Source organism: Nocardioides nanhaiensis, from assembly GCF_039542785.1.
In the GTDB taxonomy this organism is placed as follows: domain Bacteria; phylum Actinomycetota; class Actinomycetes; order Propionibacteriales; family Nocardioidaceae; genus Nocardioides; species Nocardioides nanhaiensis.
Map to the genome: position 1 here is coordinate 510680 of NZ_BAABIM010000004.1, position 57671 is coordinate 568350.

General features: G+C 73.4%; 50 protein-coding genes (1 of these 50 cut by a window edge). 11 read left to right on the forward strand and 39 right to left on the reverse strand.

What is annotated here, in order from left to right; all coding sequences use genetic code 11:
- Positions 1–470 carry the final stretch of a fibronectin type III domain-containing protein gene (locus ABD948_RS19415; protein ID WP_345269915.1) on the forward strand. 3796 nt of this gene lie to the left of the window's left edge, so only the last 470 of its 4266 coding nucleotides appear in the window; its start codon lies beyond the left edge, outside the window; its stop codon occupies positions 468–470.
- 43 nt (positions 471–513) lie between these two features.
- On the opposite strand, the gene ABD948_RS19420 is transcribed toward ABD948_RS19415, so the two are convergent.
- The 9 genes from ABD948_RS19420 to ABD948_RS19460 form a co-directional block, all read right to left on the reverse strand.
- Positions 514–1326, reverse strand: a complete 813-nt coding sequence (locus ABD948_RS19420; RefSeq protein WP_345269928.1) for a TauD/TfdA dioxygenase family protein — start codon at positions 1324–1326, stop codon at positions 514–516.
- Entirely contained in the window at positions 1323–2357 is a 1035-nt protein-coding gene (locus ABD948_RS19425; RefSeq protein WP_345269933.1) for a D-alanine--D-alanine ligase family protein, read from the reverse strand. The genes ABD948_RS19420 and ABD948_RS19425 overlap by 4 nt, the downstream gene beginning before the upstream one ends.
- Before the next feature lies 1 nt (position 2358).
- Positions 2359–3699, reverse strand: a complete 1341-nt coding sequence (locus ABD948_RS19430; protein ID WP_345269938.1) for an ATP-grasp domain-containing protein — start codon at positions 3697–3699, stop codon at positions 2359–2361.
- Positions 3696–4499 (reverse strand): O-methyltransferase, encoded by an 804-nt coding sequence (locus ABD948_RS19435; RefSeq protein WP_345269943.1) that lies wholly within the window; start codon positions 4497–4499, stop codon positions 3696–3698. Before ABD948_RS19435 ends, ABD948_RS19430 begins: the two co-directional genes overlap by 4 nt.
- Positions 4500–4510: 11 nt before the next feature.
- Positions 4511–5725 carry a sedoheptulose 7-phosphate cyclase gene (locus ABD948_RS19440; RefSeq protein WP_345269955.1) on the reverse strand — a complete coding sequence of 405 codons (1215 nt, stop codon included), beginning with the start codon at positions 5723–5725 and terminating at the stop codon, positions 4511–4513.
- Positions 5722–6372 (reverse strand): HAD family hydrolase, encoded by a 651-nt coding sequence (locus tag ABD948_RS19445; RefSeq protein ID WP_345269968.1) that lies wholly within the window; start codon positions 6370–6372, stop codon positions 5722–5724. The genes ABD948_RS19440 and ABD948_RS19445 overlap by 4 nt, the downstream gene beginning before the upstream one ends.
- A gap of 182 nt (positions 6373–6554) precedes the next feature.
- Positions 6555–8066, reverse strand: coding sequence for a GntP family permease (locus ABD948_RS19450; RefSeq protein ID WP_345269975.1), 1512 nt, complete (start codon positions 8064–8066; stop codon positions 6555–6557).
- Positions 8067–8115: 49 nt separating this feature from the next.
- Positions 8116–8898, reverse strand: a complete 783-nt coding sequence (locus tag ABD948_RS19455) for a 3-hydroxybutyrate dehydrogenase (RefSeq protein WP_345269984.1) — start codon at positions 8896–8898, stop codon at positions 8116–8118.
- Positions 8899–8959: 61 nt separating this feature from the next.
- On the reverse strand, positions 8960–10864 hold the full coding sequence (locus tag ABD948_RS19460; protein WP_345269994.1) for a helix-turn-helix domain-containing protein: 1905 nt from the start codon (positions 10862–10864) through the stop codon (positions 8960–8962).
- A 69-nt stretch (positions 10865–10933) separates the two neighbouring features.
- Here ABD948_RS19460 and ABD948_RS19465 point away from each other — a divergent pair, with 69 nt between their 5' ends.
- On the forward strand, positions 10934–11530 hold the full coding sequence (locus tag ABD948_RS19465) for a GNAT family N-acetyltransferase (protein WP_345270011.1): 597 nt from the start codon (positions 10934–10936) through the stop codon (positions 11528–11530).
- A gap of 13 nt (positions 11531–11543) precedes the next feature.
- Here ABD948_RS19465 and ABD948_RS19470 read toward each other — a convergent pair whose 3' ends face one another.
- The 9 genes from ABD948_RS19470 to ABD948_RS19510 form a co-directional block, all read right to left on the reverse strand.
- Complete coding sequence (locus ABD948_RS19470; protein ID WP_345270018.1) at positions 11544–12500, reverse strand: hypothetical protein; 957 nt, start codon at positions 12498–12500, stop codon at positions 11544–11546.
- A gap of 102 nt (positions 12501–12602) precedes the next feature.
- Positions 12603–13595 carry a sugar phosphate isomerase/epimerase family protein gene (locus ABD948_RS19475; RefSeq protein ID WP_345270024.1) on the reverse strand — a complete coding sequence of 331 codons (993 nt, stop codon included), beginning with the start codon at positions 13593–13595 and terminating at the stop codon, positions 12603–12605.
- 148 nt (positions 13596–13743) lie between these two features.
- Positions 13744–15882, reverse strand: coding sequence for a PQQ-dependent sugar dehydrogenase (locus ABD948_RS19480; RefSeq protein WP_345270032.1), 2139 nt, complete (start codon positions 15880–15882; stop codon positions 13744–13746).
- A 170-nt stretch (positions 15883–16052) separates the two neighbouring features.
- A complete protein-coding gene (locus ABD948_RS19485) occupies positions 16053–17261 on the reverse strand; it encodes an ROK family transcriptional regulator (RefSeq protein ID WP_345270038.1) in 1209 nt (402 codons plus the stop codon).
- A 95-nt stretch (positions 17262–17356) separates the two neighbouring features.
- Positions 17357–18022, reverse strand: coding sequence for a hypothetical protein (locus ABD948_RS19490; protein ID WP_345270042.1), 666 nt, complete (start codon positions 18020–18022; stop codon positions 17357–17359).
- A complete protein-coding gene (locus tag ABD948_RS19495) occupies positions 18019–18456 on the reverse strand; it encodes a MarR family winged helix-turn-helix transcriptional regulator (RefSeq protein WP_345270053.1) in 438 nt (145 codons plus the stop codon). Before ABD948_RS19495 ends, ABD948_RS19490 begins: the two co-directional genes overlap by 4 nt.
- A 326-nt stretch (positions 18457–18782) precedes the next feature.
- Positions 18783–20429 carry an alpha-amylase family protein gene (locus ABD948_RS19500; protein ID WP_345270066.1) on the reverse strand — a complete coding sequence of 549 codons (1647 nt, stop codon included), beginning with the start codon at positions 20427–20429 and terminating at the stop codon, positions 18783–18785.
- A 183-nt stretch (positions 20430–20612) separates the two neighbouring features.
- Positions 20613–22052: a mycothione reductase gene (locus ABD948_RS19505; RefSeq protein WP_345270074.1), complete on the reverse strand. Its 1440-nt coding sequence runs from the start codon at positions 22050–22052 to the stop codon at positions 20613–20615.
- Positions 22053–22070: 18 nt separating this feature from the next.
- Entirely contained in the window at positions 22071–22748 is a 678-nt protein-coding gene (locus tag ABD948_RS19510; protein ID WP_345270079.1) for a maleylpyruvate isomerase family mycothiol-dependent enzyme, read from the reverse strand.
- Positions 22749–22838: 90 nt separating this feature from the next.
- Here ABD948_RS19510 and ABD948_RS19515 point away from each other — a divergent pair, with 90 nt between their 5' ends.
- The gene (locus ABD948_RS19515; protein ID WP_345270083.1) at positions 22839–23858 is read left to right on the forward strand and encodes an LLM class flavin-dependent oxidoreductase; all 1020 of its coding nucleotides are present in this window, start codon (positions 22839–22841) and stop codon (positions 23856–23858) included.
- Between the two features lie 12 nt (positions 23859–23870).
- Here ABD948_RS19515 and ABD948_RS19520 read toward each other — a convergent pair whose 3' ends face one another.
- Entirely contained in the window at positions 23871–25313 is a 1443-nt protein-coding gene (locus ABD948_RS19520; RefSeq protein ID WP_345270097.1) for an MFS transporter, read from the reverse strand.
- A gap of 43 nt (positions 25314–25356) precedes the next feature.
- Between ABD948_RS19520 and ABD948_RS19525 the strand changes: the two genes are divergently transcribed.
- A complete protein-coding gene (locus ABD948_RS19525) occupies positions 25357–25851 on the forward strand; it encodes a MarR family transcriptional regulator (protein WP_345270115.1) in 495 nt (164 codons plus the stop codon).
- 394 nt (positions 25852–26245) lie between these two features.
- Here ABD948_RS19525 and ABD948_RS19530 read toward each other — a convergent pair whose 3' ends face one another.
- The 6 genes from ABD948_RS19530 to ligD (ABD948_RS19555) all read right to left on the reverse strand — a co-directional run bounded on the left by ABD948_RS19530 (position 26246) and on the right by ligD (ABD948_RS19555) (position 31807).
- On the reverse strand, positions 26246–27043 hold the full coding sequence (locus ABD948_RS19530; protein ID WP_345270125.1) for an HAD-IIA family hydrolase: 798 nt from the start codon (positions 27041–27043) through the stop codon (positions 26246–26248).
- Positions 27044–27058: 15 nt separating this feature from the next.
- The gene (locus tag ABD948_RS19535) at positions 27059–28270 is read right to left on the reverse strand and encodes a HAMP domain-containing protein (RefSeq protein ID WP_345270135.1); all 1212 of its coding nucleotides are present in this window, start codon (positions 28268–28270) and stop codon (positions 27059–27061) included.
- Positions 28263–28955, reverse strand: a complete 693-nt coding sequence (locus ABD948_RS19540; protein WP_345270140.1) for a response regulator transcription factor — start codon at positions 28953–28955, stop codon at positions 28263–28265. Before ABD948_RS19540 ends, ABD948_RS19535 begins: the two co-directional genes overlap by 8 nt.
- A gap of 52 nt (positions 28956–29007) precedes the next feature.
- Positions 29008–29604: a S26 family signal peptidase gene (locus tag ABD948_RS19545; RefSeq protein WP_345270147.1), complete on the reverse strand. Its 597-nt coding sequence runs from the start codon at positions 29602–29604 to the stop codon at positions 29008–29010.
- A 347-nt stretch (positions 29605–29951) separates the two neighbouring features.
- On the reverse strand, positions 29952–30869 hold the full coding sequence (gene ligD, locus ABD948_RS19550; RefSeq protein ID WP_345270151.1) for a non-homologous end-joining DNA ligase: 918 nt from the start codon (positions 30867–30869) through the stop codon (positions 29952–29954).
- Complete coding sequence (ligD, locus tag ABD948_RS19555) at positions 30866–31807, reverse strand: non-homologous end-joining DNA ligase (RefSeq protein ID WP_345270158.1); 942 nt, start codon at positions 31805–31807, stop codon at positions 30866–30868. Before ligD (ABD948_RS19555) ends, ligD (ABD948_RS19550) begins: the two co-directional genes overlap by 4 nt.
- A gap of 114 nt (positions 31808–31921) precedes the next feature.
- Here ligD (ABD948_RS19555) and ku point away from each other — a divergent pair, with 114 nt between their 5' ends.
- Positions 31922–32875, forward strand: a complete 954-nt coding sequence (ku, locus tag ABD948_RS19560; protein WP_345270173.1) for a non-homologous end joining protein Ku — start codon at positions 31922–31924, stop codon at positions 32873–32875.
- Between the two features lie 34 nt (positions 32876–32909).
- On the opposite strand, the gene ABD948_RS19565 is transcribed toward ku, so the two are convergent.
- From ABD948_RS19565 to ABD948_RS19585, 5 genes are all read right to left on the reverse strand, one after another.
- A complete protein-coding gene (locus ABD948_RS19565) occupies positions 32910–33533 on the reverse strand; it encodes a LuxR C-terminal-related transcriptional regulator (protein WP_345270189.1) in 624 nt (207 codons plus the stop codon).
- Positions 33530–35749 carry a sensor histidine kinase gene (locus ABD948_RS19570; protein ID WP_345270196.1) on the reverse strand — a complete coding sequence of 740 codons (2220 nt, stop codon included), beginning with the start codon at positions 35747–35749 and terminating at the stop codon, positions 33530–33532. Before ABD948_RS19570 ends, ABD948_RS19565 begins: the two co-directional genes overlap by 4 nt.
- Positions 35750–35888: 139 nt before the next feature.
- Positions 35889–37367 (reverse strand): carboxyl transferase domain-containing protein, encoded by a 1479-nt coding sequence (locus tag ABD948_RS19575; protein WP_345270205.1) that lies wholly within the window; start codon positions 37365–37367, stop codon positions 35889–35891.
- Positions 37364–38581, reverse strand: coding sequence for a CaiB/BaiF CoA transferase family protein (locus ABD948_RS19580; protein WP_345270216.1), 1218 nt, complete (start codon positions 38579–38581; stop codon positions 37364–37366). The genes ABD948_RS19575 and ABD948_RS19580 overlap by 4 nt, the downstream gene beginning before the upstream one ends.
- A gap of 5 nt (positions 38582–38586) precedes the next feature.
- Entirely contained in the window at positions 38587–39927 is a 1341-nt protein-coding gene (locus ABD948_RS19585) for an SLC13 family permease (RefSeq protein WP_345270222.1), read from the reverse strand.
- A 116-nt stretch (positions 39928–40043) separates the two neighbouring features.
- Here ABD948_RS19585 and ABD948_RS19590 point away from each other — a divergent pair, with 116 nt between their 5' ends.
- Both ABD948_RS19590 and ABD948_RS19595 read left to right on the forward strand, forming a co-directional pair.
- Complete coding sequence (locus ABD948_RS19590; protein ID WP_345270231.1) at positions 40044–40772, forward strand: FadR/GntR family transcriptional regulator; 729 nt, start codon at positions 40044–40046, stop codon at positions 40770–40772.
- Complete coding sequence (locus ABD948_RS19595) at positions 40769–41539, forward strand: sulfite exporter TauE/SafE family protein (RefSeq protein ID WP_345270235.1); 771 nt, start codon at positions 40769–40771, stop codon at positions 41537–41539. The genes ABD948_RS19590 and ABD948_RS19595 overlap by 4 nt, the downstream gene beginning before the upstream one ends.
- Here the strand turns inward: ABD948_RS19595 and ABD948_RS19600 are convergent.
- From ABD948_RS19600 to ABD948_RS19620, 5 genes are read right to left on the reverse strand one after another with little or no spacing between them, the layout of a single operon-like run.
- On the reverse strand, positions 41468–42445 hold the full coding sequence (locus ABD948_RS19600; RefSeq protein WP_345270245.1) for an SDR family NAD(P)-dependent oxidoreductase: 978 nt from the start codon (positions 42443–42445) through the stop codon (positions 41468–41470). The genes ABD948_RS19595 and ABD948_RS19600 overlap by 72 nt on opposite strands.
- On the reverse strand, positions 42442–43521 hold the full coding sequence (locus ABD948_RS19605; RefSeq protein ID WP_345270261.1) for an ABC transporter permease: 1080 nt from the start codon (positions 43519–43521) through the stop codon (positions 42442–42444). The genes ABD948_RS19600 and ABD948_RS19605 overlap by 4 nt, the downstream gene beginning before the upstream one ends.
- The gene (locus ABD948_RS19610) at positions 43518–44417 is read right to left on the reverse strand and encodes an ABC transporter ATP-binding protein (protein ID WP_345270270.1); all 900 of its coding nucleotides are present in this window, start codon (positions 44415–44417) and stop codon (positions 43518–43520) included. The genes ABD948_RS19605 and ABD948_RS19610 overlap by 4 nt, the downstream gene beginning before the upstream one ends.
- Before the next feature lie 21 nt (positions 44418–44438).
- Positions 44439–45764, reverse strand: a complete 1326-nt coding sequence (locus ABD948_RS19615; protein WP_345270277.1) for an amidase — start codon at positions 45762–45764, stop codon at positions 44439–44441.
- A 45-nt stretch (positions 45765–45809) separates the two neighbouring features.
- Entirely contained in the window at positions 45810–50723 is a 4914-nt protein-coding gene (locus ABD948_RS19620) for an NAD-glutamate dehydrogenase (RefSeq protein WP_345270282.1), read from the reverse strand.
- Positions 50724–50998: 275 nt separating this feature from the next.
- Between ABD948_RS19620 and ABD948_RS19625 the strand changes: the two genes are divergently transcribed.
- Positions 50999–52528: a S8 family peptidase gene (locus tag ABD948_RS19625; protein ID WP_345270287.1), complete on the forward strand. Its 1530-nt coding sequence runs from the start codon at positions 50999–51001 to the stop codon at positions 52526–52528.
- 48 nt (positions 52529–52576) lie between these two features.
- On the opposite strand, the gene ABD948_RS19630 is transcribed toward ABD948_RS19625, so the two are convergent.
- A complete protein-coding gene (locus ABD948_RS19630) occupies positions 52577–53395 on the reverse strand; it encodes a tryptophan 2,3-dioxygenase family protein (protein ID WP_345270295.1) in 819 nt (272 codons plus the stop codon).
- A gap of 49 nt (positions 53396–53444) precedes the next feature.
- Here ABD948_RS19630 and ABD948_RS19635 point away from each other — a divergent pair, with 49 nt between their 5' ends.
- From ABD948_RS19635 to ABD948_RS19645, 3 genes are read left to right on the forward strand one after another with little or no spacing between them, the layout of a single operon-like run.
- The gene (locus tag ABD948_RS19635) at positions 53445–54341 is read left to right on the forward strand and encodes a hypothetical protein (protein WP_345270300.1); all 897 of its coding nucleotides are present in this window, start codon (positions 53445–53447) and stop codon (positions 54339–54341) included.
- Between the two features lie 31 nt (positions 54342–54372).
- The gene (locus ABD948_RS19640) at positions 54373–54876 is read left to right on the forward strand and encodes a DUF2505 domain-containing protein (protein WP_345270305.1); all 504 of its coding nucleotides are present in this window, start codon (positions 54373–54375) and stop codon (positions 54874–54876) included.
- A complete protein-coding gene (locus ABD948_RS19645; RefSeq protein ID WP_345270310.1) occupies positions 54873–55355 on the forward strand; it encodes a DUF2505 domain-containing protein in 483 nt (160 codons plus the stop codon). Before ABD948_RS19640 ends, ABD948_RS19645 begins: the two co-directional genes overlap by 4 nt.
- Here the strand turns inward: ABD948_RS19645 and ABD948_RS19650 are convergent.
- From ABD948_RS19650 to ABD948_RS19660, 3 genes are all read right to left on the reverse strand, one after another.
- Entirely contained in the window at positions 55340–55543 is a 204-nt protein-coding gene (locus ABD948_RS19650) for a hypothetical protein (RefSeq protein ID WP_345270315.1), read from the reverse strand. The two genes, ABD948_RS19645 and ABD948_RS19650, sit on opposite strands and share 16 nt — an antisense overlap.
- Before the next feature lie 97 nt (positions 55544–55640).
- A complete protein-coding gene (gene pruA, locus ABD948_RS19655) occupies positions 55641–57275 on the reverse strand; it encodes an L-glutamate gamma-semialdehyde dehydrogenase (RefSeq protein ID WP_345270321.1) in 1635 nt (544 codons plus the stop codon).
- Between the two features lie 52 nt (positions 57276–57327).
- Complete coding sequence (locus ABD948_RS19660) at positions 57328–57663, reverse strand: DUF6912 family protein (protein ID WP_345270327.1); 336 nt, start codon at positions 57661–57663, stop codon at positions 57328–57330.
- Positions 57664–57671: the final 8 nt, after the last annotated feature.

A 57671-nucleotide genomic window follows, 5' to 3' on the forward strand; every position in this document is an offset into this window, starting at 1 on the left:
CGATCCCCCTCACCGGCTACACCGTCACCGCTGCCCCGGGCGGCGCGACCACCACGGTGGCCGGCGACCGCACGTCGGCGGTCCTCCCGGGCCTGGTCAACGGGACCGCCTACACCTTCACCGTCGTCGCCACGAACGACGTCGGCGACAGCCCTGCCAGCACCGCGTCCAGCCCGGTCACCCCTCGAGCGCAGATCGCACCCGCGTGCACCCGCGCCCAGGCCGACGCAGCCAACGCAGCCTCCCTCGTCACGTCCCTGACCACGCAGCTCAAGACAGCGAAGAAGCAGCTCAGCACCGCGAAGACACAGCTGCGCATGGCCAAGAACTCGGGCAACAAGGCGAAGGTCAAGCGCGCCACCGCGAAGGTCAAGAAAGCCACCACCAAGACCAAGAAGCTCACCGCCGGGCTGCGCACCGCACAGACCTCCCTGACCCAGGCCCAGACCCGCGTCAGACAGAACTGCTGACGCGTCTCGGTCCCCGGCGCAACCGACGCCGAGCACAAGCGTGTCACCGCCCGTACGAGGCCACCATCCCGCGGTGCATCACCCGGTCGCCGACGACACCGGCGTGGTCGGCGCGGTGCAGCACGCAGGCGTTGTCCCAGATCACCAGGTCTTGCGGCGCCCAGGCGTGGGCCAGGGTGTTCTCGGGGCGGGTGGAGTGCGCGAGCAGCTCTGCCACCAGCGCGTCGGCCTCGGCCTGCTCCAGCCCGCTAACGGCGGCGCAGCGCGCGGCCGTCGTCAGGTAGAGCGCCTCGCGGCCGGTCACCGGGTGCGGGCGCAGGATCGGGTGCTCGGCGGAGGTCTCGCCCTCGATCGTCTCCGGGTCCAGTCCGGTGACCACGTGGGTGATCGTGCGTCCCTCCACCCGGGCCCGCAGCTCGGCCGGCAGCGACTCGGCCGCCGCGTACTGGTTGGTGAACTGCGTGGCGCCGCCCTGCTCGGGCACCGTCACCGCCCGGAGCGCCGTGTAGGCAGGCGGGTGCGAGACGTAGCTGGTGTCCACGTGGAAGCTGCTCTTCGGTGGGGTGCCGGAGTCCCAGCGCCCCACGTTGCTGATCACGTTGAGGTCCGGGAAGCCCTCCAGCGGGGTCTCGCCGTCGGTGAACGTCATCGGGCCGAACGCCTGCAGGAACGCCAGGAACTGGGGGTCGTCAAGCTGCTGGCCGGGCAGCACCGCGACGCCGTGCTCGGCGAGCACTGCTCTCAGCGCGTCGACCGGTGCGGCAGGGTCGTCGGCCACCTGCAGGCCGGTCACGCGCACACCCACGGGCGCGAGCACCTCGACGTCGAACGGCAAGTCGATGGGCAGCGTGGTCATGGTGACTCCTCAGCCAAGGCGCGGGCGACGGACAGGTCGAGCAGGTCGAGCAGCGGCAGGCCGGCCGCCTCGGCCATCACCACGACCACCGAGGTCGGGGCGAACGAGCAGTAGAGCGAGGCCTCCAGGAAGTGCGGCACGCCCTGGGGGTCGACGCGGAAGTCGAAGAGCCCGTGGTGGCGGCAGCCGAGCGCCTCGTAGGCGTGCAGCGCGGCCTCGTGCACCACCTCGGTCATCGGGTCGGCGGGGTCGACCACCCAAGCGCGCACGCCGTCCTTGGCCATCAGCCCCAGCTGGCCGTCGTCGTCGCGGGCCAGCTTGTCGGCGTGGTCGCGCACCGGCTTGCGGTCGGCGTCCACGTCGTACTCCTCCAGCGGCAGGCAGCGCAGACCCTCGGGTGTCTCGACGACACCGCAGCGCACCTCGCGCCCCAGCGGCACGAACGCCTCCACCAGCACGCGGCCGTCCGTGGCGTGCTCGGTGGCGTCGCGCACGGCGGCGTCGAACTCCCCCGGGTCGCGCACCAGCGTGACGCCGAGCGAGTTGTCGGAGTCGGCCGGCTTGACGACGACGGGCAGCGGCAGCGCGAGAGAACCGCCCTCGCGCACCACCTGCGAGGCCGGCACCGCCACGCCGGCGGCCCCGACGACCGCCGAGGCCCGCGGCTTGTCGGCACCGAGCGCCATCACCTCGGGCGGATTGCCCACGTAGGGGATGCCGACCAGTTCGAGCAGCGCGCGGTAGCTGGTCATGCCAGGTCGGCAGAACATCTGCGGCAGCGCGACGTCGACCTCCAGCGAGGCCAGGTGCGCCACCGCCTCGGCGAACGTCAGCGACGGCGCCGACGCCAGCGCGGCGTCCCCCAGCGAGTCGGTGAACCGCCAGCTGCCGCCGGGCGAGACGTGCGCGACCACGTGCCCGTCGTCGGGCCGCGCCTCGCGCAGAACCTCGAGGCAGCCGCGGGCGTAGAGCCGGGACACGTCGTCGAGCAGGGGGTCCACGGCGGAGCCGGTGAGGTGCAGGTAGCGCACGTCAGTCGCCCGCCGGCTCGACCAGCTTGCCGATGTTGACGTCGACCTTGAGCCACGGCCGCCCCGCGCGCAGGTTGCCCCACAACAGCGAGGGCAGGTGCAGGTGGTGCAACGCCAGGAACGGCAGCGGGTCGTGACCGTCCAGCACGGCCTCGGTGCCGCGCGCGATGGTGCGCAGTCGCATCGGCAGGGTCGAGGGGTGGCGGAGGCCTTGCCACAGCTCGTGGTGCAGCCAGTAGGTGGGCCGCCCGCCCACCGGTGGCTCGACGGCGGCGCCCGCCGGCACGGCGTCGTCGCGCAGGTAGGCGTCGGCCACCTCGGGCCGGCCGGCCAGCAGCGTGATCGCCGAGTGGGTGCGCGGGTTGCACTCGATGGCACGGATGGTGCCGTCGTCGGCCTCGATGAAGTCGAAGGAGACCTGACCGGTGAGGCCGTGCGCCTCCACGAACCGCTCCACCCAGTCGCGGATGGCCGGGTGCTCGACCTGCTCGTAGGTGAGCTGCCACGCCGAGGAACGGCAGCACACGTACACCTGCAGCCGCCCCGCCCGCGCGGTGCCGTGCGTGCACCACTCGGTGCCGCTCAGCAGCTCCTGGAGGATCCACGGCTGCTCGGGCGAGATCGGCAGGTCGCGCACGAACTCGGCGGTCTCGGCAGGCGTGGGCCGGGGCAGCGGGGTGAGGTCGAGGCGCCGCACGGGGTCGTACGGGATGCTCTTGAGCACCCACGGCCCGGGGTGGGCGGCGAAGTCGAACCCCAGCACCTGCTGGGGATCGGTGATCTTGTGCGTCACCGGCACAAGCAGCCCGACCTCGGCAGCCATCTCGGCGAAGGCGTGCTTGTCGTCGACGCGGCGCAGGTTCTCGGCGTCGAGGTGCACGGTCTCGCAGTGCCCCGCAAGCCGCTCGGCCGCCTGCGCCTCCGGCAGGCTCGAGGCCGGGCTGGAGACGGGGATCCAGACGTCGACGCCCTCCTCCTTGACCACCCGCAGCAGCGCCTCGGCGTAGTCCGGCGAGGTGGGGTCGGGCACCACGCGGAAGGCGCTGACGGCGTTGCTGAAGCGGTGCCCGGTCAGCCGGTAGCGCGCGGTCTCGACCAGCACCACCCGGTGACCGGCCGCGTGCAGCAGCCGCGCCAGCACGAGCGACTTGGTCATCTTGCCGCCGGAGACCAGCACGGTCAGCCGCTCTCCCGTCGGCAGCGCAGGTGCCTCCGCCGGGGGACGCCCACGGCGCAGCACCGCCGCGCCGACCAGCGCGAGGTTGAGCGGCAGCGTGGCCTCGAGCAGCGCGATCGCCGCCAGCGACCTCGCCCGTGCCCGGGTGGCGGCGAGCGCGCTCACGACACCCGCCGGATCAGGGTCACCCCGTCGCGCACCGGCAGCAGCACCTGCTCGAGCCGCTCGTCGGCGGCCACGCGGTCGTTGAACGCAGCGATCGCGGCGCCGTTGACGCCGGCCTCGCCGGGCAGCCACGGCTCGCCCTGCAGCAGCGTGTTGTCGACGGCGAGCAGCGCGCGCGGCGCGAGCAGGTCGCCGTCGAGCAGCAGGTCGAGGTAGGTGGCGTAGCCGCCCTTGTCGGCGTCGACGAACACGAGGTCGAACCGCTCCCCCGCCGCCGCCAGGTCGCGCAGCGTGTCGGCCGCCGGCCCGACGCGCACGTCGATGACGCCGCCGGCCGGCGTCGTCGCGAACGCCTCGCGGGCGATCTGCGCGGCGCGCTCGTCGACCTCGCACGCCACCAGGCGTGCCCCCACACCGACCGGCAGAGCCTCGGCCATGGCCAGCGCCGAGTACCCGGTGAACATGCCGACCTCGAGCACGCGGGTCGCGCCGGTGACCGCCACGAGCATCCGCAGGAAGGCCCCCTCCACGTGCCCGGAGAGCATCTCCTGCTCGAGGTGCTCCCCCCACGCCTCGGCGCGGGTGCGCGTCTCGAGCGCCTGCAGCGCCGGGGAGGCCGGCGAGGTGCAGCGCGCCACGTAGTCCTCGACGCCGTCGAGCAGGTCACGCGCGCGAGCCAGGTCCGCCAGCACCTCCGGCGCGACGGCCGAACCGCCGCCGTCCGCCCCGTCGAGACGTGTCTCGACGGAGCGGACCAGCGCCGCGGCGATGCCGACCGGCGTCACCGGTCGCGGCGCCACCGGTCGGGAGGTCACTGCTCCGGCGCCGTGTACTGCTCCACGCCCTCGCCGCCGCGCGGGTAGCCCGCGCACAGACCCTTGTGCACCTCGAGGGCGCGGGTGAGGTCCTCGACGGTGAGGTCGTTGACGAAGTGGCAGGTGCCGATCGGCTTGGGCACCGCGGCGCGCAGCTTGCCGTCGCGGGTCTGCATGATCGACGGCGTCGCCTTGGCGATCAGCTCCCCGGTGAAGTAGGGGCTGTCGATGGCCAGGCCCACCGAGCTGAACAGCCGCAGTACCCGGTCGCGGTCGGCGGGGGTGATGTGGCCCAGCTCGGCCGCGAGGGTGGCGGAGAAGGCCATGTCGACGGCGATCGCGTGACCGTGGAACAGCGGAGGCTCCGGCGTCAGCTCGAGCGTCGGGCTCCAGGTGTGGCCGTAGGCGATGACCCGGTCGAGGTCGAGCTCGTGCAGGTTCGGCACCTCGAGCTCGAGCATCGTGCGGATGGCCTCGTAGGTGATCTCGTCGGCGGTCTCGCGCAGGTGCTCGGCGCCCTCGGCGTAGCCGAAGGAGGTGGTGAGCAGGTCCTCGGCGTACTTCTCCAGGCTCTCGAAGATCGGCAGGTTCGAGACGGTTGCGATCTTGATGATCTCGGCGATGCCGTTGCGCACCTGGTCGACCGGCAGGGTCTGCAGCAGCGAGAAGTCGAGGAACACCTTCTTGGAGGCGTGGTAGGCGCCGAGGCGGTTCTTGAACTTGCCGTGGTTGGCGCCGACCTTGATCGAGACGCTGGCGTCGATGAGCCCGATCAGCGTCGTGGGGATCCGCACGTAGTCCGAGCTGCGCTTGTAGGTGGCGCACGCGAAGCCGGCGACGTCGGTGGTGAGGCCACCGCCGACGATGAGCACCTGCTCCTTGCGGTTGAGCCCGAACTCGGCGAACGCGTCGACGATGGTCTCCAGCGTGCGCAGCGACTTGGCGGTCTCGGCGATCCGCACCGGCACGACGGTCAGCGCGATGCCGTGCGCGGCGAAGTAGGCCTCGGCCCGCTCACCGTGCAGCCGCAGCACGTTCTCGTCGATCACCATCAGCACGCGACCCTGCTCGCGGAACGTGTCCGCCAGCGCGGAGTTGGCCTCGGTGAAGACACCGTCGACGTACTCGAGCGTGTAGTCGATCTTCTCGTAGGCCTCCACGTGGAAGGCCGACTCGGTGGCGGTCAGCCGCGAGACCGGGACGGCGCTCATGCGCGGAGGTCCGCGAGGTCGAGGGCCTCCACGCGGCGGGTGTCGCCGAAGTCGTGGGTGACGGTGTTGCCGTTCGGGAAGGCCACCACAGGCACGCCGGCGGCCTTGGCCGACTCGACGCCGCCCAGGTTGTCCTCGATGGCCACCGCGTCGTCGGCGGTCTCGCCGAGCTGCTCCAGCGCGTAGGTGTAGGCCGCGGCGTCGGGCTTGCGGGCCTCGACCTTGGACTGGTCGACGACGACGTCGAACTCGCCGAAAGGCAGCACCTGCGCCAGCGCGTCGCCCAGGGCGGCGATGTTCTCGCCCGAGGTGGTGGTGACCAGGCCGACCTTGTGGCCCTGCTCCTTGGCAGCACGGAAGGTCTCGACGACACCAGCGCGCGGCTGGACGTCGGTGGAGCGCAGCGTCTCCTGGTAGAAGCGCGACTTGGTCGCGTGCACGGCGTCGGCGTCGACCTGCTCGCCGCGCGAGGCGGCGTAGTCGGCGACGCGGTCGCGCCCGCCGTTGGACCCGAGGAGGCCGGCGTACTCCTCCTGGTCCCAGGTCCAGTCGAGTCCGTGCTCGGCGAACGCGCGGTTGAACGCGTCGCGCTGGATCTCGGAGGTGTCGGCGAGCGTGCTGATCGAACCGAAGAGCACAGCGGTCATGGAAGCCCCTAGCGTCGAGAAAGTGGCGGGATGGGCCGGCGATGGCGACGGCCCACGCCCGCGGGATCCCCGTGGGCGCGGACCTCAGGTACCCGATCCCGGGTTCCCAATCACCACAATCCGTGAAGTTGTCATCGCCGAACTTAGACACGCTGCACAAGTTTTCCTTGGTCTCCTCGTGCTCAGAAGCTCCCGAAGATCGAGCCCAGCGTGATCACGCCGACCAGCGCCACGACCGGGATCACCACGGCCACCACGAAGATGTCCTTGTAGGACTGGCGGTGGGTCAGGCCGCAGATCGCCAGCAGCGTGACGACGGCGCCGTTGTGCGGCAGCGCGTCGAGGCCGCCGGCGGCCAGCGTCGTCACGCGGTGCATCAGCTCCAGGCCGATCCCCTGGTCCTCGGCCAGGGTGCGGAACTGCTCGCCGAGGGTCTGCAGCGAGATGCTCATGCCGCCCGAGGCCGAGCCGGTGATGCCGGCCAGCACGTTGACGGCCACCGCCAGCGAGATCACCGGGTTGCTGGAGATGCTCAGCACCGAGTCGCGCACGATCCGGAAGGCCGGCAGCGAGGCGATGACGGCGCCGTAGCCCACCTCGCTCGCGGTGTTCATGATCGGCAGGAACGAGCCGACCGTGCCCTGGTTGACCGTCTTCTTGACGTCGCGGAAGCGCGCCAGGTTGGTGGCCACCACCACCAGGCAGGAGACCACCAGCGCCACCGCGATCGCCCAGATGCCGCCCACGGTCTCGACGTCGGTGTTGCCGTAGGCGTCCTCGGCCAGGTAGGCGGTGTCCATGGCCGGGAAGACCCAGGTGACCAGCACGTAGTTGATGGCGATGACCAGCACGATCGGGGCGAAGGCCACCAGCACGCTCGGACGGGGCAGCGCTGCCGCGCCACCGTCGTCGACGGGCTCCTCGGTGGCGGTCGTGGTGGTGCCGGCGGCCGGTACGGCCGCGGTGGCCGTCCCGGCGTCGCCGTCACCCTTGCCCTTGCCCTTGCCGGTGAACCGCTTGAGCAGGCCGCCGTTGCCGGGCCGCGGCTCGGGCAGGTAGCCCTCGCCGGCGGCGGTGAGCACGCGGGCACGGCGCATCAGCCAGGCCACACCGCCGCCGAACATGATGATCGCGGCGATGATGCCGAGCCCCGGCGCGGCGAACGCGTCGGTGCCGAAGTACGGGGAGGGGATCGCGTTCTGGATCTGCGGCGTGCCGGGCAGCGCCGTCATGGTGAAGGTGAAGGAGCCCAGCGCGATCGCGGCGGGGATCAGCCGCTTGGGGACTCCCGCCTCGCGGAACAGCGCGGCCGCGATCGGGAACACCGCGAACGCCACCACGAACAGCGAGACGCCGCCGTAGGTGAGGATCCCGCAGGCCAGCACGATCGCCAGGATCGAGCGGGTGTCGCCCAGCTTGTCGACGATCGTGTAGGCGATCGTGCGCGCGGCGCCGCTGTCGTCCATGAGCTTGCCGAACAGGGCACCGAGCAGGAACAGCGGGAAGTAGGTGATCAGGTAGTTGCCCAGCGCGGGCATGAAGACCTGGGTGTAGGTGGCCAGCAGCGGCAGCCCGCCGGCGAACGCCGTCGCGAGCAGCGCCATCAGTGGCGCCAGGATGATCACGTTGACGCCGCGGTAGGCGAAGAAGATCAGCAGGGCCAGGGACAGGATGATGCCGATGAGCCCGATCATGGGCGGAGGTCCTTTCGGTCAGGGTCGTGCGACAGGGCGGCGCTCGCGGTCACGACGCCGTCCAGCCGCCGTCGAGCAGGTAGGAGGCCCCGGTCAGCGAGTCGCTCGCCGGGCCGCACAGGTGGGCCACGGTGTGGGCGACCTCCGCGGGTTCGATGAGCCGCTTGACGGGGGTGCGGGCGAGCAGCACCTGCTCGAGCACCTCCTCCTCGGTGATGCCGTGGCTGCGCGCCTGGTCGGCCACCTGGTTCTCCACCAGCGCGGTGCGCACGTACCCCGGAGCCACGGTGTTGCTGGTGACGCCGCGGCCGGCGGCCTCGAGCGCCACGACCTTCGAGAGCCCCTCGAGACCGTGCTTGGCGCTCACGTAGGCCACCTTGAAGGGCGAGGCGCGGTGACCGTGGGCGGAGGAGATGTGCACCAGCCGCCCCCAGCCGCGCTCGTACATGCCGGGCAGCACGGCGCGGGTCAGCCGGAAGGGCGCCTCGAGCAGCACCCGGTGCACCAGCTGGAACTGCGCGGGGTCGAAGTCCTCGACGGCGGCCACGTGCTGCAGGCCGGCGTTGTTGACCAGGACGTCGACGCGCGGCAGCCCGGCCACCAGGGCGTCGAGGCCGTCGAGCACCTCGGGGTCGCCGAGGTCGGCTGCCAGCGGCTCGCCGCCGACCTCCTCGGCTGCCGCCCGGGCACCCTCCTCGTCGCGGTCCAGCACCACCACGTGGGCGCCGTCCGCGGCCAGGCGGGCGGCGACGGCGCGGCCGATGCCGCCGGCTCCCCCGGTGACCAGGGCCGTGCGGCCCTCCAGGGCGCGTGTGAGCGTCGTCTCGTCCATGCGGGCGAACCTACGCAGGTGCGACCGTGGCAACCATGTGCCAGTCGCACACAAGCAGGCCTCAGGAGTGTGCTGACGACCCATCTGCTGACGCGGTGAGGCGCCACAGCCGCAGTGCCACCTGCAGCTCGAGCGCGCTGCTCGGCTCCCGCCAGCCCGCACCCAGCAGGGCACCGACCCGGTCCAGCCGCTGGGCCACGGTGTTGGGGTGCACGTGCAGCGCCTGCGCGGTCTGCGCCGCCCGACCGCCGGCCGCGAACCAGGCCTCCACCGTGCCCACCAGGTCGGTACCGCGGGCGGCGTCGTAGTCCAGGAGGGGGCCCAGGGTGCCGCGCAGGTACTCCCCCAGCTCGGCCGGCCCGTGGTCGCCGAGCACCAGCCGCGCCAGCCCCAGACCGGCGGCGTCGCTGACCTCGCCGGTGCGCCCGAGCGTCTGCAGCGTCATCGCGCAGCTGCGCGCCCGGCGCCATCCCTGCGCCAGCTCCGCCGTCGTGCCCGCGGGCACCCGCGCCACGCCCACGGTGGCCTCCTCGACGAGCCCCTCGAGCGCGGAGCGCAGCTGGCGCCCCGCCGCCAGGGGGTCGGCGCCCGCCGCCAGCAGCACGATGTGCCCCTCGTGCTCCCCCGCCAGGCCGTGCAGCTCCTCGGCCAGGCGCGACGCCGCCGCGGCGGCACGGTGCCGGTCGCCACCCCGAACCTGCGCCACCACGACGCCGGTCAGGCTCTCGAGGTCGATGCGGTGGCGACGCACCCGCTCGCGCAGCCACACGGGGTCGGCCTCGCGCCCCGAGAGCAGGTCGGCCAGCAGCTCGCCGCGGACCCGGTCCTCGGCCGCCGAGACCGACCGGGCGAAGAGCAGGATCAGGGCCGTGACGACGGCGCCACGCTCCAGCGTGCGCCGCTCGGCCGTGCCGAGCTCGCCGTCACGGGGCCGCAGCAGCAGCGTGCCCAGGTGCTCGGTGCCGGCCAGCGCCGGCGCCAGGAAGAGACCCGCCCCGACCTCGGCGCTGCGGCCCGAGGCGAGCGCGCGCCCGAGCGGCTCCGCCAGGTCCACCGCGGGACGCGCGGCCTGCGCCGCGGACGCCACCGGTGCGCCGTCGACGTCGCAGATCCACACCTCCCCCTCCAGCACCTCCGCCAGCGCCGTCGCCACCTGGTCGACGCCGCCACCGTGCAGGAGCACGTCGGTGAGCCGGTCGTGCGCCTGGGCCGCGACCTCGACGGCGCGGCTGTGCTCGCGCATCTGCCGGTTGGCGTCGTCGACCTCGGCCAGCGCGGCCTGGGTCGCCGAGAACAGCCGCGCGTTCTCCAGCGCCACCGCGGCGTGCGCCGCGAACGAGGTGAGCAGCGTGACCTCGGAGGCCGGGAAGGGGCGCACCGTGCGGTGGCCGGCGAGCAGTGCTCCGATCACCGCTCCCTCCACCACCAGCGGCACGCCCACGATCGCCCGGATCTTCTCGTCGTTGACGGCGTGGTCGATGTACTCGCGGTGCTCGAAGCGCTGGTCGTGCTGGTAGTCGGCGGTGTAGTACGGGGCGCCGGTCTGCGCCACCAGCCCCAGCAGGCCGGTGCCCAACGGCAGGCGCAGGTTGCGGAACTCGGCGGAGACCGAGCCGTCGGTGACCTTCATGTACGAGGCGCCCTCGGCCTCGTCGTTGAGCGAGAGGTAGGCCATGTCGGCGTGCAGCAGCCGCCGGGCGCGGCGCACGATCGCCGTCAGGATCGCGTCGACGTCGCGGATCGCGATCAGGTCGTGCGCGGTCTCGTACAGGGCACCGAGCTCGGCCTCGCGGCGCCGTTGCTCCGACATCCGCTCGCGCAGCCGCAGCGCGACCCCGTGCTGCTGGCGCAGCAGGGCTCGCTCGCCGTCGTCGCCCGCCCGTTCGCACCGCACGGCCAGGGCCCGGTCCAGCTCCGCCTCGGAGGCCCCGTCGTAGAGCAGGTCGAGGAACGAGGCGTCAGGCACGGGCCCAGGGTACGAAAGGCTCGCCCCGCAGGGCGGGTCGCTGAGGCCGGGACCGGCGTAGGGTGCCGCATGGCCGAGCTCAGCTGGCTCCCCGCGCGGCGCGCGAGCGTCGAGGACCTCGAGGCGGTCTTCGCCACCGGCACCGCGGCCAAGTGCCGGTGCCAGGCGATGAAGGTGCCCGGGTGGATCTGGCGCGACTCCACGCAGGAGGAGCGCGAGGCGGCGCTGCTCGAGCAGACCGCCTGCGGCAGCCCCGCCGCGTCGACCGGCCCGACGTCGGGCGTGATCGGCTACGTGGACGGCGAGCCGGCCGGGTGGGTGGCCGTCGAGCCGCGCGAGAGCTACCCGCGGTTGTGGAGCCGCAAGCAGGCGTGGATGCGGATGGATCCCGAGCTCGAGGGCGTCTGGTCGGTGACCTGCTTCGTGGTGCGCAAGGGCTTCCGTCGCGCCGGCCTGTGCTACGAGCTGGCCCGCGCCGCCGTCGAGCACGCGCAGCACTCGGGCGCGCGGGTGCTGGAGGGTTACCCCACCGAGCAGCCCGCCGGCAAGACCGTCATCTGGGACGAGGCATCCGTGGGGATGCTGCAGGTCTTCCTCGAGGCCGGCTTCGAGGTCCACGCCTCCCCCACGCTGCGGCGGCGCGTCGTCCGCCGGCAGCTGGTCTGAGTGAGCGGAGCCCTCACCCCTCCAGGTCGAGGATCTCCTCCCAGTCGACCACCTCGGCGTCCGCCATGGCCCGGCCCACCGCGTCGGCGTCGGGCATCCCCTCACCCGCGTTGTGCAGGCTCGCGCTGAGGCGCACTGCCCCGTCCTCCGCGACGACGTCCTCATCGACACCGTCGCGGCCGATCACCGTGTACCCGTCACCCTCGCGGCAGGTGAGGTAGCCGTCGATGGGCTCGCACACCGGGGTGCCGTCGGCCAGCTGCACGTCCAGGAACAGGTAGGGGCTCTCCAGCGTGAGGGGACCCTCGGCCCCCTCGGGCTCGTAGCGCAGGGTGTAGCCCGACAGCGTGCGCGCACCCCCCGGCGGCGTCGTGTACGTCGTGCTCGCGAAGTCGGTGACCGTCCCCTCCAGCCGTGGCAGCAGGGGCTGCAGGCCGGAGGCCTCGAGCTCGGCGACGCGCTCGGCGTCCTCGCGGTCCTCGAGGACCGCCTGCCCGGCCTCGGGCCCGGCGAGCGACGCCACGAGCAGACCGGCGGCGCACGCGGTGGCGCCCACGGCCGCCGCGCCACGCGCCGAGTCCGCGAACCTGACGACCACGGCCGCCACCGGCGCCGCGACGGCGGCCGCCGGGATGCCCGCGGCGAGGGCGACGACGGCGTCGTCCGCGGGTGCTCCGATCCCCGCGACGACGGCGAGCGCGATCGGTGCCGCCACGGAGAAGGCGCCCGCAGCCGCCAGCGCCACACCCAGGCCGCGTGGGACGCCGGCCAGTCGCAGGAGCAGGCCGAGGACGGCCACCAGCGCGACCCCGCCGAGGAACCAGAGGTACAGGGCGCCGTAGGTGGTGGTGCCCAGGGTCGCGCCGAGCGGCAGCACCAGCACCAGTGCCGCGAGGAAGCCTCCGGCGAGGTGCGCACCCACAGCCGCGGTCTCGCTCGACGGGGGGCGGGGGGTGGGTGAGTCGGTCACCACCCCACTCTCCCCCGTCGAGTGCCTTGGAAAACGCGACGACCCGCCTGCGGTGGCAGGCGGGCCGTCGAGGGCGCTGGTGGTGCTGATGTTGCAGGTGGCTCAGTAGTCGGTGTGCTCCAGGTACAGCTTGCCGACCGCGGCCGAGGTCAGCGGCGAGACGTCGGGGGTGTCGTTCTCGACGATGTACTCCTCCGCCTCGTGCTTGCGGAAGATCGCCGGGAAGTCGATGACGCCCGTGCCGAGGTCGGCCATGTCGCCGGGGGTGCTGCTGCTCTCGGCGTGCCGGTCCTTGACGTGGTACTGCCGCACCTCCAGCGGCGCCTTGCGGACGACGTCGTTGGCGAACTTCAGCGGGTCGGCCTCACCGAGGTTGACCCCGGCGGTGTAGGCCCAGTACAGGTCGACCTCGAGGTGCACCAGGCGCGGGTCGAGCTCCTTCATGAGCACGTCCCACGGGGTGCGGCCGCGGCCCAGGTCGATCGTGAACTCGTGGGCGTGGTTGTGGTAGCCGTAACGGATGCCGCGACGCTTGGCGGCGTAGGCCTCGGTGTTCATCTGCTCGGCCCAGGTCTGCCAGTCGCTCAGCTTGTCGGAGTTCAGGTAGGGCACGTTGATGTACTTCTGCCCGAACGTGCCGGCGTCGTCGAGCTTGGTGTTCATCGCCGCGGTGCTCGCGCTGATGCCGTCGTGGCTCGAGCTGGCCCAGATGCCCAGGTCGTCGAGGCGCTTCTTCATCTGGCGCGCGGTGTAGTGGTAGAGCCCGGCGCGCTCGACGCGCGGGTAGGCGTACTGCGAGAGCCGGGTCAGCACGTTCTCGACGCCGGCCGGGTCACGCATCGCGTCGCGCAGCGTGTAGAGCTGGATGCTGATCTTGTTCTCGGGCACCTGCTTGCTGCGGCCCTTGCCCGGCTTGCTGCCGGGTTTGCCCTTGTCCTTGCCCGGCGCCGCGGCAGCCGCGCCACCGCTCATGACGCCGAGCGTGGCCGCGCCGGCCGCACCCGCGGCGGCGGTGCGCAGCAGTCCGCGTCGGCTGGCTCCCTGGCGGTCCAGCGACTGCTGCAGGGCAGCGTCGCCGTCGAATCCGAAGCACATGGTGTGGTTCCTCTCTGTCGTGCCTGTGTGGTGCCTGTGTGGTGCCGGTTTGGTGCCCTCGAGCGGGCGGTGCGGGAGCAGGTGGGGGGAGTCCGGGCGGGGCCCGGCCGCGTCGACGGCCGGGCCCCGGGGTGCGCGGTCGGAGCGGTCAGCCCGCGGGCTGCAGCCGCACCTCCGCCGAGCCGGTCAGCGGGTTGGGGCCGCTGTCGGTGTACTGCGCGACGAAGACGCCGCTCAGGTCGTCGGTGTCGGGGTCGTGGCCGCCGGGCACCGTGGTGACGAGCGTGCCGGTGCAGCCGTTGGCCGTGCTCTGCGGGTGACCGTGGCTGTCGTGGCCCAGGATGTAGGTCACCGTCACCCGGTTGCAGTCGACCTCCTGGTCGTCGCTCACCTGCACCTCGTAGGCCACGGTGTCGCCGAAGCTGAACGTGTCCCCCGCGGTCGGCGTGATGAACTCGATGGTCGGCGCCTGGTTGCCCACCACGATGTCGACGTCGGCCGAGGCGCTGCGGCCCCGGTGCTTGCCGCCGCGGTCGGTGACGGTGAGCGTCGCCCGGAAGGTGCCCTCCTGCGTGTAGCGGTGGGTGGGGTTGGGCTTGCGGCTGTCGACGCGGCCGTCGCCGTCGAAGTCCCAGGCGTAGACGAGGCGGTCACCCTCGGCGTCGGTGGTGCCGGCGCTGGAGAAGCGCACGCGCAGCGGGGCCTTGCCGGCACTCGGCTCCGCGGTGATCTTCGGCTCGGGGCTGCGGTTGCCGCCCTTGCCGATGAAGTCGATGCGCGAGAGCTGGGCGTCGGGGTTCTCGGCGAAGTAGCCGTCGCCGTACTCGAGCACGTAGAGCGCGCCGTCGGGGCCGAACTCCATGTCCATCGGGTTGTCGACGACGATGCCGGGCACGACGTCCTCGATGGCGCTGACCTCGCCGCCCCGGGTGTGGATGCCCTTGATGTAGTCGCGGCTCCACTCGTAGAACAGCGGGGTGTCGTCGTACTGGCGGGGCCAGGCGCGCGGGGTCTTGCCGCGGGTCAGGCGCACGTCGTACTGGTAGGCCGGGCCGGCCATCGGCGAGATGCCGCCCGTGCCGAGCTCGGGGAACTCCTCGGAGACGTCGAAGCCGTACCAGACCTCCGGCTGCTCGACGGGCGGCAGGCGGCGCAGGCCGGTGTTGTTCGGCGAGTCGTTGACCGGCTTCGCGCAGTCGAACTCCTCACCCGAGGTGTTGGTGGCGAAGTCGTAGTCGACGTAGGGCAGCTCGGCGGTGGCGCAGTAGGGCCAGCCGTAGTTGGCGGGCTCGTCCACGACGGCCCACTTGCCCTGGCCGTCGGGTCCGCGCTCGGGGTCGGGGGTGCGGGCGTCGGGCGAGTAGTCGGCCACCCAGAGCTCGTCGGTGCGGGGGTGGATCTCGATGCGGAAGGGGTTGCGCATGCCCATCGCGTAGATCTCCGGGCGGGTGTTCGGCTTGCCCGGGCGGAACAGGTTGCCCTTCGGGATGGTGTAGCCGCCGCGCTTGCCGGGCTTGATGCGCAGGATCTTGCCGCGCAGGTCGTTGGTGTTGGCCGCGGTGCGCTGGGCGTCGAAGGCGGGGTTGCGGTTCGCGCGCTCGTCGAGCGGCACGAAGCCGTCGGACTCGAAGGGGTTGCTGTCGTCCCCGGTGGCGAGGATCAGGTTGCCCTGCGAGTCGAAGACGATGTCGCCGCCCACGTGGCAGCAGATGCCGCGGTCGACCGGCACGTCGAGGATCCGTCGCTCCGAGCGGAGGTTCAGCCGGTCGTTCTGCAACTTGAACTTGGAGAGGCGGATGACGCCCTTGTAGGGGGCGAAGTCGGCTGCGGTGCCCTCCAGCGGGGCGTCGCCCTCGTTGATGGACTCGGTGGCCGGGTCGTCGGTCGGGGTGTCGAGGGTCGGCGAGTAGTAGAGGTAGACCCAGGTGTTCTTCCTCCCGTCGAAGCCCGGGTCGAGAGCGATGCTCTGCAACCCCTCCTCGTCGTGCTCGTAGACCGGCACGCTCGCCGCGAGGGAGTTGACGCCGGTCTTGGCGTCGTTGTGCCACACGTCGCCCGCGCGGGTCGTGTGCAGCACGTCGCCGTTGGGCAGCACCGCGAGGTCCATGGGCTCGCCGGGCCGGTCGTTGAGGGTCACCTTCTGGAACTGCTCGTCCGGCACCGGTGCCGGAGGGTCGCTGTGGCCGGGGTGTCCCGCGGCCGGGCTGAGGGTGCTGGCCGCAGCCAGTGGCAGGGCGATGACGGCGGCTGCCGCCGTGGCCCAGACGCCCGAGATTCGTCTGTGCACGTGCGTGCTCCTTTGGTGGCGCTTGACCCGGTGCCGCAGCGCGGTACGGGGTGGTGGACGCGCCGCCGACGGCCCCCGGGAGACATCACGAGACCGGTGGGCGGCCTCTCGACCGTAGGGACGTGAGCACCGTCACGTCAACCGTTCGGACGACTTTTGTCAGGAACTCGTCATAAGTGCGGCGGCGTGTCCCCCACACCCGTCGCCGGCGCCAGCACGACGTCGCTCACCAGGTGCGCGGCGCCCACCACGCCCCCCTGCTCGGGCAGCTCGCTCAGCACGATCCGCAGGTCGCGGGTGGCCTGGGGCAGCGAGCGGCGGTAGGTGGCGCTGCGGATCTCGGCCAGCAGCACGTGCCCCAGACCGCTCACCCGGCCCCCCACCACGATCACGGCCGGGTTGAGGAACGACACCAGCCCCGCGAGCACGTGCCCCACCCGACGACCGCCCTCGCGCAGCAGCGTCGCCGTCACGCGGTCACCGGCGGCAAGAGCCTCCCCGAGGTCACCGAGCTCGAGATCCTCGGCGCCCGCCTCGCGCCGGGTGGCGAGGCGCTGGGCCAACCATGCCGAGTCACCACGCTCGGCCGCTGCCGTGGCCTCGCGCAGCAGGGCCGCGCCGCCGGCGTGCGCCTCCAGGCAGTCGGTGCTGCCGCACGCACATCGGCGACCGTCACCCGCCACCACCTCCACGTGCCCGATGTCGCCGGCGCATCCGTTCGACCCGCGGTGCAGCCGGCCCGCGACCACGACACCGCACCCGATGCCGCTGCCCATCTTGACGAACAGCAGGTCACCCCCCGCACCGGAGCACGCGTGCAGCTCCCCCACCGCCATCAGGTTCACGTCGTTGTCGAGCACGACCGGGCACCCGAGTGCGCGAGCCAGCTGCTCGCGCACGGGATGCCCGTCCCAGCCGGGCATCAGCGGGGGTGCCACCGGCGCGCCTGCCGCGAAGTCGATCGGGCCCGGGAGACCGATGCCCAGACCCCACGGCACCTCAGCGCCCGACGCAGCGAGCAGTGCTCTCGCGCGCGTGACGACCTCGGCCAGGACCACGTCGGGCCCCTGAGCCAGCTCGCACGGTCCATGCCACTCCTCGAGCACGGCGAGGTGACCGTCCGTCACGGCTACCGCCATCTCGGTGACGCCGACAGCCACACCGACGAAACGGATGTCCGGGCTCAGGTCGACGACGGTCGACCGTCGTCCAGCTCCCGGAGGTCCGCCACCGATCGCCTGCTCCCGCACCAGACCGAGGGTCACCAACCTACCCACCTCGACCCCGACGGTGGTGCGGGAGACACCCATCTGCGCACCCAGCTCCGGCCGGCTCTGCGGCCCGTGGTCGCGCAGCGCGCACAGCACGCGCGACTGCATCCGCGACTCCGCGCGCCCCCGCGGGTCCTCGCCAGGTCCCGACGAATCCCCGACGACGACCACCTGCTCATCGTCGCACGCAGGAGCGCCCGCCGTCAGAGATGCCGGCGAACCTCGTCGAGGTAGGCGCGGGGGTCGTCGGCCCAGAACCGGACACGCGTGACGGCCTCACCGGCCCCACCCGGAACGCCCGGCAGCGGCAGGACCGTCGGCTGCTCGAGGGTGATCTGCAGGTTGGTCTCGTTCGAGACGGCGACCACCAGGACGCGCTCACCTGCCTCCTCGATGACGCGCGGCGGCTTCTCGTCGTGCGTCTGCGTGCGCCGCCCCACGGCGTGGACGAGGTCCCAGGGCAGGTCGAGGTCGAGGTCCATCCCGTCGCGCACGCGCGCGCCGCGCGGTCCCACCGTGTGTGGTCGCACCAGGTGGGTGGCCAGGAGCCCGAGCATCCAGACGACGCCCCAGATCCCGATCACCAACAGGGGGAGGCGCACGGCGGGCCAGCGGTGCAGGATCAGGTCGAGGGCGACCACCTCGACGGCCGAGACCACGATGAAGACCACCAGCAGCAGGCGGGTACGGGCGTCGTAACGGAATCCGGCACCGTCGGCAGGGATGTCCGGCCGCCGCGCTGCCCACCGCGCCAGGCTGCCGTAGAGCCGGAGCTCGAGCACCACGAACCTCCACAGCAGCCGGGCCGCCCGCCGCCCGCGTCCAGGGGCCGCCACCACGTGCGCGCCCACCCCGGCCGTGCCCGTCATCGCGCCGCCTCCGCGACCAGTCGACCGAGCGTGGCGACCACGGCCTCCAGGCCGCGCCCGAAGGCCTCCCGGTCCTCGGGCGCCACGCTGGCGCGCAGGTCGCTGTCGAGCTGCGCGTGCTCGCGGGCCATGGTGGCCATGGTCTCCACACCCAGCGGCGTGAGCTCGAGCAGGACCGCGCGACGGTCCTGCGGGTGCGGGGTCCGCCGCAGGTAGCCGAGGGGCTCCAGCGCGTCCACGAGGCCCGAGATGTTGCGCGCACTCACCTGGAGCGCCCGGGCCACGTGCTGCTGGGTGCTGGGACCCTGCGCCTGGAGCACCCAGAGCACGGCCGCCCTCGACTCGGTGAGCGGGGTCCCTGCGAAAGCCCGGGCGGTGTCCTCGCGCAGCAGGTGCCCGGCGAGCAGCAACCGGTCCAGCAGGGTCGGGTCCATGACCCGTACCCTACTTCATGGTGAACCTAGGTAACTATCTTGCCGTCGAGCTCGCCACGGGCGCGACGGGCTTCGCCTCGGGCCTCTGATGATCGCTCGACGCCGACGACGGCGATGACGACGCCAGCGCCTCCGGACGCGGAGTGCTCGGTCGGATGGCGTGCAGCATGTGAATTCCCCCAGACAACGGTGCTGCCGATGCGACCGCCCGCCGCACCCATCCCCTGGCGCCGCACGCGGTCAAGGACCCCATCGTCGCAGACCACCCCGATCCGCCCCCAGGGGGCCCGGCGAGTGGTCTGGACCGGGGCTGTCGAGGGGCCGGCTCACCGCACGCGGTAGACCCGCCAGGACCGCGGACGCGTCGAGTTGCCGGCTGCGTCCACCGCCACGACGCTCACGCCGTACCGGCCCCGGGGCAACCGCAGGGTGCGCGACCACGCGGTCCGCGCGTCACCGCGGCGCTCGAGCACCGCCGCCAGCTGGGCGTGGGCGCCCCAGCCTCCACCGGGTCGCAGCCAGCGGCGCGTGGCCTCGTGCCGCACGGCCACGCGCACCGCCCGCACCGCGCGGTCGTCGGACGCGGTCCCCCGCAGCCGCAGCGCCCGCTGCCCGGACGCCGGACCCTGGAACCTCACGGAGGGCGCCCGCCCGTCGGCCGCCGGTCGCGCGGCACCCGCACCCACGAGCACGTCCCCGCTGTGGGGCGGGAGCCAGATCGAGGCGGTGCTGCCGCCGTCGAGCCGGCGCATCGTCGCCCCGAGCGGCACCTGCACGCCGCGGTCGGTCGGGTTGACGACGGCGACCCCGCGCTCGAAGCGCCGCAGGTAGGCGCCGCTGCCCAGCCGGCTCATCGCGCCGGTGGGCGCGCCGATCCCCTTCGGCATCCGGTAGGGCAGGTTCGTGCCGAGCACGCCGGCACGGTCGCGCGAGCGGGTGAAGGCGAAGAACGACCGACCACCGGCCCCCATCAGGAACGTCGCCATGGCGTACCCCTGCCACTGGCGCACCTGGGCGTCGCTGGCACCGACCCAGAGCTTGGTCGTGAAGAGACCGACGCGGCCGTTGGCCTCGAGGTCGCGGATCACCTCGACGTTGCGCACCCAGTCGGCCGACGCGGGGAAGCGGCCGACCTCGTTCGTGGCGCCGCGCAGGAAGTCCTCCATCTGCACCGAGGGCATCTTCAGCGCGGCGGCGCGCGAGGTGGCCTCGGGGTTCTGCCAGTAGCGGTAGGCGTTCTCGACGACGTTGCCGGTCATCTGCAGCCCGGGGTTGGCGCGGCGCACGTGGCTCTCGAGCGCCACCATCTGGGCCTGGTACTCCGGTTGGGTGTAGGTCCGGCCGGTGGCGGGGTTGACGGGCAGGGCGCTGACGAAGCCCCTGGCGAAGACGCCGAGGGTCAGCATGTCGAGCAGGCAGCCGTCGAAACCGCCCGCCGCCGAGCGCTGGGCACACTGGCGGCTCGCGCGGTCACGCCACGCCGTGCTCGTGGGCTCCATCAGCCTGGTGCCCCAGCCGGTGGCGGTGATCCTGCGTCCCTGGGCGTCGTGCGCGAAGGCCCCCTCCCCCAGCCCGGTCACGTCGCTCGTGCCGGCGAGGGTGGCGTTGGCGTAGGCCAGCAGCGTGATGCCGGGGTGCGCTGCTCGCATCGCGCTCGCGTGCTGCCCGAAGGCCACCGGCATCGAGACCACCAGGTCGTGCTGCTGCGCGAGCGAGCGGGCCTGCTCCCGGGTGAAGGCGTGGCTGTCGGTCATGTAGGCGGGAGACCAGGTCAGCGCCACACCGCCCGGCAGCGACGGCGCCCGCTGGGTGGTCGGCGCAGGGGCGGCACGGTCGGGTGCGGTGCCGGCCCGGGCCGGTGCCGGCAGCGCCGCCGCCAGGGCCACGGCCAGGCAGAGCACGAGAGCCGGCAGGAGCCCGCGCCCGCCGCGATGAGAGGGGTGTGCGGGCAGGACATCAGGGCAGGCGGGCATGCAGGGGGCTCCCGGGCTCAGAGGTGGGGGTGACGGCGGGGCGGACCGACGCGTGGTGTGGACGACGTCGGAGTGCTCGTGATCCTAGCCAGGGGTGGTCCGATCGGTCACAGGCGCACCACCCGGACGGGCCACGCAGCATGGCCCGTTCGGGCCATGCGCTCGGCCCGTGACCTGACCGGGTCAGGCGTCCAGTGCGGCCTCCAGCCCGATCAGCGCGTTCTCGACGACCTCGCTCAGCGCCGGGTGGATCCAGTACTGGCCCCGGGCGAGGCCGCGCACGGGCTGGTCGAAGCTCATCGCCTGGATCAGCGGCTGCACCAGCACCGAGGCCTGCGGGCCGAGCAGGTGCGCACCGACCAACCTGCCGGTGGCGCGGTCCGCGAGGACCTTGACCAGGTGGCCGCTGTCGTCCTCCTCCAGCGCCCACCCGTGCGCGACGTCGGCGTAGTGCTGGGTGAAGACCGCGAGGTCGAGGCCCTGCTCGCGGGCCTGCTCCTCGGTCAGCCCGACCGCGGCCACCTGCGGCACGCTGAAGACCGCCTGCGGGACGAAGCGGTGGTCGACGGTCTGGAGGTCCTCGGGGTGCAGGAGGTTGTGCTGGACGATGCGCGCCTCGTGGTTGGCCACGTGCTTGAGCGGGTGGTGGGTGCTGATGTCACCCAGCGCCCAGACCCCCTCGGCCGTGGTGCGCTGCTGCTCGTCGACGACGACGCGGCCGGCGTCGTCGACCTCGATGCCGGTGCCCTCGAGGTCGAGCAGGTCGCTGTTGGGGCGGCGGCCGACGGCCAGCAGCAGCAGGTCCACCTCGGCAGTGCCCTGCTCGCCCAGGTGCAGCCGCAGGCCGCCGTCGGTCAGCTCGACGCGCTCCAGCTCGGCGCCCAGGCGCAGGTCCCATCGCTCGCCGGAGATCTCGGTGAAGCGGCGCGCCACGTCGGCGTCCTGGGTCGAGAGCAGGAGGTCCTGGCCGTCGACCTGCACCACCTCGGTGCCCAGCGAGGCGAAGATGTTGGCGAACTCCGAGCCCACGTAGCCCCCGCCGATGACACCGAGCCGGTGCGGCAGGGCGTCGATGCGCATGATCGTGTCGCTGGTGTGCACCAGGCCGGCCGCCGCGGCCTCCTCGAGGCCCTCGATGTCGGGCACCACCGGTCGACCGCCGACGGCGATGACGACCTGGTCGGCGCTGACCTGCACCTCCCCGTGCTCGGTCTCGACGACGAGCCGGCGCTCACCGGTGAATCGCGCCGTGCCGGCGTGCACCTCGACGTTCACCAGCCCCTCTCGGTACTCGCGACCTCCGCGCGCCTGAGGGTCGATGCGATCGAACACGCGGTCGCGCACGGCCGGCCAGTCCACGCCGTCGTAACGGGTGTGCACGCCGAACCGCGGTCCCTGCGCGGCATCGCAGGCGTGGTCGGCGGTGACGACGAACATCTTCGAGGGGATGCAGCCGCGGTTGAGGCAGGTGCCGCCGAACTCCGTGCGCTCGACGATGCCCACGCTCCAGTCGTCGAAGCGGTCGTCGACGATGGTGTTGCCCGAGCCGGTGCCGAGCACCAGGAGGTCGTAGTGGCGTGCCGGCCCGGCGTCTGTCCGGTCGCTGTCCTGCTGGCTGGTCATGGGTTCCTCACGGTCGGATCACTCGGGGAGCGCGTCGGTGGGCAGGGGGCCCAGCAGCGCGAGGTGGGGCAGGTAGGGCTCGAGGTCACCGTCGACCCGGTAGTCGTGCAGCTGGGCGGCGGTCCGGCGGCTGGTGACGGCACGGAAGAGGTCGAAGCCGCTCGCGCCCAGCACGAGCCCGGGTTCACCCGGCCCGGAGGTCCACCGCCACGGGCCGTCGGCCTGCTCCAGGACGAGAGGGGCCAAGCCGGCCCCGCGGACGGCGACGCCGACGCGGTCGGCCATCGTCGCCCGCACCGCGGCGAGGCCGTCCGTCGCGCGCGCACCCGGCACACCCAGGCCGCTGCGCAGGTCCTGCTCGTGGATCAGCAGGTCGCCCAGCGGGCGCGGGCTCTGCTCGCGCAGGTAGGTCTCCAGTTGGTCGGCCACCGCACGCCACTCGGCCACCAGGTCGGCGGCCGAGCTCGTCGCGCGCGCGGCGACCTGGGCGCGGGTCCAGCTCTCGTTGTGGTCGTCGGGCTCGTCGCCGTCGAGCACGTCGACGCCGAGCCCGACCATGTGGGCCAGCAGCTGCCGCGCCGACCAGTCCGGTGTCGCGGGGACGGGCAGCTCGAGGTCGTCCGGACGCTCGGCCGCCACCTGCTCGACCAGCGCGCACACGCGCTCGTGGCCGGCGCGCCACTCCCGGGCCGCCACGACGGCACTCTCATCGACCACACGGCGTCGGTACCCAGGGGGCTCCTCCGCGATCGGGAACAGCGCACCACCCCCGCCGGTTGACCCCGCATGAAGAAGAACATCGGCTTCCTCTCCTTCGGGCACTGGACGCCGTCGCCCCACTCCGGCACGCGGTCGGCGGCCGACACCCTGCTGCAGTCCATCGAGCTGGCCGAGGCCGCCGAGGAGCTGGGCGCCGACGGCGCCTACTTCCGCGTGCACCACTTCGCGCGGCAGCTGGCCTCGCCGTTCCCGCTGCTGGCGGCCGCGGGCGCGCGCACCAGCCGCATCGAGCTCGGCACCGGCGTCATCGACATGCGCTACGAGAACCCGCTGCGGTTCGCGGAGGACGCCGGCGCGGCCGACCTCATCTCCGGCGGCCGGCTGCAGCTGGGGATCAGCCGCGGTTCACCGGAGCAGGTCGTCGAGGGCTACCGCCACTTCGGCTTCGAGCCCGCCGACGGCGACGACGCCGCGATGGCGCGCCGTCACGCCCGCGACCTGATGGAGGTGCTGCGCGGCGAGGGCTTCGCGGAGCCCAACCCGCGCCCGATGTTCCCCAACCCGCCGGGGCTGCTGCGCATCGAGCCGCACTCCCCCGGCCTGCGCGAGCGCATCTGGTGGGGTGCCGGCAGCCGGGCGACCGCCGAGTGGGCGGCCGAGCAGGGCATGAACCTGATGAGCAGCACCCTGCTCACCGAGGACACCGGCGTGCCCTTCCACCGCCTGCAGGCCGAGCAGATCTCCCGGTTCCGCGACGCGTGGGCCGCCGCCGGCCACCCCCGTGAGCCGCGGGTCTCGGTGAGTCGCAGCATCTTCCCGCTGGTCACCGACGAGGACCACGCCTACTTCGGCACCCAGACCCGCAGCCAGGACCAGGTGGGTCGTCTCGAGGGCGGCAACGCACGGTTCGGCAAGACCTACGCCGGCGAGCCCGAGCAGCTGGTGCGCGACCTCGCCGAGGACGAGGCGGTGGCGGCCGCCGACACCCTGCTGCTCACCGTGCCCAACCAGCTCGGCGTCGCCTACAACGCCCACGTGATCGAGTCGGTGCTCACCCACGTGGCGCCGGCGCTCGGCTGGCGCTGAGCCCTCAGCCCCTCAGGTCCGTGCGCCCGCTCCCACGGGAGCGGGCGCCGCCACCCGCTCGTGGGTGTGCGGCACCATGGCCGCCAGCGCGACGCCGGCGAACGCGGCGAGCGCACCCACCAGGAAGCACAGCTGGTAGGCGCCCTGGGTCGGCAGCACGAGACCGCCCGCACCCGTGACGGGCGCGGTGCTGGAGGTGAGCACCGTCGTCATCACCGCGGCGGCCGAGGTGGTGCCCACCGAGCGCATCAGGGCGTTGATGCCGACGGCGGCGCCGGCCTCGCGCATCGGCACCGCGCCCAGGATCAGGGTGGGCATCGCGGCGTACCCGATGCCGACGCCGGCCGAGATCACGCTGGTGGCCACGAGCAGCTTCCAGGGTGCGTCCATCAGGCCGAGCGCCAACAGGTAGCCGAGGCCGAGCAGGCCCGCGCCCAGCATCAGCGTCAGCTTGGGACCCACCACCGTCATCAGCCGGCCCGAGAGCGGCGAGAACGCCATCATCACCAGGCCGCCGGGCGCCATCCACAGCCCCGCCGCCAGCAGCGACTGACCCAGGCCGAAGCCCGTGGACTCGGGCAGCTGCAACAGCTGGGGCACCACGATCGCCTGCGCCATCATGCCGAAGCCCACGGCCAGGGCCGCGAGGTTGGTGAGCAGCACCGGCCGGCGCGCGGTGACGCGCAGGTCGACCAGCGGGTCGTCGCGGCGCAGCTGGTGGGCGCCCCACACGACCAGCACCACCAGGCCTCCCAGCAGCGCCCCGAGCGTGCGGCCGGAGCCCCACCCCCAGTCGTTGCCCTTCGAGACGCCCACGAGCACCGCCACCAGCCCGGTGGTCAGACCCACGGCGCCGGTCCAGTCGACGCTCCCACCGACGCCGTCGCCGGCGTCGGGGACCAGCACCACCACCGCGAGCAGGAGCGCCGTGGCCAAGATGGCCGACATCCAGAACAGCGCGTGCCAGTCGAAGGTCTGCGCCGTCCACGCCGCCAGCGGCAGGCCGATCGCGCCGCCGACGCCGAACGTGGCGCTCATGGTGGCGATGGCGGTGTTGGTCAGGTGCGGCGGCGTCACCTGGCGGATCAGCGCGATGCCGACCGGGATGAACCCCATGGCCAGGCCCTGCAGCGCCCGGCCCACCAGCACCGGGACCAGGCTGGTGCCGAGCGCGGCGACGACGGAGCCGATCACCAGCAGGCTCGCCGTCACGAGCAGCACCCGGCGCTTGCCCAGCATGTCGCCGAGCCGCCCGCTCAGCACCATGGAGACCGCGCCGGCCAGCAGCGTGACGGTCACGACCCAGCCCGCGTTGGCCGCCGAGGTGTCCAGCAGTCGCGGCAGGTCGCCCTGGATCGGCACCACCAGGGTCTGGGTCAGCGAGACCGTGAGGCCACCCAGGCACAGGGCGGCCACGGGGAGCAGGGCGCGGCGGTCCGCGGGCGGAGAGGTCACGAATATGTATGCTACACATCAACTTCCCACCCTCGGAGGGCACGTGCGGACCCTGGACAGCGACACCCGGCTCGAGACCCGGCTCGACACCGTCGCCGAGCTCGGCCACCAGCTGCTGCGTCTGCAGCGACGCCGCACCACGGTCCCGCCCGGCACCCGGCTGGAGGTCTCGGCCTTCCGGATCCTGTGGGTGCTCGCCCACGACGGCCCGGCCACGCTGCGCTCGCTGGCCGAGCAGCTCGACCTCGAGCAGTCGACGGTCAACCGCCAGGTGCACGCGGCACTCGACGCCGGCTGGCTGGAGGAGTGTCCGGCGCCCCCGAGAGCGCCGGGGAGCAGCGCGGCGTCGGGCCGCGCCCGAGCCGCCCGGCACTTCCGGCCGACCCGCGCCGGCCGCACCGCCTACGAGCACGACGGCCGGCTGCGCGCCGAGCGCTACCTCGCCGCGCTCGACCGGCTCGGCACCGACCGCGCCACCCGCCTGGTCGAGGACCTCACCGCCTTCAACGACGCCTGGGACGCCGCGGGCCAGCCCTGAGCCTCCTCGCCGACCCGTCGTGAATGCGCGTCGACAAGCCACCGACCCGGCGCACGAAAGGACGGCTCGGCGCTCGACCCGTGCGCACTCGCGCCAGGTCGACGCCCCACCCGTGCGCACTCGCGCCAGGTCGACGCCCCACCCGTGCGCACTTGCGCCAGGTCGACACCCCACCCGTGCGCACTCACGCCAGGTCGACACCCCACCCGTGCGCACTCACGCCAGGTCGGCGTCCCACCCGTGCGCACTTGCGCCAGGTCGACGCCCCACCCGTGCGCACTCGCGCCAGGTCGACACCCCACCCGTGCGCACTCGCGCCAGGTCGACACCCCACCCGTGCGCACTCGCGCCAGGTCGACACCCCACCCGTGCGCACTCGCGCCGGGTCGGCGAGTCAGAGGGCGGCGTGCTCGGCCACGAGCGGCACGACGTCGGCGATCGAGTCGACCACCATCGTGGGGCGGTAGGGGAAGGTCTCGACCTGCGAGGGGCTGGTCGACCCGGTGGTCACCAGGACGGTGCGCAACCCGGCCTCGAGCCCGCTGACGATGTCGGTGTCCATCCGGTCGCCGATCATCACCGTGGTCTCGGAGTGGGCGTCGATGCGGTTGAGCGCGCTGCGCATCATCAGCGGGTTGGGCTTGCCGACGAAGTAGGGGCTGCGGCCGGTGGCCGTGCGGATCAGCGCCGCCACCGAGCCGGTGGCGGGCAGCTTGCCCTGCGGACTCGGGCCGCTCTCGTCGGGGTTGGTGGCGATGAAGCGCGCCCCCTCGTCGATGAGCCGGATGGCGCGGGTGATCGCCTCGAAGGAGTAGGTGCGGGTCTCGCCGAGCACCACGTAGTCGGGGTCGCGGTCGGTCATCACGTAGCCCACCTCGTGCAGGGCCGTCGTCAGACCCGACTCCCCCACCACGTAGGCGGACCCACCCGGGCGCTGGTCCAGCAGGAACTGCGCGGTGGCGAGGGCCGAGGTCCAGATCGCCTCCTCCGGCACGTCGATGCCCGAGCGCTGCAGCCGCACGCGCAGGTCACGCGGGGTGAAGATCGAGTTGTTGGTGAGCACCAGGAAGGGGATCTCGCGCTCGGTGAGCGCGGCGATGAACTCCCGCGCGCCGGGGATCGGCTCCTCCTCGTGGACCAGGACGCCGTCCATGTCGGTCAGCCAGGTGTGCACGGGTCGTCGCTCGGTCATGCCCCCATCATGGCCTCATCGCCGCGGGAGCAGGACCGCGAGCGGCGCGCCGGGGGCCGGCCGATCCTCCATCATCCCGCCGAGACCCTCGACGATCAGCCGCGCGCGCCGCAGGTAGGGGTCCTCCGGCTCCTCCCCGGCCACGAGCCGGTCGGGCACGAACTCGTGGTCGCCGGAGAGGCGGATCCGCAGCGTCGTGGCGTCGCCCTCGAGCACCAGCCGGACGTCGCCGCGCCCGTGCTCCAAGGTGTCCTCGAGCAGCATGTCGAGCACCGTCTCGACCGGGCCCGGTGTGAAGAGCAGCTCGTGCTGCCCCTCGACGGCGGCCGAGAACCCGCGCTCGCGCTGGCCGAGTGCCGCCGCCCAGCGCTGGGCGGTGAGCGTCGCGACGTCGCGCAGCGGGATCTCGGCACCCGCCATGATCGCCGAGGTGCGGGAGAGCTCCACCAGCTCGCCGGCGGCGGCGTCGAGCTCCTCGACCGCCTGCAGGCCGCGGGCGGCCGCGGCCCGGGCGTCGGCAGACACCTCGGGGTCCGAGGTCAGCTCGTCGAGCGAGAGCCGCAGGCTGGTAAGCGGGGTGCGCAGCACGTGGGAGGCGTGCAGGGCGAAGCGCTGCTCGCGCTCGAGCCGGTCACGCAGCTGACCCGCGCTGCCGCCGAGCGCGCGGGCGATGGCCTGGGCCTCGGGGTTGCCGGAGGTGGGCAGGTCGAGGTCGAAGCGGCCGCGCCCCAGGGCGGCCGCCGCCTCGGCCAGCTGGCGGAAGGGCCGCGAGAGCGAGCGCGCGATGGCGTAGCCGACCAGGCCGGCCACCGTGCCCACGCCGAGCACGATCAGCGCCTGTGTGACCGGGGCCGCGTCGAGCAGGTCGAAGGGCGTCGGCGCGGCCCGCTCCACCAGCACGTAGCCGTCGGCCACCGGCAGCGTCGCCCTGACGGTGTCGTCGCCGTCGAAGTCCGTGCCCCGGACCTCGACGGGCTCCTGGCCGTCGAGGACGACGGCGAAGCGGTCGTCTGCTCCCGCCAGGTCCTGCAGCGGTGCGAGGTCCGGGGCTCGGCCCTGCGCCAGCTGCTCCTCGACCAGGGCGGCCAGCAGCGCCGCGTCGGCGCCCACCTGTCCCGAGACCCGCTCGCGGGCCTGGCCCTCCTGCACGTAGCCGGTGAGCAGGGCGGCCGCTGCGAGCAGACCCAGCGTCAGGACGACGAAGGCGACGGTCAGTCGCTCACGCATCGGGGCCTTCGAGCCGGAAGCCCACGCCGCGCACGGCGACGACCTTGTCTGTCACCCCCACGCCGTCGAGCTTCTGGCGCAGGCGGCCGATGGTGACGTCGAGGGTCTTCGTGGAGCCGTACCAGTTCTCGTCCCACACGTCGGCCATCAGCTTGCCGCGCGACACGACCTTGTCGCGGTTGGCCGCCAGGATGCTCAGGACGTCGAACTCCTTGCCGGTGAGGGGGATCTCGTCGTCCCCGGAGTACACGCGACGGGCGGCCACGTCGATGCGCAGGCCGCCGTCGGGCACCTCCTCGGCACTGGAGCCCAGGCCGTTGCCGGTGCGGCGCAGCAGCGCGCGCACCCGCGCCTGCAGCTCGGCCAGGCCGAACGGCTTGGCGAGGTAGTCGTCGGCGCCGTAGTCGAGGCCCACCACCCGGTCCAGCTCGCCGGCGCGCGCGGTGACGATCATGATCGCGCCCTCGTAGCCGACCTCGCGCCCCTTGCGGCACACCTCGAGACCGTCCATGTCGGGGAGCCCGAGGTCGAGGATGACGACCTCGACGTTGCCCAGGCCCATCTCCTCGAGCGCCTTGGCGCCGGACTCCACCCAGACGACCTCGTAACCCTCCCGCTCCAGGGTCCGCACGAGGGGGAAGGCGATGTCCTCCTCGTCCTCGACGACCAGAACCCGGTGAGCCATGGGCAGAGCATAGGACCTGCGCGCGAGCAGAGGTGCCGAACGCGCCCGAGGCTCAGCTGCTGGTGCCGGCACCCACGGTCGGCCGGGCGTCGGCGACCACCCGGGGGCCGCGTCGCCGACCGTCGGCCGCGACCGGCCGGGGCCCGGGACGCACCAGGCCGAGGGCGGCCAGGACGACCGTCGCGAGCAGGGTGAGCAGGCCCCAGACCCACCCGTCGGCGTCGACGAGCAGGGGCAGACCGACCAGCGGCACCGCGAGCTCGACCCGGGCCAGCGTGGGGTTGGCCCGGGTCGAGACGGTCACGGGCTGCGCGGCCCGGTCGGCCTGGGTGCGCACCTCACCGGGTGCCAGGCTCACGACACGGTGGGTGAGCAGCGCCTCCCCGTCGGCCCGCTCGTCGGCGCCGGGCCGGGGCACGGTGACGACGTCGCCCACCTCGAGGTCGCCGGCCGGCACGCGACGCTCCAGCAGCAGGGTGCCGGGGCGCAGCGTGCCGCCCATCGCGTCGGAGGAGACCACGTAGCGCTCCAGGCCGAGCATGGTCGGCAGGACGACGAGCAGCGTCACGGGCGCGAGCACGAGCGCCACCACGAGCCGGCGCGTGCGCACGGCGTGGCGGCGCGTCGGCGGCTGCGTCGCGATCTCCATGCTGGTGCTCCTCGGCGGGTGGCGGGTGACGGCTGAGCCGATCGCCCCCACGACCGTTCGCAGGACGGCCCGTCCGGCGTTCCCCCCAGATACGCCGGACGGGCCTCCTTCCCCCGAGACGCATGCCTCGACGGCGCCCGGTGCCGCTCGAGGTCCCCCCGACCTGCGAGCGGAGCACCGGGCTGCGGAATCCGGCCCCGCCGGAGCGGCGCCGGAGATCTGCGATGACAAGAACGTTAGGGGAGCCGCCACCACGGCGAGGTCACGTCGTCACCACGCCTGGTCCACCAACCGGTAACAGTTGGTGACGATGCCCCAGCGGGTATCTCTTCCCCCGCCGACAGGGGCTACGCCTCGGCGAACAGGTCGCCCAGCTCGGCCACGCGCCTCAGCACCTGGTCGGGGGCGAGCTGCTCGAGGCCGAGCTCGTCCTCGGCGCCGGCGGCCACCTCCTCCCAGGTGACCGGCGCCGCGACCCGGGGCCGCTCGCGGCCGCGCAGCGAGTAGGGCGCGATGGTGGTCTTCGAGCCGGCGTTCTGCGACCAGTCCAGGAACACCTTGCCGCCGCGCTTGGCCTTGGTCATGGTCGCGGTGACCTGCCGCGGGTGAGCGGCCTGCAGCTGCTCGGCCACCTCGCGGGCGAGCGTCGTCGCCTCCTCGGGCGGCAGCCGGCGCGGCAGCGTGGCGTAGAGGTGGAGGCCCTTGCTGCCGCTGGTGACCGGTCGCGCCTCCAGCCCGCGCTCGGCCAGTGCCTCGCGCGCCAGCAGCGCCACCTGGCAGCACTCGTGCAGCCCCGCCGGCTCCCCCGGGTCGAGGTCGACGACGATCCGGTCGGCGTTGCGGGGACGCCCGTTGCGGCCCACCCGCCACTGGTGCACGTGCAGCTCCAGCGCGGCCAGGTTGACCAGCCAGGTGAGCGTGGCGAGGTCGTCGACCACCGGGAAGGTCAGCTCGGCCTCGCCCGTGCCGCTGCGCGACCCCGTGGTCGGCACGCGCACCGTGCGCACCCACGACGGCGTCCCGGACGGCGCGTTCTTCTCGAAGAAGCTGGCACCCTCCACGCCGTGCGGCCAGCGGATCCGGGTGACGGCGCGATCGGCCAGGTGCGGCAGCATCACCGGCGCCACCTGGGCGTAGTAGTTGAGCACCTCCCCCTTGGTGGTGCCGGTGCGCGGGTAGAGCACCTTCTCGAGGTTGGTCAGGCGCAGGGTGCGCCCCTCGACGTCGACGTGCACCTCGGTGCCCTCGGCCGCGGGCGGCGTCACCGGAGGGTCCCCTCGGCGAGGTCCTCGGGCGCGAGGTCCTCGCGCAGCCCGCGGAACGAGGGCTGTCGCAACCGCTGGTAACCGGCGCCGTGCGTGTCGACGTCGACCACCAGCCGGGGCTCCACCCAGTGCGTCCCCGCGGCGTCGACGCGCGGCACCTCGTCGTGGAAAGGGCTCTGCTCGCGGGCCAGGTCGACGACGAGCGCACCGAGCGCCCGCCCGGCGCGTGCCCCGATGCCGCTGCCGACCCGGCCCCGGTAGGCCAGGCCCGCCGGCGTCGGCTCACCGACCAGCAGCGCGGCCAGACGGTCGCTGGTGCCCTCCTGGGGTCGCCAGCCGCCCACCACGTAGGAGCGCCGGTGCCGGTGCGCGCGCTTGAGCCAGTGCGGGCTCCGTTCCCCCGGTCGGTAGCGCGAGTCGCGCCGCTTGCTCACGATCCCCTCCAGCCCCTGCTGCGCGGTGGCCTCCCACAGCATCTCGCCGTCGTCGTAGGCGGGCGGCACCTGCCACGCGCCACCGTCGAGGGCCTCCTCGAGCAGCGCACGGCGCTCCTGCAGGGGGCGGGCGGTGAGGTCGTGCCCGTCGAGGCGCAGCAGGTCGAAGGCCATGAAGGTCACCGGCACCTGCTCCACCAGGCGCGCCACGGTACGCCGGTTGCGCACGTGCATCCGCTCCTGGAGGACCCGGAAGTCGGGCACCCCGCGAGCGTCGAGGGCGATCACCTCGCCGTCCACCACGAGGTCGCGGCCCGGCAGCGGCGAGACGGCGACGTCGGGCCAGGCAGGGGTCACGTCGTTCTCGTTGCGGCTGGTCAACCGCGCCGCGGGAGCCCCCGCCGTCACCTCGGCGAGCAGCCGCATGCCGTCCCACTTCACCTCGTGGGTCCACGCCTCGCCGCGAGGGACCTCCGTGGCGGGGGTGGCCAGCATGGGACGCATGGGGTCATGATGCCGGTCCCGGCGCCACGCGGGGCGGCTCCCACCGGCGTGGGGCGCCGCCGGCGGGGATACTGGGCACCAGCCATCCATCCGGCCACCCAGAGAGGCTCCCCCATGCGTGCGATCTGGAAGGGTGCCGTCTCCTTCGGTCTGGTGAGCGTGCCCGTCAAGCTCTACGCGGCCACCGAGAGCCACGACGTCTCGTTCCGGCAGGTGCACGTCAGCGACGGCGGGCGCATCAAGTACCAGCGCATCTGCGCCATCGACGGCGAGGAGGTGCCCTACTCCGACATCGCCAAGGGGTACGAGACCGAGGACGGCGAGGTGGTGATCCTCACCGACGACGACCTCGCCGAGCTGCCCACGACCTCCTCGCGCGAGATCGCGGTGGAGAAGTTCGTGCCCTCCGACCAGATCGACCCGATGCTGTTCGAGAAGAGCTACTACCTCGAGCCGGAGAAGACCGGCGCCAAGCCCTACGCGCTGCTGCGCCAGGCGCTCCTGGACGCCGACCGGATGGCGGTGGTGACCGTGGCCCTGCGCCAGCGCACCACCGTGGCGGTGCTGCGGGTGCGCGACGACGTCATCGTCATGCAGACGATGATGTGGCCCGACGAGATCCGCACCCCCGACTTCTCGGTGGAGACCGGCGAGGTCAAGGACTCGGAGGTGAAGATGGCCACGATGCTGGTCGAGACGCTGGCCGGCGACTTCGACGCCGCGGAGTTCGAGGACGACTACGCCGGCGCGGTCGAGGCGCTGGTGCGCACCAAGATCGAGGGCGGCGAGATCAAGCGGACGCCCACCTCCACCAAGACCTCCGGCGAGGTGGTCGACCTGCTGGCCGCGCTGCAGCGCTCGGTCGACGCGGCCAAGCAGGCGCGGGGCGAGTCCGGCAGCCCGGGCGCCGACGACGCCGACGACGCCGCGCCCGCGAGGAAGAGCGCGAGCAAGAAGACCACCGCGAAGAAGCCGGCGGCGAAGAAGTCCCCGGCCAAGAAGACCGCCGCCAAGAAGACGACGGCCAAGAAGACGACCAAGAAGGCCGCCGCCAAGAAGGCCAGCTGACGACAGTCAGCGAACGATGGTCGGCTGACGAGGCTCAGCTGCGCTGCAGGTAGCCCTGCTCGGTGGCGAGCCGGGTCAGGTGGTGGGAGTTGCCGGGCTGGTGGCCGATCGCCTCGAACTTGTCGCGGACCCGGGACAGGTGGGTCTTGACCGCCCCTTGGCTGCAGTCCAGCAGCGCGGCGACACCGCGGTAGTCCAGCCCGTCCGAGAGCGCCTGCAGGATCTCGACCTGCCGGTCCGACAGCTCGGCCACCGCCCGCTGGTCGGTGAGCAGGGCGTGCGCCAGGGCGCCCGAGCAGAAGAACTCCCCCGCCGCCACCGAGCCGACCCCCTCGACCACGGAGTCGAGCGGATCGCTCTTGAGGGAGAGTCCGCTCGCGCCCAGGGAGACCGCGGCGCGCAGGGGCACCGGTCGTTGCTCGGTGGTGTACAGCAGCACCCGCGTGCGGGCGGTCAGCACCGGGATGTGCGCCAGCGAGTCGCCCTCCTCGAGCCAGAGGTCGAGCAGCACCACCGTGGGCTCCGCGTCGAGGGCCAGCAGCTCCTCGACGGTGCCGGTGGAGGCCACCACCTCGATCTGGGGCGCCACCGCCGAGATCCGCGCCGCCACGCCCTCGCGCACCACCTCGTGGTTGTCGACGGTGGCCAGACGGATCACCGGGACACCTCATCGCGCACCCGCGCTCCGGGGCGAGTCGGCTCTTCGGTGGACACACGCAGGACGGTGAGTCCGGGCGCCTGGGTCACCGTGACACCGGGCACCGCCCGGCCGGGGTCGGCCACCGCGGGCACCACCGCCACCCGCGCCGGGCCGCCCGGCGTGCGCGGCGGGGTCAGGGTCACGCGGGCGCCCGACCGGACCTCGGCCAGCACGCCGACGAGCGCGTCCCACGCCGCCGCCGGCACCTCGACGAGGTCGGCGCCCGTGCGGATGTCGACGTCGACCCCGGCGTGCCGGGCCTCCCGCACGGCGCGGCGCGCGTGCCCGGGCATCGGCTCGGCCAGGTTGAGGTCGTCGCGGCACCGGGCCTCCAGCAGCCGCGCCGCCCGGGTGCGTCCCGGCCACTCCTCGCCGTGCGCCAGGGACTCCAGGAAGGGCACGACGTCGGACTCCAGGTGCGCCAGGTGCGCGTGTCGCGCCTCCTCCGAGACGCGCAGCCACACGCGGTCCTCCTCCTGGCGCCGCAGCGCGGCCGCGGTCGTCGAGATCCGACGCTCGGCACGCCGCAGCCAGTAGCCGGGCAGCGTGGCGACTGCCACCTGCCAGACCGGCGTCACCAGGGCGCCCACCGGCGCCGTCAGCGCCACGGCGGGGTCCCGGGCCGCGACCACCAGCACCACGACCACCTGGCCGGTCAGGCCCAGCAGCGCCCACCGCCATCCGCGGTGGAAGGCGACCAGGGCGAGCCCGATGCCGACCGCCCCCACCACCCACGAGCGCAGGTCCAGCAGCGCGCCCGGGGGCTGGACGGCCAGCCCGACCACGGTGGTGCCCCAGGCCGCGGCCAGCAGCAGCACCAGCAGCGCGGGGTGCGGACGGCGCGCGTCGACGCTCACGGCCAGCACACCCAGCAGCGTGACGACCGCGACGACCATGGCGACCCCGGCCGCGGGCGAGTCGCCCAGGTTGCGCAGCCCGACGTAGGTGTTGGCCACGCCGGAGGGCAGCACCAGGGCCGCGTTCGTGGCGCTGGTGCGCCCGGCGAGCAGACCGGTCACCCGTGCGGACGGTGCCGTGGCGCCGCGGGGCGCGTCGGTCCGGGGGGCCGTCCACTCCAGGCGCACCACCGTGCCGCGACCGCCCTCGCCGCGGTGCACCTCGGAGCGACCACCCACCTGGTGCATGCGCTCGCGGATCGAGCGGCGCAGCCCGTAGCCCTCGGGGAGCGGGTAGGGCAGGCCGCGCCCACGGTCGCGCACTTCGACGACGCAGCGGCCGGCGTCGCCGCTGATGACCAGCTCCGCCTCCTCGACGCCGGCGTGCCGCGCCACGTTGCGCAGCGCCTCCCCGGTGGCCGCGGTGATGGCGGCCGCGACCCGCGGGGGCGGCAGCGCCGCCCAGTCCTCGCGATGAACCCGCACGCGCACCGGTGCCAGCTCGACGAGCTCGTGCAGCACCGCTCGCTCGTCGCCGAGCTCGGGGGTGCGCGCCAGGTGGGTGAGTGCCGAGCGCGCGGAGGACCGCAGCTGCTCGGGGGGCACCCCCAGCTCGACGCACCGCAGGGCGCTCACCACCCGGTCGTGGAGCACCCGGCGCGACTCCTCGGCCGCCAGCTCGGCGGCCTCGAGCGCGGCCCGGGCAGCCGCCAGCTCCGCGACCTCGCGGTCGGCGGCGTCCAGCTCGAGGGCGTTGCCGCGCAGCAGGTGCCGCAGCACCAGCAGGGTGAACGTGGTGCCCGCCGCAAGGACCCAGTCCTGCAGCATGTCGGGCAGCGCGCGGTCGGTGGTCACCGCCCCGATCACCAGCGCCGCCGGGCACGTGGCCGCCACCAGGAGGCAGGCCGTGCGCAGGCGGGGCACGAAGACGATCGCGACCACCTGCACCGCCTGCGCGGCGTTGGCGGGCAGCAGCACCACGGCGAAGGTGGGCAGCTCCGGGCTGGCCGCCGCCACCGAGGCGGCCACGAGGCCGAGCCCCCCGGCCGCGACGGCCCGCGGGAGCAGGCCTCGCGGGCGGTAGGAGCGCGCCAGGCACAGCGCCGCCAGTCCCAGCTGCACCGCGAGCAGCACCAGGCAGGAGAGCAGTGCCGTCCCCGGCCGCGTGACCCGCAGGGCAGCGATCGCCGACACGGCCGCGTGGGCGGTCAGGATGAAGGCGCCCAGCCGGGCAGCGACCGTGTCGATGGACAGCGTCCAGGTCACGTCCCTGCGCACGGGCACCCCCATCACCCGGCGCCCGGTCTCGACGCCTCCAGCCGCGGCCGAGGATCCGGCCGGTCGGCAGGACACTAGTCGCGCGCGAGAGATCCGCGCAGCGATTCCGATGCACCTGCGCCGTGTCGAACCCGCTGGTTCAGTCCACCGTCTCGCCGACCTCCAGGGCCGCCCGGCGCGCGGAGCGCCGCAGCGCCAGGGACACCTCGGCGACGACGGCGCGCGCCAGGTCGCGCGCCGACTCCCCCGGCACCTCGGGCACCAGGTGGTGCACCACGCCGGCCTCCAGCAGGCTGCGCGCACCCACCCGCTGCGCCCGCGCCAGCTCCGCGGCGTGGGCGGTGTCGCCGTGCACGATGATGCTCGCGCCCTCGGGCGGCAGCGGCGAGAGCCAGGCGTGCTCGGTGGCCACCACCACCTCGGCCGGCAGCAGGGCCAGCGCGCCACCGCCGCAGCCCTGGCCCAGCAGCACCGCCACGGTCGGCACCTCGAGGGTGGTCATGGTGGCGATGCAACGCGCGATCTCACCGGCGATCGCCCCCTCCTCCGCGCGGGCGGAGAGCTCGGCGCCGGGCGTGTCGATGACGGTCACCAGGGGCAGACCCAGCTCGGCGGCCAGCCGCATGCCGCGGCGGGCCTCGCGCAGCGCGGCGGGTCCCATCGGGTGCTGCGCGTCCTGCCGGCTCCGGTCCTGCCCGACGACGACGCAGGGCTGGCCGTCGAGCCGGGTCAGGGCCACGACGACGGTCTCGTCGCGCTCGCCCTCGTCGGTGCCGCGCAGGCGCACCGTGGACTCCCCGCCGTGCCGCAGCAGGTGCCGGACGCCGGCGCGGGACGGCTCGCGGGTCTGCGCGATGGAGTCCCACACCTCCTGCTGCGAGGCGGCCTGCGCACCCGCCTCGAGCGGTGTCCGGTGCGGCAGCTCACCCCGACCGGCGGCGTCGACCAGCACCGCGAGGGCACGGTCCACCAGCTCGGGCAGCTCCTCGGCCGGCACGACGGCGTCGATGACGCCCTTGGCGGCGAGGTTCTCGGCCGTCTGCACGCCCTCGGGAAAGGGCTCGCCGTGCAGGCCCTCGTAGACCTTGGGGCCCAGGAACCCGACCAGCGCACCCGGCTCGGCCACGGTGATGTGGCCCAGCGACCCCCACGAGGCGTAGACGCCGCCGGTGGTGGGGTGGCGCAGGTGCACCAGGTAGGGCAGGCCCGCGGCGCGGTGCGCCATCAGGACGCGCGAGATCTCGACCATCCGCACGAAGGCCGGGGTGCCCTCCTGCATGCGGGTGCCGCCGGAGGCCGTCGAGGCCAGCACCGGCAGCCCCTCCCGGGTGGCCCTGCGGACGGCGGCGACGATCCGGCCGGCCGCGGCCCGGCCGATCGAGCCGGCCAGGAAGGCGAACTCGTTGACCACGACGGCGACGGGTCGGCCGCGCACCGTGCCGCGCCCGGTCAGCACCGACTCGTCGGTGCCCGCCCGCTCGGCCGCCCGCGCCAGGGCGGCCCGGTAGTCCTCGGGCAGGTCGGAGACGTCGATCGGCTCGTCCCAGGGCTCGAAGCTTCCCGGGTCGAGCACCAGGTCCAGCAGCTCCGGCGCGCTCCAGCGCCGTCGCTCGCTCACTGCGGCGACTCCGTCCCGGGGTCGCGCAGCCACTCCCGCAGGGCCGGACCGTGCTCGTCGAGCAGCGGCGGCGCCTCGTGCCGGCTCCGGGTGACCTCGACGCCCTCGCCGTCGAAGAAGCGCAGGGGCGGTCCCGGCAGGGTGACCGCCCCGAGCGTCGGGTGGTCCACCTCGGTGAGCAGCCCCTGGCTGCGGGTCTGCTCCCAGGCGTAGACCTCGTCGAGCGTGCGCACCTTGCCGGCCGGCACGCCCACCTCGGCCAGGCGCGCCAGCAGCGGCTCGGCGTCCCAGTCGGCGAACGCCGCCTCGACCACCTCGATGACGCGCTCGCGGACGGCGACCCGCTCGGGGTTGGTGGCGAGTCCCTCGGCGTCGGGGTCGAGGCCGAAGCCGGCGCAGAAGCGGCGCCACAGGCCCTCGCTGCCCAGCGCGATCTGCACCGCACCGTCGCGGCAGCGGAACAGCCCGTAGGGGGCGATGGAGGGGTGGTGGTTGCCCTGCGCCACGCCCACCTCCCCGGCCACGGTCCACCGGGTGCCCTGGAAGGCGTGCACGCCCACGACGGCGGCCAGCAGCGAGGTGCGCACCACCCGTCCGCGACCGGTCCGTGCCCGCTCGTGCAGGGCGGCGAGGACGCCGTAGGCGCCGTACATGCCCGAGAGCAGGTCGGCGATCGGCACCCCGACGCGCTGCGGGTCCTCGGGGCCGGAGCCGGTGAGCGACATCAGGCCGGCCTCGCCCTGCGCGATCTGGTCGTACCCGGCGCGGCCACCCTCGGGACCGTCGTGGCCGAACCCGGTGATCGAGAGCACCACCAGCCGCGGGTTGCGCGCCACCAGGCTCTCGATCGAGAGGCCGAGCCGCTCGAGCACGCCGGTGCGGAAGTTCTCCACCAGCACGTCGGCGCGGTCCACCAGGCCCAGCAGCACCTCGCGGTCGCCGCCGGGGGCGTCGTCCTTGAGGTCGAGGGCGATCGACTCCTTGTTGCGGTTGGTGGAGAGGAAGTAGGTCGACTGGCGCCCACCGTCGCTGCCCTCGACGAAGGGCGGGCCCCACCCGCGGGTGTCGTCGCCGGCGCCCGGCGCCTCCACCTTGACGACGCGCGCGCCCAGGTCGCCGAGCATCATCGTGGCGTGGGGGCCGGCCAGCGCGCGGCTGAGGTCGACGACGAGCACGCCGTCGAGGGGTCCGGAGGAGAGGTTATGGTCGGTCATGGAGGTCACCATCCCGGGAGCACGAGGGCGGCCCACACCAGCAGCGGACCGACGAGCACGACGATGACGCTGTAGGTGAGGATCTGCTTGTAGAAGACCCGCTCCTCGATCGTGTCGGGCCGGTTGGCCAGCATCAGCGCGCCGTTGGTGCTGAAGGGGCTGACGTCGACGATCGTGGAGCTGATCGCCAGCGCCGCCACGAACAGGGCCGCGTTGACGCCGCCCTCCCCGATCAGCGGCACGGCGATCGGCACGATCACCGGCAGCAGGGCGGTGGAGGAGGCGAAGGCCGAGACCACGCCGCCCACGTAGCACAGGATCAGCGCGCCGATGGCGATCGCGCCGAGGCCCGCGGCCCAGGTGCCGACGAACTCGGGGCTGCCCGCGGCGGTGAGGACGCTGGCGTAGGTGCTCACACCGGCCACGAGCAGCACGGTCGGCCACGCGATCTGCTTGACGGCGTCCTTGTGCTCCTGGGCGTTGAGGATGGCCAGCGAGACCGCGGCGGTGATGGCGACGAAGCCGATGTTCTTGTCGAAGGCCAGCGCGATCACGGCGACGGCGACGAAGGCGACGAGCGTGAGCACCTGGTCGCGCTTGACGCCGGCCGCGGCGGTGCCGGTGGGTGCGCTGGTGCCGTAGCCGCGTGCCGGCACGGTGGCGCCACCGCGGTGCAGGTCGTCGTCGATGGAGTTGCCGATGGAGCCGGGGTCGGTGCCCTCGCCGGCGTCGATGCGCCGGCTCATCAGCTCGCGTCCGCCGAGGGCGATGAAGAGGATCACGGCCATGATCAGGTTGACCACGAAGCTGGCGAGGAACAGCAGCACCTCGTTGACCGGGAGGCCGGCCTCCTCCATCACCGAGTTGGTGATGGTGCCGTAGATGCTGATCGGGCTGAACCCGCCGCCCTGGGCGCCGTGCACCACGAACATGCCCATCATCAGCGGGTTGATCTTGTAGCGGCCGGCGAAGCCGAGGGCGATCGGCCCGATGATGGCGCAGGCGGCGGGGCTGGCGGCGCCGATGGCGGTGAGCAGCGCGGTGACGAGGAACATCACCCACGGGATCAGCGCGACGCGCCCACCCACGGCTCTCACCGCTCCGCGGACGATCAGGTCGACCGTGCCGTTGTTGCGCGCGATCGCGAACAGGTAGGTGACACCGATCAGCGTGAGGATCAGGTCACCGCTGACCCCCGCCAGGATCTCCTTCTCGTCCAGGCCGAGGGAGTACATCCCCACGAGCCAGGCGGCCACGTAGGCCAGTGCTCCCATGTTGATCGGCAGCAGCGTGCCGATCACGAACAACGCCACCAGGGCGATGATCGCCACCCATTCCGGACCCATCTCGAACTCCTTGCTCCTCGCACCCGCCGAGGCCCGCGCCGGACGTGACGGGGCTCACTGCTGGATCAGTGGCCTAGCCAATAGGTCAGTGAGCCGGTTGTCAATAGGATGCGCGCATGAGCGGCTCCTTCCCCCAGCGGCTGATGCGCACCCGGCTCTACGAGCAGGTGGCCGAGCAGATCACCCAGTGGATCGCCGACAACGGCCTCACCACGGGCGACCGCCTGCCCCCCGAGCGCGAGCTCGCCACGCGGCTGGGCGTCTCGCGGGCCACGCTCAGCCAGGCGCTGGTGGCGCTGGAGGTGATCGGCGTCGTCTCGGTGCGCCACGGCGACGGGACCGTCATCTCCGGCGACCCCGCGCCCGCCCGGCACGCCCGCATCGTCGACGCCATCCGCGCCCACGCCGACCGGCTGCCCGAGATCATCGAGACCCGTGACGCCCTCGAGACCAAGATCGCCGCCCTGGCCGCCCAGCGGCGCACCGACGACGACCTCGCCCGCATCGACGACGCCCTGGCCGCCATGGAGGCCGACATCGACGCCGGCGGCCGCGGGGTCGAGGGCGACGAGCGGTTCCACGGCGCCGTCACCGCCGCCGCCCACTCGCTGCTGCTGGCCCGGCTGATGGACGAGATCGGCGACCTGATCCGCGAGACCCGCATCGAGTCGCTCGGGCAGCCCGACCGGCCCCGCAACTCCCTGGCCGGCCACCGCGCCGTCGCCGAGGCCATCCGTGCCGGCGATCCCGCCGCGGCCGCCACCGCGATGCACGAGCACGTGACGATGGTCAGCGACGTCGCCCTGCTGCGCGAGCCCGGCGAGTCCGGCGAGCCCCGGGAGTGAGCCCGCTCGAGCAGCTGGCGGTCCTGGCCGCCGGCCTCGGCGCCGGGGTGCTCACCTCCACCGTGGGCGTCGCCTCGCTGCTCAGCTTCCCCGTGCTCCTCGCGGTGGGGCTGCCGCCGGTCGTGGCCAACGCGTCGAACACCGTCGGCATGCTGCCGGGTGCGCTCAGCGGCTCCTTCGGCTACCGCCGCGAGCTGCGCGAGCACCCGCGGATCACTGCTCTCGTTCTCCTGACGTGCGCCGTGGGCTCGGTGGCCGGGGCGGTGCTGCTGCTGGCCCTGCCCCCGGGTGTCTTCGAGGCGGTCGTGCCGTGGCTCGTGCTGGGCACGTGCCTGCTCGTGGGCGCTCAGCCGCGGATCACCGCGCGGCTCCGCGCGCGGCACGCCGCCCGCGGCCTCGAGCCCGTCGAGCGCACCACCATGTCGCCGGTCACCACGTTCTTCGCCACCCTGACCGGCCTCTACGGCGGCTACTTCGGTGCCGGCTCCGGCGTGATGATGGCGGCGGTGCTGGGCCTGGGCCTCGACATCGAGTTCCGCATCGTCAACGCGCTCAAGACGCTGGCCGTGATGGCGGCCAACCTGGTGGCCACCCTGATCTTCGTGCTGGTCGCCGACCTCGACTGGCGCGCCATCGCCCTGCTGGCGCTGGGGTCCGTGGCGGGCGGCTACCTGGGTGCGCTGGTGGGGCGGCGACTACCTGCCACGCTGCTGCGCGCGCTGATCGTCGTCGCCGGCCTGGTCGCGTTCGTCATCCTGGTCCAGTGAGCCACCCGGCAGCGCGGCCTGGCCCCGGGCGGCGGCGGAGTCGGGCACGGCCTCGTGGAAGCGCGCCATCACGGCGTCGCTCAGCCGCGGTGCGAGCAGCCCCAGGGCCTCGCCCGCGTAACCGACCAGCGGCCCCCAGGAGACGGGCCGGTCCTCCAGTGCCCGCAGCACGTGGCGCCCGGCCTGCTCGGCACTCATGCCGGTGCGGTCCTCGACCGACCCGGTGGGCACGACCATCGCGGTGCGCACCAGCCCGAAGCGCATGTTCGTGAAGGTCACGCCGTCGCTCCAGGTCTCCCGGGCCGCGATCCGCGACCACGTGTCCAGCGCGGACTTGGAGGCCAGGTACGCGCTGAACTTGGGCGCCTTGAGCTGCACGCCCCAGCTGACCACGTTGACCACGTGACCGGAGCCCTGGGCGCGCATCGCCGGCAGCAGGCCCAGGGTCAACCGCACGGGCGCGAAGTAGTTGATCGCCATCGTGCGCTCGACGTCGTGGAACCGGTCGTAGGAGAGGTCGAGCGAGCGACGGATCGAGCGACCGGCGTTGTTGACCAGGTGGTCGACGACGCCGTGCTCGGCGAGCACCTGCACCACGAGCGCGTCGACCGCCTCGAGGTCGGTGAGGTCGCAGGGATAGGCGTGGGCGGAGCCCCCGCTCGCTGCGATGAGGCCCCGCACGCGCTCGAGGTCCTCGGCACGCCGGGCGACGAGCAGGACCCGCGCCCCGGACGCGGCGGCCGCCACCGCCGTCGCCTCGCCGATGCCGGAGGAGGCGCCGGTGACCAGCACGGTGCGCCCGGCCACGGGGCTCGGGAGCGGGTGCCCGACCACGCGCGCCGCCAGGCCGGCCGCCCGGCGGGCATGCGCGAGAGGTGTCTGGAGCAGGAGGCTGATCTGGCTCACGTGGACTCCCAGCGGAACAGGCGCGCCGCCACCAGGGTGACGACGACGGCGAAGCCGGCCAGGATCCCCAGCGCCGGCAGGGCGGCGGCCGGGCCCTCGCCCCGCACCATGACGTCGAGCATGCCCTCGTTGAGGTGCTTGAGCGGCAGCACCTCCGAGAGGGTGCGCAGCCAGGCCGGGGCGGCGTCCAGCGGGAAGAACGAGCCGGACAGGAACGCCATCGGCAGCACGATGAAGTTGGCGGTGTTGACCGCCCCCTCGACGGTGGTCGCGACCGCCCCGGCGAACAGGCCGATCGACATGAAGCACAGCGTGCCCACCACCACGAGTGGCACGGCCATCCACCAGGCACCGTTGAGCTGCAGGCCGAAGGCCCCGGCCGCGAGGCCGACGAACACGGCCAGCTGCACGAAGGCGATCGCCATCGCGACCAGGATCCGCGCACCGACGACCGTGCGGGTGCTGACGGGGGCCAGCTGCAGGCGCCGCAGCAGCTTGGACTGGCGCCAGCCCTGCAGCGTGGCCGCCGCCCCGAAGGCGGCGCTCATCGCGACCGCCCAGCCCAGCAGGCCCGGCGTCACGAACTGGATGGTGTCGAGCGAGTCGTCCTCGACCCGCTCGGTCGCGAGCGCGAAGGGCGGCGGCTCACCGGCCGCTGCCGCCAGCCGGCTCACGTTGGCGCCCTGCACGAAGGAGGCCAGCGCGCTCTGGGTGATGCCGGCCTTGACCTGGTCGGTCTGGGTGTAGTGCGCCACCAGCGTCTCGCCGCTCATCTCGACGGCGACGTCGGCGTCGCCGCGGCGCACCTGCGCGATCGCGTCGGCCAGGTCGTCGTCACGGGTGACCTCGAAGGTGTCCTCGAACGCGGCCCGGGCGTCCTCGGGCAGGTCGTCGATCAGCGACACCTCGCCGACCTGCACCATCTCGACCTGCGACTGCCCCTGGCTGCCCAGCAGGCCACCGAAGAGCACCAGGAACATCAGGGGGAAGACCAGCGCGAAGAACACCGAGGCCTTGTCGCGCCAGAAGCCACGGGCGATCGCCACGGCCATCGCCAGGAACGGGGAGCGGGTCATGCCCGGTACTCCCGCCCCGTGAGCTCGAGGAAGACGTCCTCGAGGGTGCCGGTCTGCACGCGCACGCCGTCGAGGCGATCGCGCTCGGCCAGGTGACCGATGACGGCGCCCGGCTGGCGCGTGGTGAGCACGACGCCGTCGTGCTCGACCTCGACGCGCTCGACTCCCGGCAGGGCCGCGGCGTCCTGCGGCGTCAGCACGCCGGGGGCCACGGTGATGCGCGCGGGGGCGTCGAGCCCGCGCACCAGGGCGGCCGGCGTCCCCACCTGCAGCAGGCGACCGGCGTCCATGATGGCGACGCGGTCGCAGAGCACCTCGGCCTCGTCCATGTAGTGCGTGGTGAGCACGACCGTGCGGCCGGAGTCGTTGAGGCCGGAGAGCAGGTCCCACAGGTTGCGCCGCGCCTGCGGGTCGAGGGCGGCGGTGGGCTCGTCGAGGAAGACCACCTCGGGGTCGTGCACCAGCGCGCAGGCGATGGAGAGCCGCTGGGCCTGGCCGCCGGAGAGGTCCTCGACGCGGGTGTCGGCCTTCTCGACCAGGCCGACGCGCTCGAGCCACTCCCCCACCCGCGCCGCGGGCACCCGGTAGAGGGAGGCGAAGGTGGCCAGCTGCTCGCGGGCGGTGAGCCGCTCGAAGAACGAGGAGGCTTGCAGCTGCACCCCGATGCGGGGAAGCAGGCGGGCGTTGCGCGGCCAGACCGGCTCGCCCAGCACCTGCACCGAGCCGGCGTCGGGGCGGCGCAGCCCCTCGATCATCTCCAGCAGGGTGGTCTTGCCGGCGCCGTTGGGGCCCAGCACGCCCACGAACTCACCCTCGGCCACCTCGAGGCTCACGCCGTCGACGGCCTGCAGGGAGCCGTAGGTCTTGGCGAGGTCGCGCACCTCGATCGCGGGCATGCGGTCGACCCTAGTCCCGCTCTAGGCGAGCACGGGGAAGGGGCGCACCCGCTCGAGCTGGGCGGCCAGCGAGACCAGCGTCGTCTCGGCATCGGGCCGCCCCACCAGCTGCACCGCGGTGGGCAGACCGTCCTCGGCGACACCGCACGGCACCGAGGCGGCCGGGTTGCCGGCCACGTTCCACAGCGCCGCGTAGGCGATGGCCGGCAGCGAGCGCAGCGAGGCGGCCACGGTGCCGCGCCCGTCGAGCACACCCACCCGCGGCGGACGGTGCGCCGTGGCCGGCGTCATCAGCACGTCGACGTCGTCGAACACCCGGTTGGCCTTGCGCTCGACCTGCTCGCCGGCCCGGATGGCGGCCTCGACGACGCGCGGGGTCACCCAGGAGCCGAGCCGGTAGGTCTCGCGGGTGCGGCGCTCGAGCCGCTCGTAGTGCTCCACGGCCTGCGCCTCGGTGCGGATGCCGGCGAAGAACTGGGGCACGAACGCTGCGGTGGGGTCGGGGTAGCGGGGGTCGACCTCGCGCACGTCGTGGCCCAGGTGCGCCAGCGCCCGCGCGGTCTCGTGCAGCACCTGCACGTGCAGCGGGTCGGGGCGCACGCCCTTCGCGACGGGCCGCGCCGACCAGCCGATGCGCAGCCGCCCCGGGTCGAGGCCGGCTGCGTCGGCGAACGAGCCGGTGGGCCCGGCGTGCCAGCGGTCCACCGGCAGCGAGCCGCGGATGACGTCGTAGACCCGCGCGCTGTCGAGCACCGTGCGGCTGAGCGGACCCACCGTGCCCAGCGCCCACCACAGGTGCTCGTGCGGCGCGGTGGTCACGCGGCCCCGCTGCGGCTTGAGCCCGAACAGCCCGCAGAACGCGGCCGGGATGCGGATCGAGCCGCCGCCGTCGCCGCCCATGGCCACCGGCACGACGCCGGCGGCCACCGCCGCCGCGGTTCCCCCGCTGGAGCCGCCCGGCGACCGGGTGCGGTCCCAGGGGTTGCGGGTCAGCCCGCGCGAGGCGGACTCGGTGTAGGGGAAGGCGCCGAACTCCGGCATCGTCGTCTTGCCCACGACCACGGCTCCGGCGGCGCGCAGCCGGCGCACCACCTCGGCGTCGGCGGCGGCCGGCGTGGTGTTGGCCTCGCCGCCGAACGTCGTCACGCAGCCGGCGACGTCGAGCTCCTCCTTGATCGCCATCGGCACCCCGTGGAGCGGTCCGCGCTCGGCCTCCGGCAGCGCGTCCAGCGCTGCGGCCTCGGCCCGCGCCCGCTCGGCCAGCACCACCGAGAAGGCGTTCAGCCCCGGGTCGTGCTGCGCGAGGCGCGCGAGCGCCCGCTCCACCTGCTGGGTCGCCGTCTCCATCCCTGGAGCCTAGTGTCGCGCGCGGCCTCGGGTACGCGCCCGCCCTCAGGAGAGCAGCCCGCGCACCACCCGCAGCCCCACCGACACCCGGGCCAGATCGGCGCTCTCGTCGGCACAGATCTGGTGCAGCGTGTCGGCGGCGCGACCCACCAGGTCGCTGTCGGCCTCCTCCCACAGCGCGATGCGCGCCGGGGCCGGCTGGTCGGCGTCGGTGGTGCGCAGCACCTGCGTGGTGAGGTCGGCGTGCACGCTGTGCAGGTCATCGCGCATCGAGGCGCGCGCCATGGTCTGCCACTGGTCGTCGCGAGGCAGCGCCAGGATGCGCTGCACCAGGGTCGGCAGCCCGAGCCGCTCCCCGAGGGCGAAGTGCACCCGGGCCACCGCGTCGACCTCCAGCTGCTGGGCCGCGGCGATCTCGACGACGTTGAGCAGCATGTAGGCCGGCGGCAGCACCCCCACCTCGACGGCGAGCTCCTCGGCGACGCCGTCGCGCACCAGCCGGTCGCGGCGCTCCTCGAACGCGGCCAGCTCGCGGCCGACCATCAGCTCGGGCAGGCGTCCCATCGCCGCCTGCACCGGCTCGGCGAAGAACTCCACCGTCCCGGCGCTGTCGAGCGGAGGACGCCGGTTGGTCACCAGCCAGCGCGATCCGCGCTCCACCAGTGTCCGCATCTCCACCCGCATGCGCGTCTGCACCGCGGCGTCGAGCCGGTTGTCGAGCTCGGCCAGACGGCGACGCAGCGGGAGCGAGCCGAAGATCTCGCGTGCCACGAAGTTGGCGCGGGTCAGCTCGGCCGCAGACGCCCCGGTCTCGGCCGCCAGCCGCGGCCAGTAGGTCATGCCGGCGCCGTTGACCAGGTCGTTGACCACCTGGGTCACGATGATCTCGCGCCGCAGCGGATGATCCTCGGCCTGCTGGGCGAAGCCCTCGCGGATCTGTCGGGGGAAGTACTCGCGCAGGTCGCGGTCCAGGTAGGGATCGTCGGGCAGGTCGGAGGCCAGCAGCTCCTCGGCCAGCACGATCTTGGTGAACGACATCAGCGTCGCGGCCTCGGGCGGCGTCAGCGCCTCGCCCCGGTCGAGGCGACGGCGCACCTCCCGCGAGGTGGGGAGCCCCTCCAGCGCGCGGTTGAGCACGCCGTCGGCCTCCAGCTTCTTCATCCAGGTCTCGTGCACGTGCAGCAGCGTGCGCCGGTTCTGCCCGGCGTTGGCGAGCGCGAGGTTCTGCTCGTAGTTGTCGGCCAGCACCAGCTCGGCCACCTCGTCGGTCATCTCGGCCAGCAGCTGGTTGCGCTGCTTGCCGGTGAGGTCGCCGGCCGCGACCACCCGGTCCAGCAGGATCTTGATGTTGACCTCGTGGTCGGAGGTGTCGACGCCGGCGGAGTTGTCGATGAAGTCGGTGTTGATCCGGCCCCCGGCACGACCCGAGGAGGTGAGCGGCCCGCCGCGCTGGGTGTACTCGATGCGACCCAGCTGGGTGAGTCCGAGGTTGCCGCCCTCGCCCACGCAGCGCGCGCGCAGCTGGCGCCCGTCCACGCGGATCGCGTCGTTGGCCTTGTCCCCCACCTCGGCGTGCGTCTCCGCCGCCGACTTCACGTAGGTGCCGATGCCGCCGTTCCAGAGCAGGTCCACGGGGGCGCACAGGATCGCGCGCATCAGCTCGGCCGGCGTCATCCGCTGCACGGGCCCGTCGGGCCCGTCCTCGATGCCGAGCGCCTCGCGCACCTGCGGGGTGATCGGGATCGACTTCGCCGAGCGCGGGTGCACCCCGCCGCCCTCGGAGATGAGCGCGCGGTCGTAGTCCTGCCAGCTCGAGCGCGGCAGCTCGAAGAGCCGTCGCCGCTCGGCGACGGCGACCGCCGTGTCGGGGTCGGGGTCCAGGAAGATGTCGCGGTGGTCGAAGGCGGCCACCAGCCGCGTGTGCTCCGAGCACAGCAGCCCGTTGCCGAAGACGTCGCCGGACATGTCGCCGATGCCGACGCACGTGTGGTCCTCACGCTGACAGTCCACGCCCATCTCGCGGAAGTGCCGCTGCACCGAGACCCATGCTCCGCGGGCGGTGATGCCCATCGCCTTGTGGTCGTAGCCCACCGAGCCGCCCGAGGCGAACGCGTCGCCCAGCCAGAACCCGTAGTCGGCCGCCACCCCGTTGGCGATGTCGCTGAACGTGGCGGTGCCCTTGTCGGCCGCCACCACGAGGTAGGAGTCGTCACCGTCGTGGCGGACGACGTCGCGCGGCGGCACCGTCCGGCCCTCGACGAGGTTGTCGGTCACGTCGAGCAGTCCCGAGATGAAGGTGCGGTAGCAGGCCACACCCTCGGCCAGCCAGGCGTCGCGGTCGACCGTCGGGTCGGGCAGGTCCTTGGCGAAGAAGCCGCCCTTGGCACCGACCGGGACGATCACGGTGTTCTTGACCATCTGGGCCTTGACCAGCCCCAGCACCTCGGTGCGGAAGTCGTCGCGCCGGTCGCTCCACCGCAGGCCGCCGCGGGCCACGGAGCCGAAGCGCAGGTGCACACCCTCCACGCGCGGGCTGTAGACGAAGATCTCGAAGCGCGGCCGGGGCTCGGGCAGGTCGGGGATCGCCGAGGGCTCGAGCTTGAGCGCGACGTAGCGGCGCGGCCCGCCGCCCTCCTCGTCCGGGGCGGGCTGGAAGTAGTTGGTGCGCAGGGTGGCCAGCACGTGGGTCAGGTAGGAGCGCAGGATCCGGTCGTGGTCGAGGCTGGCGACGTCGTCGAGCGCGGCGGTGATGCGCCGCTCGACCTCGGCCTGCGCCTCGGCCCGCCGGGCGGTGCCCTGCTCGTCGTCACCGGACGCAGCCGGGTCGAAGCGGGTCTCGAAGAGCCGCACGAGCAGGCCGGTGATGTCGACGTTGCCGCGCAGCGCGTCCTCGATGTAGTCCAGCGCGAACGGCGACCCGCCCTGGCGCATGTACTTGGCGTAGGCGCGCAGCAGGGTCGCCTGGCGCCAGGTGAGCCCGGCGGTGAGCACCAGGGAGTTGAAGCCGTCGATCTCGGTGTAGCCGTCCCACACCGCGCGCAACGCCTGCTGGAAGAGCTCGCGCGCATCCTCGCGCAGGGCGCCGCCGTAGCGCAGGCCGAACTCGTACACGTGCGAGGGCCGGGGCAGGCCGGTGAGCGTGTACGGGCGCTCGTCGACCACCTCGACGCCCATGGAGGTGAGCATCGGCAGGATCTCCGAGAGCGAGAGCGGTGCTCCCACCCGGTAGACCTTCAGGCGCGCCTCGCCCTCGGCGGCGTCGAGCGGCTGGTACAGCGAGTGGTCGATCCCGTCGTCACCCTCGATCGCCTCGAGACGACCCAGGTCGACCGAGGCAGTGCGGCCGGAGAAGTCCTCCTTGTACCCCTCGGGGAACGACTCGGCGTACCGACGCCCGAGGACCGCACCGGTCTGCTCCCCGTACTGGGCGACCACGGCGGCCGTGAAGTCGTCGCGCCACGTGCGGGAGGCCTCGGTCAGCCGGCGCTCGAGGTCGGCGGTGTCGACCTCGGGGAGCGACTCCCCCTTGCGCATCCGCACCACGAAGTGCACGCGCGCCGTGGTCGACTCGTTGATGCGCACGGTGAACTCGACCGAGTCGGCGTCGAGCCGTTCGGTGAGGATGCGCGAGAAGCGCTCCCGCACGCTGGTGTTGTAGCGGTCGCGGGGCAGGTAGACCAGCACCGAGAGGTAGCGGCCGTAGGTGTCGCGCCGGATGAACATCTTGACCGCGCGCCGCTCGCGCGCCTGCATGGCCGCCGCCGCCATCGGCGCCAGCTCCTCCACCGGGGTGTGGAACAGCTCGTCGCGCGGGTAGGTCTCCAGGGTGTCCATCAGGGACTTGCCGGCGTGGCTGCGCAGGTCGAAGCCGCTGCGCGCCAGCACCGCCGCGGTCTTCTCGCGCACCAGCGGGATGCGCAGCAGCGACTCGGTGTAGGCGGCGCTCGAGAAGAGCCCCAGGAAGCGCCGCTCCCCGGTCACCTCGCCGTCGGGACCGAAGGTCTTGACGCCCACGTAGTCGAGGTAGGCGGGGCGGTGCACCGTGGCGCGGGAGTTGGCCTTGGCGAGCACCAGCAGCGTGCGCTCGCGCGCCTTGGCCCGCACCGGTTCGGGCAGCCGCCCGAAGTCCTCGGTCATCTCCTGGTCGGCGCGCAGGATGCCGAGGCCGGTGCCGGGCACGCCGCGCAGGTGGTCCTCGCCGTCGATCTGCGCGAGGCGGTACTCGCGGTAGCCCAGGAACGTGAAGTGCTCGTCGGCCAGCCAGTCCAGCAGCTCGGCCGCCTGCCGCACCTCCTCGGGCTCCAGGGGTGGCGGGTCGGAGCGCAGCTCGGCGACGATGCCGCGCACGCGCTCCTGCATCTTGTCCCAGTCCTCGACCGACTCGCGGACGTCGCGCAGCACCCGCTGCAGGTCCTCGACGACGGCCTCGGGGTCGTCGTCGTCGTGCAGGCGGTCGATCTCGACGTGCATCCAGGACTCGCGCACGGCGTCGCCGGCCGGGGCGCTGGCGCCGTCGGCCACAGGCAGCACCTGCTCCATCTCCCCGGTGATCGAGCGGCGGACGTCGAGCTGGGGGTGCACCACCAGGTGCACGTCACGCTTCTGGCGCGCGAGCTCCATGGTCAGCGAGTCCACCAGGAACGGCATGTCGTCGACGACGACCTCGACCACCGTGTGACCGCCCGCCGACCAGCCGTGCTCGCCCAGGGTGGGCGTCAGCACCCGCACGTTCGCGGTGCCCTGGGGCCGGTGGGCCGCGAGGCGGTGGTGCGAGGCGAGCGCGCCCCACACGTCCTCCTCCGAGCGCTCGGCCAGGTCCTCGGGGGCGACGTGACGGTAGTAGGCCCGCAGGAGGTCCTCGACCTCGGCGTGCGGCGGCCCGCCGCTGCCGGTCCCGTGCCGCGCCGCCTCGGCCGCGCGGGTGATGAGCTCGTCCAGGTCCTGATCCTGCGTCGTCATTGACACACGCCGACACTAGGTCTCCCCCGGCAGCACCCACAACCTGCCGCGCTACGGGCCGGTAGCCCGTCACCGGGCCGTTCCCGGAGCCCACCCCCGGGGGTATCCCCAGCGGCCGCCTGGTCCCGAATGACCATCCCGACATGGTCATTTCTGACTACTCGCGCGTAGCCCGTGCGGATCCGGCTCGTTGGGCACCACATCGCCCCGGGCACCGCGCAGAGACGGTGGCCCCCCACCCGACACCGGGCGAGCCGAGCAGGAAGAGCCACGCCGTGCGCCTGACGCCCCACCGCCCCTCCCGCACCCCGCACCCACTGCACCGGCAGGGGGCGCGACGCCGCGCCCTGGCCGCCGGCGCCGCCACCGTGCTGGCCCTCGGCCTGACCGGTGCCGGCTCCGCCGCCGCGACCGCCGACGAGCCGGCCACCGCGGCTCAGGCCTCCGGTCTGGCGCGTGTCTCGCCGTTCCTCGCCGACCAGCTGCAGAGCCTCACGGGCCGCGCCACGGTGATGGTGCACGGCACCGACCTCGCCGCCGCGCGCGCCGCCGTCGCCGACGCCGGGCTCGCGACCCGCACCGAGTTCGAGCAGATCGGCGTGGTGGTCGCCCGGGGCACCGCCGACCAGGTGCAGGCCGTGCGCGCCGCGGACGGCGTCACCTACGTGGAGGCCGGCGAGGCGCCCATCGCGCTGGCCACCGAGACCTCCCACCAGGCCACACGCGGCCTGGCGGCCGAGCGCACCCTCACCGGCGCCGACGGCACCGCCCTCACCGGGCGCGGCGTCAGCGTCGCCGTCATCGACTCCGGTGTCGACCCCACGCACCCCTCGTTCCGCGAGCCCGGGGGCGGCAGCGCCGTGGTGGCCAACCTCAAGACGATCTGCGACCCCTTCGAGATCATCTGCGAGGTCACGAAGGTGCCGACCTTCCTCGACACCGACACGCTGTCGGTCGGCGGCCACGGCACCCACGTGAGCGGCATCGCCGTGGGACGCCGCGTCACCCTCTCCGACGGCGAGCAGGTGCAGGGCGCCGCCCGCGACGCCAAGCTGGTCTCGGTCTCCACCGGCGCCGCGCTGCTCATCGTCGGCGCCGACGCCGCCCTCAACTGGGTCCTCGAGAACCACGAGGCACCGTGCGGCCCGGGCGTCCCCGCCGCCACCTGCCCCCCGATCAAGGTCACCAACAACTCCTACGGCCCCACCGGCGGCGGTGAGTTCGACCCCGAGAGCGCCACGGTCAAGCTCCAGCGCGCGCTGGCCGCCGAGGGCGTCGTCACCGTCTGGGCCGCGGGCAACGACGGCGGCGACGGCTCCACCTCGCTGACCAACCCGCCCAGCCAGGACCCCACCGGCGGCATCCTCGGCGTCGCCTCCTACGACGACCTCGGCACCGGCACGCGGGACGGCAACGTCTCGGAGTTCAGCTCGCGCGGCCAGGTGGGCCGTCCCAGCACCTACCCCGACATCTCGGCTCCCGGCTCGGACATCACCTCCTCGTGCCGCCCCTACCTGCCGATCTGCTCCACCGGCCTGGACTTCCGCAACGGCCCCGGCCCGCTGGCCATCGGCACGTTCAACACCATCAGCGGCACCTCGATGGCGGCGCCCCACGTGGCCGGCATCGTGGCCCAGCTCTACCAGGCCGACCCCGGGGCCACGCCTGCGGAGATCGAGGCGGCGCTGACCTCCAGCGCGCACAAGTTCACCGACGGGCTGCCCTACGCCGGCGGCACGAGCGCCGACAAGGGCCACGGCCTGGTCGACGTCGTCGCGGCCGTCGCGGCGCTCACCGGCAGCTGACCGGCAGCCGATCCGACCCGACCCGGGGGCTGCGCGCGCGACTCGCACTCACAGCTGCGAGCGCAGCTCCCACAGCAACGGGTAGTACTGCAGCGGCAGCCGGCTGCGCAGGTAGCCGGCGCCGCTGCTCCCGCCCGTGCCCGACTTGACGCCGATCATCCGCTCCACCATCACCACGTGCCGGGCCCGCCACGAGGCGGCGAGCTCGTCGTGCTGCAGCAGCGCCTCCGCCAGCGCCCACACCCCGGCGTGGGTGGAGCGGTCGTGGGCCACCTGTCGCAACGAGGCGGCGACCTGACCGTCGTCGGACGACGGGAGGCCGGCGTCGGCCAGCACCTGCACGAAGGCGTCCCACAGCGAGGGCTCCTCGAGCCGCCGGTCCAGCCGCACCCGCTCCTCGGCGGTGAGCCCGCGGAAGCGCTCCACGTAGGCGGGGTCCTTGGCGCCGGAGAGGAACTCCAGCTCGCGGAACTGCACCGACTGGAACCCGCTGGCCGGCGCCAGCCGCTGCCGGAACTCCAGGAAGTCCTGCGGCGTCATCGTCTCCAGCACGTCGACCTGCTGGACGAGCACCCGCTCGATCACGTGCACCCGCTGCAGCAGGTGCTGGGCCCACCACAGACGCCCCGCGGTCATCGCGTCGCGAGCGGCGACCACCTCGTGGAGCAGCTGCTGGAACCAGAGCTCGTAGACCTGGTGGATGGTGATGAACAACAGCTCGTCGTGGGCCGGCGGGTCCGACTCCAGGTGCTGGGCGTCCAGCAGCTGGGGCAGTCGCAGGTAGCTGCCGTAGGTCAGCTGCGCTCCCTGCTCGCCGAAGGAGACGAACGATTCCGGCGCCTGCTGCGCACCCCGATCCGGACTCACGTGGCGCATTCGACCACGAGCGGCCGCAGATGAACCATGATGGGCGCCGATGACTCCCTGCTCCCTCACCCTCCGCGCGGGCGCCGCCGTCGCGGTGACCTCGCTGCTGCTCGGCGCCTGCGGGGGCGGCGGCGACGACACCGCCACCCCCGCACCCGCCGAGGTCCCGACGTCGCTCACCGGGTTGGCTGCCGACTCCGCGGCCACCCAGGCGCTCAACGACGCCCTCACCGGCCTGCGCGTGGGCAACACCGGCACCTTCGACGCCGTCTACACCTACGCCGACCAGCGCTTCGACTACACCGGTGTCTACCGGCTCTCTCCGGCCGAGCAGCGCCTCACCTTCACCGCAGACCTCGGCGAGGCCGGCGACGGCGAGCCCGTGGAGTCCGAGACGGTCAGCGACGCCGGGGAGTTCTTCGTGCGCCTGCCCGCCGACGGCGACATCTCCTCGCGCTGCTGGGTCACCGGCGAGCCCGCCCGGGTCACCGAGACCGTGGGGCTGGAGTTCAATCCCGGCTTCGAGAAGCTGCCCGGCGTCGTCGTGCTCGCCTCCACCGCCGTCGGCATCGCCGAGGACCCCCAGGTCCGCGACGGTCTGCTGGGCAGCGTCGACCTCACCACCGCCACCGCCCTGATCAGCCCGCGACTGCCCACCCTGCTGGGACTCACCGGCCAGGAGCGGGTGCTCGCGCGCCTCACCCTCGACGACGGCGTCCTGCGCGACCTGCGCGTCGAGGGGCCGGCCCTGCTGGCCGCCCTGCAGGAGGCCGGGGTCCAGGCCGACCCCGCCGAGCTCGAGCGGGTCTTCGCCGCCGAGGCGCCCATCGAGATCACCTTCGACAACCCGGGCAGCAAGGTCGTCATCGAGACGCCCGCCCCGACCGACGTCGTCGACCTCGACGCCGCGGACGCCGCCGAGCAGCTGTCGGCCTGCACGCCATGATGGGCGCCATGACGACGCCGGCGACGACCCCGTGAAGACCTTCGGCACCGAGCACACCTACCCCGCGACGCCCGAGCAGGTGCGCGCCATGCTGGCCGACCCCGCCTTCCGCGAGCGCGTCGCGCACGCCCAGGGCGTCGTCGGCGTCGAGGTGCAGGTGGACCCGCCCGACGCCGCGGGGTCCCCGGCCGTGCCGTTCACCCTGGTGTGCCGCACCGAGCAGGACACCTCCGGCCTGCCCGCGATCGCCCGGAAGTTCGTGGGCGCCACCACCACCTCGGTCGTCACCGAGACCTGGCACTCCCCCGAGGCGGCCACCGTGACCATCGAGGCGCCTGGCCAGCCGATCAGCTCCAGCGGCACGGTCACCCTCACCCCCGAGGGCACCGGCACGACCCACACCGTGGAGGTGAAGGTCACGGTGAAGATCCCCGTGGTCGGCGGCAAGCTGGAGGCCCTGGTCGTGGACGCCCTCGCGGCCGGGTACCGCATCGAGCACGAGACCGGCACCGCCTGGCTGGAAGGAACCCGATGAGCAAGCGCCTGACCCACGAGATGGTCTACGACGCCCCCGTGGAGGCCGTCACGGCCATGTTGGCCGACCCCGCCTTCCGCGAGGAGGTCTGCCGCTACCAGGGGGTGCTGCGCCAGGAGATCAGCGTGGAGCGCGTGGGTGAGACCCTGCACGTGACCATCGACCAGTGGCAGTCCACGGCCGGCGTGCCCTCCTTCGCCAAGAAGATCGTCGGCGAGGAGACCAACATCGTGCAGAAGGAGATCTGGACGACGCCCGTGCTCGGCGACATCACCGTCGAGATCCCCGGCAAGCCCGGTGACATGACCGGCACCGCGCGGGTCGAGGAGAAGGGCGGGCGCACCGTCGAGACCGTCGACCTCACCATCAAGGTCGGCATCCCGCTGGTCGGCGGCAAGATCGAGGGGCTCATCTCCGACCTGCTGCTCAAGGCCCTCAAGGCCGAGAACAAGGTCGGGCGCGACTACCTGGCCCGCTGATCCGGGGCCGGCTCGGCCGGCTCGGCGTCCGGCAGCCCGGCCGCGTCCTGGCGGCGCCTGATCCAGACCACGACGCCTAGCAGCACGAACGGCCCGAAGGCGAGCACCAGGGTCAGCCCGGTCTCGAACGGGTGCAGCGCGCCCAGGTGCTGGACGACGACCAGCAGCGGCGCGAGCAGGGGATCCACAGCCCCCAGGCTACGCCCGTGACCCACCCCGCACGCACACGGTCAGGTCATGGGCACCGGCTCCACAACATCCACACAACACGGTCTCCGGGCGCGGCTACTCGGCGCCCATGTGCGGGTAGCGGTGGTCGGTCGGCGCCACGAAGGTCTCCTTGATCGAGCGCGGCGAGGTCCAGCGCAGCAGGTTCAGCGGCGCGCCGGCCTTGTCGTTGGTGCCCGAGGCACGGGCCCCGCCGAAGGGCTGCTGGCCGACGACGGCGCCGGTGGGCTTGTCGTTGACGTAGAAGTTGCCCGCGGCGAACCGCAGGGCCTCCTGCGCCCAGGTGATGGCGGCGCGGTCGCGCGCGATGATCGCGCCGGTGAGCGCGTAGGGGGCGATCGACTCCATCTGGAGGGCGACCCGCTCGAAGCGGTCGTCGTCGTAGACGTGCACGGCGAGGATCGGCCCGAAGTACTCGGTGGAGAACATCTGGTCGGCCGGGTCGGTGGACTCCACCAGCGTGGGGCGCACGAACCAGCCCACGGAGTCGTCGGTCTGGCCGCCGGCGAGCACGGTCAGGTTCTTGTTGCGCTTGGCGCGGGTGATGGCCGAGCGGTGCTTGGCGAAGGCCCGCTCGTCGATGACGGCGCCCATGAAGTGGGAGAGGTCGGTGACGTCACCCATCGAGAGGTTCTCGATGTCCGCGACCAGCTGGTCCTTGATCTTTGTCCACACCGAGCGGGGCACGTAGGCACGCGAGGCGGCGGAGCACTTCTGGCCCTGGAACTCGAAGGCACCGCGCACCATGGCGACGCGCAGCACGTCGGGGTCGGCCGAGGGGTGGGCCAGGATGAAGTCCTTGCCACCGGTCTCGCCCACCACGCGCGGGTAGGAGCGGTAGGAGGCGATGTTCTCGCCGACGGTGCGCCACAGGTGCTGGAAGGTCGGTGTCGACCCGGTGAAGTGGATGCCGGCCAGGTCGGGGTGGGCCAGCGCCACGCGCGAGACCTCGACGCCGTCGCCGGGCAGCATGTTGATGACGCCCGGCGGCATGCCGGCCTCCTCCAGCAGCTCCATGGTGAGGGAGGCTGCGAGCTGCTGGGTGGGCGAGGGCTTCCAGATCACCGTGTTGCCCATCAGCGCCGGGGCGGTGGGCAGGTTGCCGGCGATGGCGGTGAAGTTGAACGGGGTGATCGCGTAGACGAAGCCCTCGAGCGGACGGTGGTCGGTGCGGTTCCACACGCCGGGGCTGTTGGCCGGCGGCTGCTCCTCGAGGATCTGGCGCGCGTAGTGCACGTTGAAGCGCCAGAAGTCGATGAGCTCGCAGGCGGCGTCGATCTCGGCCTGGAAGGCGGTCTTCGACTGGCCGAGCATGGTGGCGGCGTTGATGCGCTGGCGCCAGGGACCGGCGAGCAGGTCGGCGGCCTTGAGGATCACCGCCGCTCGCTCGTCGAAGGGCATCCGGCGCCAGTCGGCGGCGGCCTCCCCGGCCGCCTTGACCGCGGCCTGGGCGTCGCGCACCGTGGCGGACTTGAACGTGCCCAGCACGTGCTGGTGGTCGTGGGGCTGCACGACCTTCACCTCGGGCCCACCCCCGTTGCGGTGCCGGCCGTTGATGACGGCGCGCAGCGTGTGCTGGCGACGCTCGAGCTGGTCGATCTGCGCCACGAGCTCGGCCCGTTCGGGGCTGCCGGGGGCGTAGGTCAGGTTCGGCTCGTTGGTGGGAGCCGGCGGGTGGGTGATGGCGTCCATGCCGAGACCCTAACCAGCCGACGGCGCCGCGCCCACCCGGCGCGGGCGACGGTCAGCGCTCGCCGAGCAGGTCGGGGATCTCCTGGGCCGCGAACCAGGCCAGGTCGTCGTCGGGGTCGGCGTCGTCGGCCAGGTCGGCGTGCACCGCCTGCAGCTGCTCAAGGGCCACCGTGCCGTCGGGGTCGGTCACCTCGGCCACGACGACGACGCGTCGGCCGGCGCCCTGCAGCAGCGCGTGCGAGGCCTCGGCCGCCGCCGTCAGCGCCGCGTACTCCGACTCCTCGTCCTCACCGGGCGCCACGTAGCGCTCGGTGCTCTCGGGCAGGTAGCCCTGGTCCACGAAGCGCGCCAGGTCCTCCAGCGTGGTGGGCAGGTACACGCGCGTCATCGTCGGAC

Excerpts from the sequence above, each read along its gene's own strand:
- ABD948_RS19585 (WP_345270222.1), bottom strand. The coding sequence starts at position 39,927 with ATGGGTCCGGAATGGGTGGCGATCATCGCCCTGGTGGCGTTGTTCGTG.
- ABD948_RS19455 (WP_345269984.1), bottom strand. The coding sequence starts at position 8,898 with ATGGACGAGACGACGCTCACACGCGCCCTGGAGGGCCGCACGGCCCTG.
- ku (WP_345270173.1), top strand. The coding sequence starts at position 31,922 with ATGCGTGCGATCTGGAAGGGTGCCGTCTCCTTCGGTCTGGTGAGCGTG.
- ABD948_RS19645 (WP_345270310.1), top strand. The coding sequence starts at position 54,873 with ATGAGCAAGCGCCTGACCCACGAGATGGTCTACGACGCCCCCGTGGAG.
- ABD948_RS19635 (WP_345270300.1), top strand. The coding sequence starts at position 53,445 with ATGACTCCCTGCTCCCTCACCCTCCGCGCGGGCGCCGCCGTCGCGGTG.
- ABD948_RS19615 (WP_345270277.1), bottom strand. The coding sequence starts at position 45,764 with ATGGAGACGGCGACCCAGCAGGTGGAGCGGGCGCTCGCGCGCCTCGCG.
- ABD948_RS19605 (WP_345270261.1), bottom strand. The coding sequence starts at position 43,521 with ATGACCCGCTCCCCGTTCCTGGCGATGGCCGTGGCGATCGCCCGTGGC.
- ABD948_RS19485 (WP_345270038.1), bottom strand. The coding sequence starts at position 17,261 with ATGCAGTCGCGCGTGCTGTGCGCGCTGCGCGACCACGGGCCGCAGAGC.
- ABD948_RS19580 (WP_345270216.1), bottom strand. The coding sequence starts at position 38,581 with ATGACCGACCATAACCTCTCCTCCGGACCCCTCGACGGCGTGCTCGTC.
- ABD948_RS19535 (WP_345270135.1), bottom strand. The coding sequence starts at position 28,270 with ATGCGTGAGCGACTGACCGTCGCCTTCGTCGTCCTGACGCTGGGTCTG.
- ABD948_RS19475 (WP_345270024.1), bottom strand. The coding sequence starts at position 13,595 with ATGTGCTTCGGATTCGACGGCGACGCTGCCCTGCAGCAGTCGCTGGAC.
- ABD948_RS19420 (WP_345269928.1), bottom strand. The coding sequence starts at position 1,326 with ATGACCACGCTGCCCATCGACTTGCCGTTCGACGTCGAGGTGCTCGCG.
- ABD948_RS19660 (WP_345270327.1), bottom strand. The coding sequence starts at position 57,663 with ATGACGCGCGTGTACCTGCCCACCACGCTGGAGGACCTGGCGCGCTTC.
- ABD948_RS19505 (WP_345270074.1), bottom strand. The coding sequence starts at position 22,052 with ATGACCAGCCAGCAGGACAGCGACCGGACAGACGCCGGGCCGGCACGC.
- ligD (WP_345270158.1), bottom strand. The coding sequence starts at position 31,807 with ATGCGTCCCATGCTGGCCACCCCCGCCACGGAGGTCCCTCGCGGCGAG.
- pruA (WP_345270321.1), bottom strand. The coding sequence starts at position 57,275 with ATGGACGCCATCACCCACCCGCCGGCTCCCACCAACGAGCCGAACCTG.
- ABD948_RS19610 (WP_345270270.1), bottom strand. The coding sequence starts at position 44,417 with ATGCCCGCGATCGAGGTGCGCGACCTCGCCAAGACCTACGGCTCCCTG.
- ABD948_RS19590 (WP_345270231.1), top strand. The coding sequence starts at position 40,044 with ATGAGCGGCTCCTTCCCCCAGCGGCTGATGCGCACCCGGCTCTACGAG.
- ABD948_RS19500 (WP_345270066.1), bottom strand. The coding sequence starts at position 20,429 with ATGCCCGCCTGCCCTGATGTCCTGCCCGCACACCCCTCTCATCGCGGC.
- ABD948_RS19530 (WP_345270125.1), bottom strand. The coding sequence starts at position 27,043 with ATGACCGAGCGACGACCCGTGCACACCTGGCTGACCGACATGGACGGC.
- ABD948_RS19440 (WP_345269955.1), bottom strand. The coding sequence starts at position 5,725 with ATGAGCGCCGTCCCGGTCTCGCGGCTGACCGCCACCGAGTCGGCCTTC.
- ABD948_RS19515 (WP_345270083.1), top strand. The coding sequence starts at position 22,839 with ATGAAGAAGAACATCGGCTTCCTCTCCTTCGGGCACTGGACGCCGTCG.
- ABD948_RS19545 (WP_345270147.1), bottom strand. The coding sequence starts at position 29,604 with ATGGAGATCGCGACGCAGCCGCCGACGCGCCGCCACGCCGTGCGCACG.
- ABD948_RS19445 (WP_345269968.1), bottom strand. The coding sequence starts at position 6,372 with ATGACCGCTGTGCTCTTCGGTTCGATCAGCACGCTCGCCGACACCTCC.
- ABD948_RS19450 (WP_345269975.1), bottom strand. The coding sequence starts at position 8,066 with ATGATCGGGCTCATCGGCATCATCCTGTCCCTGGCCCTGCTGATCTTC.
- ABD948_RS19490 (WP_345270042.1), bottom strand. The coding sequence starts at position 18,022 with ATGACGGGCACGGCCGGGGTGGGCGCGCACGTGGTGGCGGCCCCTGGA.
- ABD948_RS19465 (WP_345270011.1), top strand. The coding sequence starts at position 10,934 with ATGGCCGAGCTCAGCTGGCTCCCCGCGCGGCGCGCGAGCGTCGAGGAC.
- ABD948_RS19620 (WP_345270282.1), bottom strand. The coding sequence starts at position 50,723 with ATGACGACGCAGGATCAGGACCTGGACGAGCTCATCACCCGCGCGGCC.
- ABD948_RS19495 (WP_345270053.1), bottom strand. The coding sequence starts at position 18,456 with ATGGACCCGACCCTGCTGGACCGGTTGCTGCTCGCCGGGCACCTGCTG.
- ABD948_RS19540 (WP_345270140.1), bottom strand. The coding sequence starts at position 28,955 with ATGGCTCACCGGGTTCTGGTCGTCGAGGACGAGGAGGACATCGCCTTC.